Source organism: Micromonospora sp. ALFpr18c, assembly GCF_008868155.1.
In the GTDB taxonomy this organism is placed as follows: Bacteria; Actinomycetota; Actinomycetes; order Mycobacteriales; family Micromonosporaceae; genus Micromonospora.
In genome coordinates, this window is record NZ_WBKR01000004.1 from 1 (window position 1) to 57,671 (window position 57,671).

Annotated in this window: 47 protein-coding genes and 2 riboswitches (1 of these 49 running past the window's edge); of the genes, 28 read left to right on the forward strand and 19 right to left on the reverse strand. The window is 70.9% G+C overall.

The window, feature by feature from the left end; translation table 11 throughout:
* Nucleotides 1–930: abortive infection protein (locus F8271_RS01730; RefSeq protein ID WP_151487823.1), on the reverse strand; the 930-nt coding region annotated here is incomplete at its 3' end.
* A 33-nt stretch (nucleotides 931–963) separates the two neighbouring features.
* On the reverse strand, nucleotides 964–2,181 hold the full coding sequence (locus F8271_RS01735; protein ID WP_225854101.1) for a cytochrome P450: 1,218 nt from the start codon (nucleotides 2,179–2,181) through the stop codon (nucleotides 964–966).
* A 261-nt stretch (nucleotides 2,182–2,442) separates the two neighbouring features.
* On the opposite strand from F8271_RS01735, the gene F8271_RS01740 reads away from it, so the two are divergent.
* The 4 genes from F8271_RS01740 (at nucleotide 2,443) to rfbH (ending at nucleotide 7,283) form a co-directional block, all read left to right on the forward strand.
* On the forward strand, nucleotides 2,443–3,855 hold the full coding sequence (locus F8271_RS01740; RefSeq protein WP_151487824.1) for a nucleotide disphospho-sugar-binding domain-containing protein: 1,413 nt from the start codon (nucleotides 2,443–2,445) through the stop codon (nucleotides 3,853–3,855).
* Nucleotides 3,856–4,036: 181 nt separating this feature from the next.
* Nucleotides 4,037–5,059, forward strand: a complete 1,023-nt coding sequence (locus F8271_RS01745) for an alcohol dehydrogenase catalytic domain-containing protein (RefSeq protein WP_151487825.1) — start codon at nucleotides 4,037–4,039, stop codon at nucleotides 5,057–5,059.
* Nucleotides 5,060–5,244: 185 nt separating this feature from the next.
* The gene (locus F8271_RS01750; RefSeq protein ID WP_151487826.1) at nucleotides 5,245–5,862 is read left to right on the forward strand and encodes a TIGR03086 family metal-binding protein; all 618 of its coding nucleotides are present in this window, start codon (nucleotides 5,245–5,247) and stop codon (nucleotides 5,860–5,862) included.
* Between the two features lie 119 nt (nucleotides 5,863–5,981).
* Entirely contained in the window at nucleotides 5,982–7,283 is a 1,302-nt protein-coding gene (rfbH, locus tag F8271_RS01755) for a lipopolysaccharide biosynthesis protein RfbH (RefSeq protein ID WP_151487827.1), read from the forward strand.
* Nucleotides 7,284–7,286: 3 nt separating this feature from the next.
* Here the strand turns inward: rfbH and F8271_RS01760 are convergent, their stop codons facing one another.
* On the reverse strand, nucleotides 7,287–8,210 hold the full coding sequence (locus F8271_RS01760; protein ID WP_151487828.1) for an NAD(P)-dependent oxidoreductase: 924 nt from the start codon (nucleotides 8,208–8,210) through the stop codon (nucleotides 7,287–7,289).
* A 272-nt stretch (nucleotides 8,211–8,482) separates the two neighbouring features.
* On the opposite strand from F8271_RS01760, the gene F8271_RS01765 reads away from it, so the two are divergent.
* Nucleotides 8,483–9,337, forward strand: coding sequence for an AfsR/SARP family transcriptional regulator (locus tag F8271_RS01765; protein WP_225854102.1), 855 nt, complete (start codon nucleotides 8,483–8,485; stop codon nucleotides 9,335–9,337).
* Nucleotides 9,338–9,511: 174 nt separating this feature from the next.
* Nucleotides 9,512–11,683, forward strand: coding sequence for a peroxidase family protein (locus tag F8271_RS01770; RefSeq protein WP_225854103.1), 2,172 nt, complete (start codon nucleotides 9,512–9,514; stop codon nucleotides 11,681–11,683).
* A 248-nt stretch (nucleotides 11,684–11,931) separates the two neighbouring features.
* On the opposite strand, the gene F8271_RS01775 is transcribed toward F8271_RS01770, so the two are convergent.
* Together F8271_RS01775 and F8271_RS01780 are read right to left on the reverse strand one after the other, a co-directional pair.
* A complete protein-coding gene (locus F8271_RS01775) occupies nucleotides 11,932–12,471 on the reverse strand; it encodes a copper resistance CopC family protein (RefSeq protein WP_192580102.1) in 540 nt (179 codons plus the stop codon).
* A 40-nt stretch (nucleotides 12,472–12,511) separates the two neighbouring features.
* The gene (locus F8271_RS01780; protein ID WP_151487830.1) at nucleotides 12,512–13,102 is read right to left on the reverse strand and encodes a hypothetical protein; all 591 of its coding nucleotides are present in this window, start codon (nucleotides 13,100–13,102) and stop codon (nucleotides 12,512–12,514) included.
* 280 nt (nucleotides 13,103–13,382) lie between these two features.
* Between F8271_RS01780 and F8271_RS01785 the strand changes: the two genes are divergently transcribed.
* The 3 genes from F8271_RS01785 to F8271_RS01795 all read left to right on the forward strand — a co-directional run bounded on the left by F8271_RS01785 (nucleotide 13,383) and on the right by F8271_RS01795 (nucleotide 14,983).
* Nucleotides 13,383–13,694 carry a cupin domain-containing protein gene (locus F8271_RS01785; RefSeq protein ID WP_151487831.1) on the forward strand — a complete coding sequence of 104 codons (312 nt, stop codon included), beginning with the start codon at nucleotides 13,383–13,385 and terminating at the stop codon, nucleotides 13,692–13,694.
* 192 nt (nucleotides 13,695–13,886) lie between these two features.
* Nucleotides 13,887–14,462, forward strand: coding sequence for a sigma-70 family RNA polymerase sigma factor (locus F8271_RS01790; RefSeq protein WP_151487892.1), 576 nt, complete (start codon nucleotides 13,887–13,889; stop codon nucleotides 14,460–14,462).
* Nucleotides 14,463–14,512: 50 nt separating this feature from the next.
* Complete coding sequence (locus F8271_RS01795; protein WP_151487832.1) at nucleotides 14,513–14,983, forward strand: hypothetical protein; 471 nt, start codon at nucleotides 14,513–14,515, stop codon at nucleotides 14,981–14,983.
* Between the two features lie 58 nt (nucleotides 14,984–15,041).
* On the opposite strand, the gene F8271_RS01800 is transcribed toward F8271_RS01795, so the two are convergent.
* A complete protein-coding gene (locus F8271_RS01800; RefSeq protein WP_151487833.1) occupies nucleotides 15,042–20,498 on the reverse strand; it encodes a carboxyl transferase domain-containing protein in 5,457 nt (1,818 codons plus the stop codon).
* A 197-nt stretch (nucleotides 20,499–20,695) separates the two neighbouring features.
* A complete protein-coding gene (locus F8271_RS01805; RefSeq protein WP_192580103.1) occupies nucleotides 20,696–21,046 on the reverse strand; it encodes an MmcQ/YjbR family DNA-binding protein in 351 nt (116 codons plus the stop codon).
* Nucleotides 21,047–21,289: 243 nt separating this feature from the next.
* On the opposite strand from F8271_RS01805, the gene F8271_RS01810 reads away from it, so the two are divergent.
* From F8271_RS01810 to F8271_RS01840, 7 genes are all read left to right on the forward strand, one after another.
* Nucleotides 21,290–22,108, forward strand: coding sequence for a basic amino acid ABC transporter substrate-binding protein (locus tag F8271_RS01810; RefSeq protein WP_151487835.1), 819 nt, complete (start codon nucleotides 21,290–21,292; stop codon nucleotides 22,106–22,108).
* A 76-nt stretch (nucleotides 22,109–22,184) separates the two neighbouring features.
* Entirely contained in the window at nucleotides 22,185–22,979 is a 795-nt protein-coding gene (locus F8271_RS01815) for an amino acid ABC transporter permease (RefSeq protein WP_151487836.1), read from the forward strand.
* Between the two features lie 5 nt (nucleotides 22,980–22,984).
* Nucleotides 22,985–23,824, forward strand: coding sequence for an amino acid ABC transporter ATP-binding protein (locus F8271_RS01820; protein ID WP_151487837.1), 840 nt, complete (start codon nucleotides 22,985–22,987; stop codon nucleotides 23,822–23,824).
* 324 nt (nucleotides 23,825–24,148) lie between these two features.
* Complete coding sequence (locus tag F8271_RS01825; protein ID WP_151487838.1) at nucleotides 24,149–25,153, forward strand: multicopper oxidase domain-containing protein; 1,005 nt, start codon at nucleotides 24,149–24,151, stop codon at nucleotides 25,151–25,153.
* Nucleotides 25,154–25,171: 18 nt separating this feature from the next.
* Nucleotides 25,172–29,104 carry a ThuA domain-containing protein gene (locus tag F8271_RS01830; RefSeq protein ID WP_151487839.1) on the forward strand — a complete coding sequence of 1,311 codons (3,933 nt, stop codon included), beginning with the start codon at nucleotides 25,172–25,174 and terminating at the stop codon, nucleotides 29,102–29,104.
* A gap of 8 nt (nucleotides 29,105–29,112) precedes the next feature.
* Entirely contained in the window at nucleotides 29,113–30,642 is a 1,530-nt protein-coding gene (locus tag F8271_RS01835) for a plastocyanin/azurin family copper-binding protein (RefSeq protein WP_151487840.1), read from the forward strand.
* 32 nt (nucleotides 30,643–30,674) lie between these two features.
* Nucleotides 30,675–31,652 (forward strand): hypothetical protein, encoded by a 978-nt coding sequence (locus tag F8271_RS01840; protein ID WP_151487841.1) that lies wholly within the window; start codon nucleotides 30,675–30,677, stop codon nucleotides 31,650–31,652.
* A 144-nt stretch (nucleotides 31,653–31,796) separates the two neighbouring features.
* On the opposite strand, the gene F8271_RS01845 is transcribed toward F8271_RS01840, so the two are convergent.
* Both F8271_RS01845 and F8271_RS01850 read right to left on the reverse strand, forming a co-directional pair.
* Nucleotides 31,797–31,952, reverse strand: a complete 156-nt coding sequence (locus tag F8271_RS01845; RefSeq protein ID WP_151487842.1) for a DUF1996 domain-containing protein — start codon at nucleotides 31,950–31,952, stop codon at nucleotides 31,797–31,799.
* 122 nt (nucleotides 31,953–32,074) lie between these two features.
* Nucleotides 32,075–32,755 carry an SDR family oxidoreductase gene (locus F8271_RS01850; RefSeq protein WP_255473632.1) on the reverse strand — a complete coding sequence of 227 codons (681 nt, stop codon included), beginning with the start codon at nucleotides 32,753–32,755 and terminating at the stop codon, nucleotides 32,075–32,077.
* Between the two features lie 310 nt (nucleotides 32,756–33,065).
* Here F8271_RS01850 and glsA point away from each other — a divergent pair, with 310 nt between their 5' ends.
* From glsA to F8271_RS01875, 5 genes are all read left to right on the forward strand, one after another.
* On the forward strand, nucleotides 33,066–34,724 hold the full coding sequence (gene glsA, locus F8271_RS01855; protein ID WP_225854105.1) for a glutaminase A: 1,659 nt from the start codon (nucleotides 33,066–33,068) through the stop codon (nucleotides 34,722–34,724).
* A 64-nt stretch (nucleotides 34,725–34,788) separates the two neighbouring features.
* On the forward strand, nucleotides 34,789–35,808 hold the full coding sequence (glnII, locus tag F8271_RS01860; RefSeq protein WP_151487845.1) for a glutamine synthetase: 1,020 nt from the start codon (nucleotides 34,789–34,791) through the stop codon (nucleotides 35,806–35,808).
* A gap of 81 nt (nucleotides 35,809–35,889) precedes the next feature.
* The gene (locus F8271_RS01865; protein WP_151487846.1) at nucleotides 35,890–37,209 is read left to right on the forward strand and encodes an ammonium transporter; all 1,320 of its coding nucleotides are present in this window, start codon (nucleotides 35,890–35,892) and stop codon (nucleotides 37,207–37,209) included.
* A gap of 301 nt (nucleotides 37,210–37,510) precedes the next feature.
* Nucleotides 37,511–37,894 (forward strand): MerR family transcriptional regulator, encoded by a 384-nt coding sequence (locus F8271_RS01870; RefSeq protein ID WP_151487847.1) that lies wholly within the window; start codon nucleotides 37,511–37,513, stop codon nucleotides 37,892–37,894.
* 383 nt (nucleotides 37,895–38,277) lie between these two features.
* Nucleotides 38,278–39,651 (forward strand): NAD(P)/FAD-dependent oxidoreductase, encoded by a 1,374-nt coding sequence (locus F8271_RS01875; RefSeq protein ID WP_151487848.1) that lies wholly within the window; start codon nucleotides 38,278–38,280, stop codon nucleotides 39,649–39,651.
* A gap of 122 nt (nucleotides 39,652–39,773) precedes the next feature.
* Here the strand turns inward: F8271_RS01875 and F8271_RS01880 are convergent, their stop codons facing one another.
* The 7 genes from F8271_RS01880 to F8271_RS01915 all read right to left on the reverse strand — a co-directional run bounded on the left by F8271_RS01880 (nucleotide 39,774) and on the right by F8271_RS01915 (nucleotide 46,093).
* A complete protein-coding gene (locus tag F8271_RS01880) occupies nucleotides 39,774–40,250 on the reverse strand; it encodes a heme-degrading domain-containing protein (RefSeq protein WP_151487849.1) in 477 nt (158 codons plus the stop codon).
* Between the two features lie 34 nt (nucleotides 40,251–40,284).
* The gene (locus F8271_RS01885; RefSeq protein WP_151487850.1) at nucleotides 40,285–41,745 is read right to left on the reverse strand and encodes an SDR family oxidoreductase; all 1,461 of its coding nucleotides are present in this window, start codon (nucleotides 41,743–41,745) and stop codon (nucleotides 40,285–40,287) included.
* 182 nt (nucleotides 41,746–41,927) lie between these two features.
* Nucleotides 41,928–42,947: a polysaccharide deacetylase family protein gene (locus F8271_RS01890; RefSeq protein WP_151487851.1), complete on the reverse strand. Its 1,020-nt coding sequence runs from the start codon at nucleotides 42,945–42,947 to the stop codon at nucleotides 41,928–41,930.
* Between the two features lie 380 nt (nucleotides 42,948–43,327).
* Nucleotides 43,328–43,924, reverse strand: a complete 597-nt coding sequence (locus F8271_RS01895; RefSeq protein ID WP_225854106.1) for a hypothetical protein — start codon at nucleotides 43,922–43,924, stop codon at nucleotides 43,328–43,330.
* 605 nt (nucleotides 43,925–44,529) lie between these two features.
* Nucleotides 44,530–45,138 carry a histidine phosphatase family protein gene (locus F8271_RS01905; RefSeq protein ID WP_151487853.1) on the reverse strand — a complete coding sequence of 203 codons (609 nt, stop codon included), beginning with the start codon at nucleotides 45,136–45,138 and terminating at the stop codon, nucleotides 44,530–44,532.
* Nucleotides 45,135–45,899, reverse strand: coding sequence for a CbtA family protein (locus tag F8271_RS01910; RefSeq protein WP_151487854.1), 765 nt, complete (start codon nucleotides 45,897–45,899; stop codon nucleotides 45,135–45,137). The genes F8271_RS01905 and F8271_RS01910 overlap by 4 nt, the downstream gene beginning before the upstream one ends.
* Nucleotides 45,890–46,093 carry a CbtB domain-containing protein gene (locus tag F8271_RS01915; protein WP_151487855.1) on the reverse strand — a complete coding sequence of 68 codons (204 nt, stop codon included), beginning with the start codon at nucleotides 46,091–46,093 and terminating at the stop codon, nucleotides 45,890–45,892. Before F8271_RS01915 ends, F8271_RS01910 begins: the two co-directional genes overlap by 10 nt.
* A 58-nt stretch (nucleotides 46,094–46,151) precedes the next feature.
* Nucleotides 46,152–46,230, reverse strand: a riboswitch (cobalamin riboswitch).
* Nucleotides 46,231–47,066: 836 nt separating this feature from the next.
* Between F8271_RS01915 and F8271_RS01920 the strand changes: the two genes are divergently transcribed.
* From F8271_RS01920 to F8271_RS01940, 5 genes are read left to right on the forward strand one after another with little or no spacing between them, the layout of a single operon-like run.
* Nucleotides 47,067–48,074: an ABC transporter permease gene (locus F8271_RS01920; protein WP_151487856.1), complete on the forward strand. Its 1,008-nt coding sequence runs from the start codon at nucleotides 47,067–47,069 to the stop codon at nucleotides 48,072–48,074.
* Nucleotides 48,075–48,114: 40 nt separating this feature from the next.
* Entirely contained in the window at nucleotides 48,115–49,167 is a 1,053-nt protein-coding gene (locus tag F8271_RS01925) for an ABC transporter substrate-binding protein (protein ID WP_151487857.1), read from the forward strand.
* Nucleotides 49,167–49,985 carry an ATP-binding cassette domain-containing protein gene (locus F8271_RS01930; protein ID WP_151487858.1) on the forward strand — a complete coding sequence of 273 codons (819 nt, stop codon included), beginning with the start codon at nucleotides 49,167–49,169 and terminating at the stop codon, nucleotides 49,983–49,985. The genes F8271_RS01925 and F8271_RS01930 overlap by 1 nt, the downstream gene beginning before the upstream one ends.
* On the forward strand, nucleotides 49,982–50,125 hold the full coding sequence (locus F8271_RS01935) for a hypothetical protein (RefSeq protein WP_192580104.1): 144 nt from the start codon (nucleotides 49,982–49,984) through the stop codon (nucleotides 50,123–50,125). Before F8271_RS01930 ends, F8271_RS01935 begins: the two co-directional genes overlap by 4 nt.
* Nucleotides 50,122–51,084 (forward strand): aldo/keto reductase, encoded by a 963-nt coding sequence (locus F8271_RS01940; protein WP_225854107.1) that lies wholly within the window; start codon nucleotides 50,122–50,124, stop codon nucleotides 51,082–51,084. The genes F8271_RS01935 and F8271_RS01940 overlap by 4 nt, the downstream gene beginning before the upstream one ends.
* A gap of 10 nt (nucleotides 51,085–51,094) precedes the next feature.
* On the opposite strand, the gene F8271_RS01945 is transcribed toward F8271_RS01940, so the two are convergent.
* The 3 genes from F8271_RS01945 to F8271_RS01955 form a co-directional block, all read right to left on the reverse strand.
* Complete coding sequence (locus F8271_RS01945) at nucleotides 51,095–51,817, reverse strand: FadR/GntR family transcriptional regulator (RefSeq protein ID WP_151487860.1); 723 nt, start codon at nucleotides 51,815–51,817, stop codon at nucleotides 51,095–51,097.
* An 8-nt stretch (nucleotides 51,818–51,825) separates the two neighbouring features.
* Nucleotides 51,826–53,220, reverse strand: a complete 1,395-nt coding sequence (locus tag F8271_RS01950; RefSeq protein WP_151487861.1) for an L-fuconate dehydratase — start codon at nucleotides 53,218–53,220, stop codon at nucleotides 51,826–51,828.
* 172 nt (nucleotides 53,221–53,392) lie between these two features.
* Entirely contained in the window at nucleotides 53,393–54,493 is a 1,101-nt protein-coding gene (locus tag F8271_RS01955) for an ROK family transcriptional regulator (protein WP_151487862.1), read from the reverse strand.
* Nucleotides 54,494–54,534: 41 nt separating this feature from the next.
* On the opposite strand from F8271_RS01955, the gene F8271_RS01960 reads away from it, so the two are divergent.
* Nucleotides 54,535–55,761: an MFS transporter gene (locus F8271_RS01960; RefSeq protein ID WP_151487863.1), complete on the forward strand. Its 1,227-nt coding sequence runs from the start codon at nucleotides 54,535–54,537 to the stop codon at nucleotides 55,759–55,761.
* 76 nt (nucleotides 55,762–55,837) lie between these two features.
* Nucleotides 55,838–56,055, forward strand: a riboswitch (cobalamin riboswitch).
* A gap of 191 nt (nucleotides 56,056–56,246) precedes the next feature.
* Nucleotides 56,247–57,671, forward strand: the 5' portion of a protein-coding gene (locus F8271_RS01965; protein WP_225854114.1) for a ribonucleoside-diphosphate reductase subunit alpha. The gene runs 975 nt beyond the window's last position; 1,425 of the gene's 2,400 nt are visible here — the first part of the coding sequence; it begins with the start codon at nucleotides 56,247–56,249; the stop codon falls past the right edge of the window.

Below are 57,671 nucleotides of genomic sequence, written 5' to 3' on the forward strand. Positions count from 1 at the left end.
GATGAACTCCGAGATCCACACGCCGTTCACCCCGGCCTGCTCGAACAGCTCGAACATCCGCAGGTGGTAGGCGGCCTGCCGGCCCTCGTCACGGACCACGCCGTCGAACACCAGTGGCGTGTCACCCGAGCGGTCGACGACGTCCCAGAAGAAGAACGCCTTCTGCTCCGCGCCCTGGTAGGTGGCGGTGCCGAACTCGGCGACCTGGATGGGGAGACCCCAGCGGCGGTAGCTGTCCAGCACCGCCCGGTGCTGCTCGGGGGTGTGGTACGTCGGCAGGTACTGCCACATCAACCCGATCCGGTCGAACAGCGACCAGTCGACCTGCTCGAAGGGCGCCGCCGAGTAGCTGATCGGCCCGGCGAACACCTGCTGGGCCACCCCGCTGGCCCTGGCCAGGAACTCGTTGAGCCGGGGCGCCGCCTCGGCGAAGTCGATCCGGCCGGTCGGCTTGAGCAGGTGATGGTCCGCGTCGGCGTACGCGTTCGCCATCCGCTCGTGGTACTGCTCGCCGTCGGCGATGCCGGGAGTGAACAGCAGGTGCACCGCGCCGACCGTCAGGTCGATCCGGGCGTCCTGCTGGCGTAGCGACTCGGCGAGCCGGGCCGCCTCGGCGAGATGATCCAGCACCTCGCCCTGCGGCCGGTCCACGAGCCGGGGCTGCAACCGTACGTGCAGGTCCCGCTCGACGGCGGCCTCCGCGGTCTCCCGCAGCCGCCCGAGGTCACTGCCGTAGATGGTGATCGAGTTGCAGTTGAGCTGGTCGCTGATCAGGCTCAGCTCCTCCAGCATCTGTCGCCTGCTCCACGCCATCCGGGACAGGTCGCCCTGACCGGTGGCGAAGTTCGTACCGGCGTCGTAGGCGACGCCGCGGTACTCCAGGGCCTTGCCGGTCACGTCGCCGGCCTGGTCGGTGCGGGGCTGTGCCATGCTGCTCCTTCGCCTCGTGGCCGTCGGGGCCGGTCACCACAGCACGGGCAGTTCGTACAGCCGCTGCAGGGTGCCGTCGTTGTTGTTGCTGGGCAGAGCGTCGAGGGGGGCCGCCGCGCGCAGGTTCGGCATCCGCTCGACCAGCGTCTTGAAGGCGATCTCCAACTCCAGCCGGGCGAGGTTGTCGCCGGGGCAGCGGTGGATGCCGTGGCTGAACGAGAAGCTCGGCTTGGCCGACCTGCGGATGTCGAACGTGTCCGGCTCCCCGACGTGCGCCGGGTCGAAGTTGACCCCGGCGCAGCTGATCAGGATGCCCTCACCGCTGCGGATCACGTTGCCGTCGCCCAGGTCGATGTCCTCCACCGCCACCCGCGCGAACGCCTCGACCAGGGAGACGTAGCGCAGGATCTCCTCGACGGCGGCGGGCACGATCTCCGGGTCGGCCCGCAGCGCCTCCCACTGCTCGGGGTTGTCCAGCAACGCCATCGTGCCCAGCGAGATCACGTTGGTGGTGGTGTCGGTGCCGGCCACCAGCATCGCCATGGCGATGTGCACCAGTTCCGAGCGGGTCAGCTCCCCGGTGTGCAGGTGGTTGGCGATCAGGTCGTCGAGCAGGCCGACGGCCCCGGCGCCCGGGTCGTTCTCCTTCTTCTGGATCAGCCGGTCGAGGTACTCGCCCAGTTCGGCCGTGGCCTCCTCGGCCAGTTCCGGCACGAAGAGCTTGTGCGCGGGCGTCTCGAAGTCCTCGTGCTCGTCGTACGGCACGCCGAGCACGGTGCTCATCACCATCGAGGGCACCGGCTGGGCGAACATGGAGACCAGGTCCGCCGGTGCGCCGTGGCGCAGCATCTCGTCCAGCTTCTCGTCGACGATGCGTTGAATGTCGTCGCGCAGCAGCGCGGTACGACGCAGCGTGAAACTCGGCATGATCATCGAGCGCTGCTTGGTGTGCTCGGGCGGGTCCACCCCGAACAGCACGTCCGCGTAGCCGCTGTCGACGACCTTCTCGAACTCCTCGTTCAGCAGCGGGTAGTTGCCGTGGTACGGGCGGATCGACACCCGACGGTAGTCGGAGAGCACCGCCCTGGCCTGTGCTGCCCCGGTGACCAGCCAGGCCGTCCGTCCGTTGTAGAGCTTTACCTTGGTCATCGGGCTGTCCGCCCGCAGGCCGACGTGACGGGCCGACGGCCGGTACGGGCATTCCCGGGGGATCGGGAAAGCCGGCACGTCGACGGCTTCGGGCATCGCCATGGGTCACCCCTCACTGACCACGGGTCGTCTGCGCGTGCTGACACACACATCGCCCGCAGGATCCGATGTCGTCCGGCGCTCATCGTCCAACCGGCCGGGAGACGGCGGCAACTTCCCGATTGCCCACCGCCAACCGATGGTGCCGCCCGTCGGCCGGACGGCTGCCGGCCTGCGCACTGCAGGAGAAGCCGGGCCGGCGCGGTGTCGGCATCCTGATCACCAGACCGACCGGAGCCATCCCGTGTGCCCAAGGAGGACCCTGTGCGCGTGCTGATCACCGTCTATCCCGCCGTGGCGCATCTCTACCCGGTGGTGCCGTACGCCTGGGCGTTGCAGACCGCCGGGCACGAGGTCCGCGTCGCGTCCCACGCGGGCTTCGCCGACACCATCGCCAGCACCGGCCTGGTCCCGGTCGCGCTGGGTGACGCCGGGGCGCCCGAGCCGCGGCTGCGCGAGGACGCCCGGCAGCCGCCGACCCCGGAGGAGGTCAACGCGTACGCGCGGGCCATGGGGCTGAGCCCGGAGGAACGCGAGCACTGGATCGCCTTCTACCAGTGGAACCTCAACCCCGCCTCGGACTACGTCCGCGCCGACCTGTCCGACGCGCCGGACCTGGTGGAGTTCGCCCGCGCGTGGCGGCCGGACCTGGTCCTGTGGGATCTGGTCTTCCCGGCCGGAGCGGTGGCGGCACGGGCCGCGGGAGCCGCGCACGGGCGGCTGCTCGGCAGCAACCTGGACTACTTCGCGTACAGCCAGGAGCGGCTGGCCGCGCACCGCACCGCGGTACGCGCCGCCGGGCTCGCCGACGACCCGCTGGCCGACCTGGTCCGTCCGCTCGCCGAGAGGTACGGGGTGAGCGTCGACGACGAACTCCTGCTCGGACAGTTCACCGTCGACCCGCTGCCCAAGGGCCTCAGCCTGCCCACCGCGACGGTGAAGGTCCCGGTGCGCAAGGTTCCCTACACCGGCGCGGCGGTCTTCCCGCGCTGGTTGTACTCCCGCCCGCAGGACCGGCCCCGGATCGCCGTGTCGCTGGGCGAATCGACCCGCCGGTACGTCGCCGGTGACTGGGGCCGTACCCCCAAACTGCTCGCCGCCCTGGCCGGCCTCGACGTCGAGGTGGTCGCCACCCTCAGTCCGCTGCAACTGGCGGCCGTGGACACGTTGCCGGACAACGTGCGGGCGATCGAGTGGGTGCCGCTGACCCAACTGCTGCCCACCTGCGACGCGCTCGTGCACCACGGCGGCATGGGGACGCTCAGCTCCGCCGTCGCCGCGGGCATCCCGCAACTGGTCTGCGATACCGACGACTCGCTGTTGTTCCGGCCCGCGACGGCCGCGCCGGCCGAGGCCGACAGCGGCACCTACCGGGCCGGCCGGGAGTTCGGCGCCACCGCGACGGAGGAGGCGGTCGAGGAGGCGGCCGGGTGGCTGCACCCGGAGAAGAACCTGCTGGCCACTCCCTGCGCCAGCTTTGTCACCGAGCAGGGTGCCGGACTCCGGATCGACCACCAGAAGCAGACCGTCGAGGAGATCCGGGCGGAGATCCAGCGGGTGCTCACCGAGCCGGCCTTCCGGGAGGGGGCCACCGCGCTACGCGAGGCGTGGCAGGCGACGCCCGGACCCAACGAGATCGTCGCGACGCTGGTGGCGCTCGCCGACCGGCGGTCCTGACCGGATCGCCGTGACGGCCCCGGTGGTGCGGCAATCGCGAGGATGTACCGGCGGTTGGTGCGGGGCGAGCATGCAGGGGCGGTACGGGCGGGCCAGCATCCCGTCCGCGCCGACGGTCTGACGCCGTGGCGTCCGGACAGTTCCTCCTTCGAGTCGTGCACAGGACGGGTGGTGGTTCGTGATGAGAGCGGCGGTTGTGCCGGGAGTCGACGTGGCCTGGGAGTTGCGTGAGGTGGCGGATCCCTCACCCGGCCCCGGCGAGGTGCTCGTTCGGGTGCGGGCGTGCGGGGTGTGCGTGAACGACGTGCTGGCCACCCGGGGGATGCTGCCGTTCCCGGCGGTCGACCCGGCCGTCACCGGGCACGAGCCGGTCGGCGAGGTGGTCGAGGTGGGCGTGGGGGTGACGAGCCGACGGCCCGGTGACCGGGTCGGGGTGACCTGGGTACGGTCCGGCTGCGGTCGCTGCGACTATTGCCGCCTCGGCCTCCCGGTGACCGGCCAGACCGCGCTGAACTGCCCCGCGCCGACGACCACCGGGTTCACCGCGCCGGGCGGGCACGCCGAATACCTGGTGGCCGCCGCCGAGTCGACCGTGCTCCTGCCCGACGGGCTCGCCTGGGAGCTGGCCGCCCCGGTGATGTGCGCCGGTTACACCGCCTGGTCGGCTCTGCGCGCGGCGGAGCCCCGCCCGCAGGACCGGATCGCCGTGATCGGCATCGGCGGGCTCGGCCACCTGGCCCTGCAGTACGCGAAGGCGTGCGGGCACGAGACGATCGCGGTGACCAGCTCGGCGGACAAGCACGACGCGGCACGCCGGCTCGGCGCCGATCTGGTGGTCGCCGACGGGGAGCAACTGCGCGCCGCCGGTGGCGCCGACGTGGTCGTCCTCACCGCACCGTCCCACCGGGCGGCCGCGGCCTGCCTGGCCGGGCTGCGCGTGCAGGGGCGGATGGTGCTGGCCGGCATCGACGGCATCGAACCGTTCACCATCCCGCCGGCCATGGCCTACCCGTTCTTCTCCCAGGGGCAGCGGATCACCGGCGCCACCCACGGTGGCCCGCACCTCCTGCGGGAGGCACTGGACCTCGTCGCGGCGGGGAAGGTCACACCGTGGGTGGAGACCTTCGAGGCACACCGGGTCGCCGAGGCCGTCGACCGGGTCGCCAAGGGCGAGGCGCGGTTCCGCGCCGTCGTCGAGTACTGAGTCACGGGCGGCCCCGTCCGCCCCTCCCGCGCCGTGTCGCCGCAGGCCAACTCGTGTACGACACGCCGAGCCGGGCCGCGCGGCGATGACTTTCCCGCCTGCCGACCGTCGTACAGGTAGGGCCCCGGTGGCGCCAGGACAGGCGTCTGCCGGGGCCACCTGACGTCGAGTGGCAGGAGAGCGGTATGTCAACGGTGAAGCCCGGACGGACGGCTGGTCCGTCGGTGAGCGGTGCGGGTCTCACGGCGGAGGAACAAGCCGTCGCTGACCGGTACGCCCGACTCGGAGCGCAGTTCGCCGACCGGATCGCTGCGGTCGGAGCGGACGCGTGGTCGGGGCCGACGCCCTGCACCGAGTGGACCGTGCGTGACCTCGTCGCGCACGTCGTCGAGATGAACGAGATCCACCTGAACATGGTCGACCTGCCGGTGCCGGAGGGCCCCGGGGTGGACGTCGACCCGTACAAGGCGTTCGTGCGGGTGCGCGACCAGATCGAGACCAGCCTGAACGACCCCGAGCAGGCCCGCGCGGAGTTCGACGGGCGGTTCGGGCTGCGCACCTTCTCCCAGGCGATCGACAGCGCGGTCTCCACCGAGCTGGTCGTGCACGGCTGGGACCTGGCCCGGGCCACCGACCAGGACGAGCGGATCGAGCAGGCCGACATCGACAAGGCGTGGGAGGCGCTTCGGATGGTCGGCGAGGAGGTGGTGCGCAGTCGCATGGTCAGCGGGCCCGCCCTCGAGGTGCCGCCCGACGCGGACGAGCAGACCAAGCTCCTCGCATACCTGGGGCGCCGCGCCTGACGGGCCGCACCGCCGGCCGGGACGACCCGGCCGGCGGTGCCTCCACCGTTCCTCGACGCATCCTCGACCGGCGCCGTTGACCATGGGCGTACCCATCGTGGAGCGGAGAGGGCGCGGAGATGACATCGCTGAAGGAGCTGGTGCTCGAGCAGACCCGGAAGTACCACCGGGAGCAGGAGCCGGGAGACTTCGTGCCCGGGGTGACGCCGATCCTGTCGTCGGGGGCGGTGCTCGACGAGGACGACCGCGCGGCCTTCGTGGAGGCCGCACTGGACATGCGGATCGCCGCCGGCATCAGCGCCCGGCGCTTCGAGAGCGCGTTCGCCGCCTACTACAAGCTGCGCAAGGCGCACCTGGTCAACTCGGGCTCGTCGGCCAACCTTCTCGCGCTGACCGCGTTGACCTCACCGAAGCTGGGTGAGGCGCGGCTGGAGCCCGGCGACGAGGTGATCACGGTCGCCGCGGGCTTCCCGACCACGGTCAACCCGATCCTGCAGAACGGTCTGGTGCCGGTCTTCGTCGACGTGGAGCTGGGCACCTACAACACCACCGCCGAGCGGGTCGCCGAGGCGATCTCGCCGCGTACCCGGGCCATCATGATCGCGCACACCCTCGGCAACCCGTTCCCCGTCGCGGAGATCGCCGACCTCGCCACCGAACACGACCTGTACCTCGTCGAGGACAACTGCGACGCGGTCGGCTCGACGTACCGCGGTCGGCTGACCGGCACGTTCGGCGACCTGACCACGGTGAGCTTCTACCCGGCGCACCACCTCACCGCCGGCGAGGGCGGCTGCGTGCTGACCGGCAGCCTCGAACTGGCCCGGATCGTCGAGTCGCTGCGCGACTGGGGCCGGGACTGCTGGTGCGAGCCCGGCACCGACAACACCTGCCTCAAGCGGTTCGACTACCAGTTGGGCACCCTGCCCGCCGGCTACGACCACAAGTACGTCTACTCGCACGTCGGTTACAACCTGAAGGCCACCGATCCGCAGGCCGCGCTGGTGCTCAGTCAGCTGCGCCGACTGCCGGAGTTCATCGAGGCCCGGCGGCGCAACTTCCGTCGCCTCTACGAGGGGCTGGCGGATTTGCCCGGCCTCCTGCTGCCGCAGGCCACCCCGGACAGCGACCCGAGCTGGTTCGGCTTCCCGATCAGCGTCCGGCCCGAGGCGCCGTTCACCCGCCAGGAGCTGGTGGCGTGCCTGGAGGACCGGAAGATCGGCACCCGGCGGCTCTTCGCCGGCAACCTGACCCGCCACCCGGCGTACCAGGACGTGCCGTGCCGCATCGTGGGGGACCTGGCCAACTCGGACTTCGTCACCGAGCACACCTTCTGGATCGGCGTGTATCCGGGCATCACGCTGGAGATGGCCGACTTCGTCATCGACACCATCCGCGGCTTCGTGACCACTCGGCGCTGACGTTCAGCCCTGCTCCCACAGGGCCTCGATCGACTCCCGTACCCCGGCCCGCGGGCACCACCCCAGCAGACACCGGGCCTGACGGATGTCGGCCCGGGTCCACGCGCCACCGTTACTGGACACCGGGGCATCGACCAGGGGCACCGCCCCCGGTCGGAGCCCGGCCGTCTCCAACAGGACCTGCACCAGCTCCCGAACCTCCTCGGCGACGCCGCGCCCAATGTTGATCACCTTGCCGTTGACCGGAGCGCGGCCCGCGAGGACCACCGCGTCGGCCAGGTCGCGGGCGTCGACGAAGTCCCGGCGGGCCGGGGCGACGCGCACCGTCAACCCCTCCGGCCCGGCCCGCCGCAGCCGCTCGCGCAGCGCCCCCAGGAAACTCGTGGGCGTGGTGTACGGGCCGTACACGTTGACCGCCCGCAGCACCACGGCGTCCACCGTGCCGGCCTGCGCCGCCCGGAGCACGATCCGGCTGCCGGCCAGCTTCACCCGGCCGTACGCGCTGTCCGGCCGCGGCACAGTGTTCTCGCTGACGCTGGTGCCCTCGGCGATCGGGCCGTACTCGTGGACCGAGCCGATGTGCACCAGCCGGGGCCGGGTCTCCATCGCGCCGAGGGCCGCCACGAGCCGGCGGACGAGCCGCACATGTCCCCGCCGCAGTTCCTCGGCGCGTCCCCACCCGCCGGCGGCGTTCACCACCGTGTCCACCCCCTCCTCGGCGAGGATCCGGGCCAGGTCGGCGGGCGCGGTGGCGGCGAGGTCGAGGGACCGGAAGGGGTACTCGGCGCGGGGTGGCGGTGTCCGGGCGATGCCGACGACCCGGGCGCCGCCGCGGGCGTACGCGACACAGACCGCACGCCCGACGCAGCCGGTCGCCCCGAGGACCGCGACTCGCGTCGCGCCGGCGGTGGTTGTCGGATCGATCATCCCCACACCTCCTCACCGGCCCGCGACGGGCGGCGGGCCGGGACGCGCCCCGGCTCCGCGGCCGGGCCGTACGAAGCGGGGGGCCATGATCGGGTCGGCGGGGCCGACCGGTGCCGGCAAGCGTAGGGCGCACCGCTCGACGGCTGGTTGAAGCTCGCTCAAGGGCCCGTGACCACGGCACCGCGACGGCCGGCACGGTAGAGGATGCGTACCCGACGCGCCGCCAATGACCATGAGTGTCCGCTCACAGTCGATACGAGCAGGTGGCGCGCGTGGAAGCTACGGGTCAACCCATCGACATGGCCGTGCTGGGGCCGCTGTCCGTCCGGGTGCGTGGCGTCGACTGGACCCCGACGGCACCGAAGGTGCGCAACGTTCTCGCCGTGCTGATCGCGCACGCCGACCAGTTGGTGCCCGCGTCCTCGCTGAGCACCGAACTCTGGGGCGAGGACCCGCCGGCCAGCGCGTCGACCACCGTGCAGACGTACATCCTCAGTCTGCGCAAGCATCTCGCGGCGGCGACCGGTTGGTCGGTCGCGGCGGTCAGCAACGATCTGCTGGAGACCCGGACCGGCGGATACCTGCTGCGCACCCGCCTGACCGGCCTGGACCTGCGCCGGTACGAGCTGCTGGCCCTGCGGGGGCGGCAGGCGCTGGCCGGCGGGGACGACGACGGGGCCGTCCGGCAGCTGTCCGAGGCGTTGCGGGTGTGGCAGGGCCGGGCTCTGGTGGACGTGCCGGTGGGACGGCTGCTGGAGGCGCGCCGCCGGCAACTGGAGGAGTCCCGGCTGGTCACTCTGGAGTACCTGGTGGACGCCGAGCTGCGGCTGGGCATGCACCGCGAGGTGTTGACCGAGCTGGCCGCCCTGATCGTGGAGAACCCGCTGCACGAGGGGCTGCACGCGCAGTACATGTGGGCGCTGCACCTCAGTGGCCGACGAGCCCAGGCGCTGGAGGTCTTCCACCGGGTGCGGGGCAACCTCGTCAGCGAGCTGGGCCTCGAACCCGGCGCTCCGGTCCAGCGCCTGCACCAGGCGATCCTCAACGCCGACAGCGACTTCGACATCTGGTCGTCGGAGCGGCGCCCCCTCGTCGGGCCGCTTCCGTCCCCGGCCGGCCGGCCCTGATCAACCGGTGACCGTCCCGCTCCGCACGGCGGAAGAAGCGCACCCGCGCGGGTGGCGACGACACTACCGGGGAGATCGACAGCTGTATGAGGCGTTCGGTGCCGGCGATGGGATCGCCGAGGTCGCCAGCCTCCGTCCCATCGTGTTCGTCAAGTCAAAGGGGAGGAGATGGGCATGCGCGTAGTCGCATCCGGCCGGCGTGGTCGGGCCCGATCAACCAGGGCGGCCCAGGCCGCGGTCGTCGCTCTCGTGGTGGCCGCCGGGGTGGGGCTGAGCGGTCCTGCCCAGGCCGGCGCCACCCGTTCGGACCGGATCCTCGGCCTGTGGGAGGTGCAGAGCATCGACGGGTACGGCAACAACCGGGCCAACCCCAGCTGGGGGAAGATCGACACCATCTATCCCCGGGTCGGACCGGCCTGGTACGCCGACGGCATCAGCGAGATCGTCGACCTGCCGCCCGAGCGGTACGTCAGCAACCGGATCTTCAACGACGCCGACGTGAACATCTACTCGCCGAACGCGGTGAGCCAGTGGGGGTTCGTGTGGGGTCAGTTCGTCGACCACACCATCGCTCAGCGGCTCGGCCGGCGGCTGGTCAGCCCTCCGGGTGAGACCCGCAACATCCCGTTCGACAACAACGATCCGATGGAGTCGTTCCGCAACGACATCGGCATCGTCCCGTTCGACCGGTCCCGGCCGGCCGACGACACCGGCGTCACCACGCCCCGGGAGCAGATCAACACCGTCAGCTCCTACCTCGACGCGGCCACCGTCTACAGCAACAGCAACGAACGGCTGGACTGGATGCGCGAGGGCGCCGTCGACGGCGACGTGCGCAACAACAAGGCCACGCTGCTGATGCCCGGTGGCTACCTGCCCCGGCGCGACACCCGGGGGGACGCCGCCACCGCCCCGAACATGGTCGCCGGCGGGCAGCTGTTCAACACCCCGGAGAAGGCCGCGGTCGCCGGCGACCAGCGGGCCAACGAGAACCCGGCGTTGCTGGCCATCCAGACCCTTTTCGCCCGGGAGCACAACCGGATCGTCGCGCAGCTGCCGACGTGGCTCCCCGAGCAGGACCGGTTCGAGATCGCCCGAGCGGTGGTGATCGCCGAGCAGCAGCACATCACCTACACCCAGTTCCTGCCGGCGCTCGGCGTCGACCTGCCCCGCTACACCGGCTACAAGCGCACCGTGGACGTGTCGGTGAGCAACGAGTTCGCAACCGTCGGGTACCGCGCGCACAGCCAGATCCGCGGTGACTTCCGGCTCGAGGTGGAGGCTGGCCGTTACGACCAGCAGACCCTCGACCGGCTGCGGGAGCTGGACGTCGAGGTAACCACCGAGGGCGACACCGTCCGGCTGATGATCCCGCTCGGTGAGGACGCCTTCTTCAACCCGGACCTGTTGGAGCTGCTCGAACTCGGACCGATGCTGCACGGCGTCGGCCTGCGCCCGCAAACCCGCAACGACGAGATGATCAGCAACATGCTGCGCAGCTTCCCGTTCTTCGTCCCCGTGCCGGGCAACCCCACCTGCGCGGACGATCCGGCTCTGCCGCCCTGCCTGCCGGGCCGCAACGATCTGGGCGCGATCGACATCGCCCGCAGCCGCGACCACGGCATGCCGAGTTACAACGACATGCGGACCGCCTACGGGCTGCCGACGAAGTCGTCGTTCGCGGCGATCACCCGGGAGTCGTCGGAGTCCTTCCCGGCCGACCCGGAGCTCACCCCCGGTGCGGAGATCGACGATCTGGACAGCCTGGACTTCACCGCCCTGTACAACGCCGCCGGGCGGCGCACCACGGCGGCGGCCGACGACGCCGTCCGCGCCGACCGTCGTACGCCGCTCGCGGCCCGGCTCAAGGCCGTGTACGGCAGTGTGGACCGGCTCGATGCGTTCGTGGGCATGATGGCCGAGCCCAACCTGCCGGGTCGGGAGTTCGGTGAGTTGCAGCTGGCCATCTGGAAAAAGCAGTTCACCGCGATGCGCGACGGGGACCGGTTCTACTACGGCAATGACCCGCTGCTGCCCCTGATCCGGGCCGCCTTCAAGATCGACTACCGCAAGTCGCTCGGAGACATCATCGCCCTGAACACCGACATCCCCCGCTCCCGCCTGGCGGCCGACGTGTTCCGTACGCCGCAGGGCCAGCACCGGACCGTCCGCGTACCCGGCGGCGAGAAGCTGCTGCCCGGCACCGGGACACGCAACCTGGGCATCGGCAAGGCCGGCCCGGTGAAGCCGGCGGCGGAGGCCGGGCTGCTCCCGCCGGGCCTGGCGCCGAGCGGCTCGGCGTCCCGGGCGCCCCGGCGAGGATCGCGCCGCCACAGCCGTCCGTAACCGCCGACCGATTACGATCGGGCCGGGTGCCGCGCGCACCCGGCCCGATCCGTGTGCTCGCACGAGACCCGGCCCGCGGCACCGACTGTCCACCAGCTCGATGTGGACGCCGTCGATCAGCCCGGCCGGCGCGGCCGAGCCGCCAGGTAGTTGCCGCACCCTGGTCGTCCACTCCCGATCGGCCTGTGTGCAGCACGAACGCGACGCGCCGGGCCGGCATCAGCCGGCCCGGCGCAGGGTTTCGCCGCTCAGTGAACCAGGGGCTCGGACCCGGTGGACGGTCGTCGACGCAGCAGCAGGACGAGGACGACGAGGAGCACCAGCCCGTCCACGACCAGCAGGGTGGCGCCCACCGGATCGACGCCGTGTCCGTGGCCGGCGCTGCCCGGTATGGCGTCGGGGATCTCGCCGGTGTCGCGGGGCGCCGTGCCGGTGCCCACGCTGAACCGCAGCGCGCCGCTGGCATCCTGGCCGTTGGTGAAGGTGACGTGGTACGCGACGGTGTAGTCGCCGGAGCGGTCGGCGCGGACCGGCTGGCGTAACCCGGTCTCCCCGGTGGTCCGGAGCCGGCCGTCGTTGACCGTCTCTCCGGCGCTGTCGCGCACGGTGATGTGCGACAGCGCCGGGTCGGCGCCGGTCGACAGCCGCAGGGTGACCTCGCCGGGCGTGGTCGCCAGGGCGGTGTCGCCGGCCGGGGCCACCGCCAGCACCCGGGCCGGTCGGTCGTCCGACTGACGGACGACCGCCCCGACGACGACGGCGATGCCGACCGAGGCCAGGGCGGTCACGACCGCCAGGGTACGGCGCGTGGCGGACAACGCGGCCCGCTCAGCCGGCGGTCGGCGCGAGCGTCATCCGCCGCTGGGCCGTGGGGGCGCAACTGCACTGCATCTGCCACAGTTCACTGTCGTTCGGGCGCAGGTGCAGGTACATCGCGACGAGCATCGGGATGAAGACGATCGAGTTGTAGAAGAGGTGCAGCTCGACGCGGGGCACGACGAGTTGGACCAGGCTGGTCGGCGCGGTCGCGCCGGGCAGCAGGAAGCCCAGCTGAACCTGCAACAGCAACAGCAGGTGCTCGATGTGATGCCAGAACTGGATCACCAGCGCGACCGTCCACCAGGTACGGGCCCGACCGACGAAGCCGGGACGCAGGGCGAACAGGCCGATGAGCATGACGATCGCGTACCCGTAGTGCAGCCACTCCGAGCTGACCAGCCAGGGGAACGGCATGCCCAGGACGCCGCGTGCCTGCGGGCGGGCCCACCCGAGCGCCCAGATCTGGTAGGCCTGGACCAGGTGTTCGGCCCAGTGGGCGAGCACGATCACCATGTACAACCCGAGGATCGCGCGGTGGTGCGCTCCGTTGATCGCGCCGAGCACACCGCGACGCGAGGTGTTCCCCTTGACCACACTCATCTGCACTCCATCCACAGAGCTGGATACTCAGCACGACACTAGGTGTCTCGGCGGTGCGGTTCTTCTTCGTTGTTGCGCACCCTTCGGCGCCCGGCACGGCGTGGTCGCGGACCGGCCGGTGGCGATGAGTTTTCCGGTCCCCGGCCGTCATATCAGCAAGCACGTCGGTCGCGGCGAGACGCCGCCAGGCGGAACGGGGACTGGCATTGACTGTCGTTCAGGCGGGGCGGGCCCCGCACGCTGGAGCGCAGGTGCTGCCCGACCCACGTATCGCCCGCTGATGGGCGATGGTGAGGGGCCACTGTCCTTCCTGCGTTCCCGGCTCAGACCGGACCTGCAGCTGCGGGTGGTGACCCTGCCCCCGGGCGGTGTGCTCGACTACGACGAGGCCGACTGGCGCGACGCGATCGTGGTGGTCGAGCAGGGCCAGATCGAGTTGGAGGCGGTCGGCGGCACGCGGCAGACCGTCGGGTGCGGCGACGTGCTGTGGTTGGCCGCGCTGCCCCTGCGGGCGCTGCGTAACCGGGGCGCGGTGACCGCGACGCTGGCGGCCGTCTCGCGCCGGACCCATCCCGCCCCGCCCGACGTCTGATCCGACCGAGGTGGACGCGCCGCGTTCCGGAGGCGTCGGGAACTTTTCCGGACCGGCCGACGACAACCATGGTGCGCGGCTGACCGGTCGTGCCCCGACGACGGCACACCCACGCGGAGGACCTGAGCCGATGACGCGTTCCCGCTCATCTCGCCCGACCACCTCCCCTGCGCCGCAGGGCGGTGGTCGGTGCTGAACGGCGCTGCCGACGACGCGCAGGTGACCCGGTGGGCGCGGGAGGCGGGGCAGGGCGACCCGCAGGCCGCGGCGGCGTTCGTCCGGGCACTCCAGGGTCAGGTCCGGCGGTTCCTGTCGCACCTCGCCGGGCCGGGGGAGGCCGACGACCTCACCCAGGAGACGTTCCTGCGGGCGCTGCGCAGCCTGCCCGGCTTCGCCGGCCGCTCCTCGGCGCGGACCTGGGTGTTCACCATCGCCCGGCGCGTCGCCGTGGACCACGTCCGGGCCGCGGTGGCCCGCCCGAGGGTGGCGTCGGTGCCGGACTGGCAGGCGGCGGCCGAGGCCGCCGGCGCGGTCGTCGCCGGCGCCGACGACGCCGTCACCCTGGACCAGTTGATCGCCGGCCTTTCCCGCGAACGTCGGGAGGCGTTCGTCGCCACGCAGGTGCTCGGGCTGTCCTACGCCGAGGCCGCGGACGTGTGCCAGTGCCCGGTCGGCACGATCCGGTCCCGCGTCGCCCGTGCTCGCGAGGATCTCGCCGCCGCCTGGCGGGCCGAGGGCCCGCCGAGCCGGGAGCAGCGGATCGGCTGAGAGCCGTGCCCGGGCCGTGGGATCGTTGACCTGGCCCTAGGATCACGCCGGTGAAATCAGAACCGATCAGCGTGGCTGGCGTGGCCGGCCCCATCGTCGTCACCACCAACGCCTTCTGGGGCCGTCCGGCCGTCACCGTCGGCGGCGTGCCGGCCCCCAGGACCGGCAGGCGCCGGTACGCGTTGCCAGCAGCCTCCGGTGGCGCCATCGACGCCACGGTCCGCAACGCGTTCGCCGACCCCTACCCGACGGTGGAGGTCAACGGCGTGCCCCATCGGACCGGTCCCGCCATTCCGGTGATCCTGCGCGTCCTGGTCCTGCTGCCGATCCTGCTGGTCGCCGTCGGAGGCGCCCTCGGTGGGCTGATCGGCGCGCTGGGCGTCGGGGCGAACCTGGCCGTGGCCCGTCTCCCGATCCCGTCCGCCGCCAAGGCGGCGGCCATGCTCGGCGTCACGGTCGTCGCGTCCGTCGTCTGGCTCGCCGTGGCCCTCGCGATCGGCGCGGCGGTCAGCGGGAGTTGACGATGCCGCCCCTCCGGCGGCCGGCTGATGCGGCTGGCCGCCGGAGGGGCAGTACGCGCTAACCCAGGCGGGCCTCGATGGCGTCGATGATGCGCGGGCGCAGTTCGGTGGCGCGAATCACCGCGTCCACCGAGCCGACCTCGACGGCGCGCTGGATGTTGTGCACCCGGTCGAACTCGGTGGCCACCTCGCCGAGCTTCTCCGCACGCACCGACGAGCGCAGCTCGTCGAGTTCCGCGGTCAACGCGGCGCGTTCGGTGCCGGACGCGGCGGCCACGCGGCCCTCCAGGTCGCGCACCCGGGGGTCGGCCGCCGTACGGGCGTTGACGTCGGCGGAGAACACCACCGCGGCGGCGGGGGCGCCACCGAGCACCGACGCGAACGAGCCCTCCAGGGCGAGGACCGTCATGCTCGGGTTCAGCGCCTTGGAGAACACCACGAACGCTCCACCGTGGTAGCGCGAGATCACGCAGAAGACGATGGGTCCGCGGAAGTTCACGATCGCCCGGCCGATCTCGGCGCCGTACTCCAACTGGAGCTTGCGCATCGACTCCGGCGAACCGTCGAAGCCGGACAGGTTCGCCAGCACGACCAGGGGCCGGTTGCCGCTGGCCGCGTTGATCGCCCGCGCGGCCTTCTTCGACGAGCGGGGGAACAGCGTGCCCGCCGTGTAGGTGTCCGGGCCGTCGGTGGGCGGGAAGCCGTGCCGGGGCACCGAGCGGGACTCGATGCCGAGCAGGCAGACCGGAATGCCGCCGAGGTGGATGTCCTGCACGACCGCCGTGTCCGCGTCGGCCATGCCCGCCCAGCGTTCCAGCACCGGGTGGTCCTGGTCGGAGAGGGCCCGCATCACCGTACGGATGTCGAACGGCTTCTTGCGGTCCGGGTTGGCCTCGGCGGAGAAGATCTCGCCGACGGTGGCGAAGGCGCTGCCCGCCACGTCGTGCGGGAAGGTGGAGATGTCGCGGTCCAGCGGGTCGGTGGTCGTGGCCCGCCGTGGCGCGTCCTCGCCCGGCGCGACGTACGTGTGGTCGTAGTGCGCCATCAGCACGTCCCGCGCGGCGGTCAGGTTCGGCGCCCAGTACTGCGCCTGGCCGTTCGGCCCCATCACCCGGTCGTAGCCGCCGATGCCGAAGTTGTCCTCGGCGGACACGCCACCGGAGAAGTCGAGCGACTGCTTGCCGGTGAGCACCATCGCCGAGTCCGGTGTCATCACCAGGACGCCCTTGGTGTGCATGAGCATCGTCGCCTCGGCGTTCCAGTACGGCTGGGCGCCGACGTTGATGCCCGCGACCACGATGTTGATCTCACCGCCGGCCTGGGTGAACTCGACGATCCGCTTGAGGGCCGCGGCCACCCAGTCCATGTTCTCCGTGCCGGAGGTCATGGAGATCCGGGCACCGGCCGACAGTGCCCACCATTCCAGCGGCACCCGCAGCTGCTCGGCCAGGTCCAGTGCGGCGATCACCCGCCGGCACTCCGGCTCCGACAGCGCGCCCAGCGACTTCGTCGGGTCGCCGAGCAGCACCACCCGGGTGACGCCCTGCGGGTGCCGTGCGGTCGGCGCGGTGACCACGCCGGCGACGATCGCGGCGCGGTTGCGTCCCTTGGGCCGGTCCACCGGCACCAACACGTGCTCGTCGTCGAGGTCGTGCTCGACGAAGTCGCCGAGCCGACCGGTCAGCTCGTACGGGTAGACCGTGTTGCGGCTGCTCGCCCGCAGGACCTTCAGCCGGTACTCGTCGAGGGGCTCGACCGGTTCCACCGGCGGTTCACCGACGGCCAGTTCCGCGCCACCGGTGGCGTCGAAGGAGATCCGTACGGCGATCTTGGTCAGCTCGCCGGTGCGGCGGTCGCGCTGGCGGGCGATGAACAGGATCTCCTCCAGCCCGGCGCCCACGGTCGTCGGGCGCACGCGCCCGGCGATCATCTCCATCTCCTCGCGGGTGAGCTCGCTCGGCGGCCAGACGTAGACCACGATCCGGTTGGTGTTGAACCGGGTCTTCGACGGTCGGCGGGACTGGGCGCGGCGGATCGAGTCGAGGCAGGCCGCGATGGCGTCCTCGGTGGTCGGCAGCGCCACCAGCCGGCCGTCCTGCTCGCGCAGTTCGGTCAGGTCGCGGACCTGGGCGAACGCGACGAGGCGCTCGTCGGCCGGGTTCTCCCGGGCCACGCACTGGAAGAGGTAGACCTCCTCGTCCGACGACGGCAGCCGGGTCAGGTCGAACTTGTGTAGCCGCTCCAGCTGCATCCGCTGCGCGATGTACGGGTGCAGGCCGCGGATCAGCCGGTCCTCGGTCATCGTGGCGCCGGATGGGCGGAACGTGAAGTGGTGGTGCATCACCGCACCGCCGCGACCCGCGACGGTGGCGGTGAGCCGGCGGACCTGCGGCGGCAGCGGGTGCGCGGTGATGACGTCGAGCAGCGCGGCGGCCATCGCGTCGAAGTCCTCCGGCTGGTTCTCCCAGCCGAGGTAGATGTCGGCGTCGACGGAGTCCTCGCCGGCGGCCAGGTCGGCGAGCCCGCGCAGGGCGCCGTCCAACGCGTCGAAGCTCACCGCGGTGGAGACCACACTGGAGTCGGCGCGTTCGGCGACCACGAACGAGCAGTCCGCGACCGTGTGGGTGCGCACGCTGGTGAGTGCCTTGTTGCCGTAGTACCGCCGGGTGAGCACCTCCAGCATGACCGTGTTGTCGAGGTGGTCACGGACGAGGCGCTGGCCGAGCAGCCGGACCAGCGGCTCGGTGCTGCGGACCATCTCGGCGACGCGCTCGGCGCGGTCGGGCGAGCCCGGGTGCGCGTCCAGGTGTCGCAGGTGCCCACGGACCTCGGCGTAGACGCGGGCGCGGTTGCGGCGCAGCAGCGGCTGGGCGAACCAGACGAACACCACACCGCGGGCGAGGTCGGCGACGGCGGGGAAGCGCACCTGCGTCGCGGCGATCAGCCGTTCCAGTGCGAGGCCGGCGGGCTCGCGCAGCGACTCGTCCGGCGGGGTCTCCCGCAGCCAGGCCCGCAGCAGCGTCGCGACGACGGCCGCGTCGGCGGACGCGCGCTGCTGGGCCAGGAAGATCCGGAACACGGCGGCTTCGAGGTCGGGGGAGCGTTCGAGGTCGGTGACGCCGTAGTGGCCGAGGGCCTTGGCGAGCTTGGCCTGGAACGCGTCCGGCAGGCCGGCCCGCTCGACGTCGAGGCTCTGCAGGTAGGTGTGGAAGAACTCGCGGGCGCTGTGCACGTGCGCGCCGCCGTCCTCGCCGGTCGGCCGGTTACGGCTCAACTCGGCGAGGTCGGCGAACACGTTGACGAGGTCGAGTTCGGCGGCCAGCGGACGATGGCCGTCCTCGGCGGCCGCCCGCCGCGCGGTGAGGTAGTCGTCGAGCACCCGGCGCTCGTCGTGCGGGTCGACGTCGAAGCCGAGCAGCAGGCCGCGCAGGTCCTCCTGACCGCGCCGGCTGCGCTGGTACGCCGGCAGCTGCGCGGCGGAGGTCGGCAGGTCCAGTTCGACGGCGGTGGCGGTGTCGGCCACGGCCTCGGCGGCGTCGTCGGCGAGGGGTTCCAGGCGCAGCAACGGCGCGCCCGCCTCCACCTGGCTGCCCACCGAGACGGCGCACTCCTTGAGCCGCGCCTTGAACGGCGCCCGCAGCACCGTCTCCATCTTCATGGCCTCCAGCACCAGCACCGGTGCGCCCGCCTCGACCTCGTCACCGATCTCCAGTGGCGTGGCGACGACCAGCGCGGGCATGGGAGAGCGCAGAACGCCGCCCTCGTCGCGGCTGACCCGGTGCGTGACACCGTCCACCTCGACCAGGTGCGTCGGCCCGTACGTGCCGGTGAGCAGGCGGTACCGGATGCCGTTGACGACGATCTGGCCGGTGTGCCGGTCGAAGCGGTCCAGTTCGACGTCGGCGGTGCGGACCAGTCCAGCGGATTCGATGCCGACGCGGAACCGGTGCGCGCCGACCCGTGCCACGCGGGTGCGGTAGTCGGCGCCGCGTAGCTTGAGGTCCAGCGGTCGACCGCTGGCGTGCTGCACCTGCGGGCGCCCACCGGACGCCGTCGACAGCAGCCGCTGGCGCTCGACGCGCTCCTCCTCCTCGTACGCCTCGATGGCGGCGGCGGCGAGGGCGACCGCGCTGTGCCGATGGGCGACGAGTCGGCCCTCGCCACGGACGCGGTCGATCCAGCCGGTGTCCGCGCTGGCGTCGATCACCTCGGGCTGGTCGAGCAGGTCGAGCACGAAGCTCTTGTTCGTCGCGCCACCCTCGATGATCACGGTGGTGTTCGCCATGGCCCGGCGCAGCCTGCCCAGCGCCTCGTCGCGGTCGCGGCCGTACGCGATGATCTTCGCGATCATGGAGTCGAAGTCGGCCGGGATGGTGTCGCCCTCGCTCACGCCGGTGTCCACCCGGATGCCGGGGCCGCTGGGCAGGTCGAGCCGCGCGATGCGGCCGGGGGACGGCGCGAAGTCGCGGTCGGGGTCCTCGGCGTTCAGCCGGGCCTCGATGGCGTGCCCGCGCTCCGCCGGGGGAGCGCCGTCGAGCCGCCCGCCGGAGGCGACGTGCAGCTGGGCCTTGACCAGGTCGAACCCGGTGGTCAGCTCGGTGATCGGGTGCTCGACCTGGAGGCGGGTGTTGACCTCGAGGAACGCGAAGAGCCGGTCGCCCGGGTGGTACAGGAACTCGACGGTGGCCGCGCCCCGGTAGCCGACCGCCACGGCGAGCCGCTCGGCCGACGCCTTCAGCTCGGCCGCCTGCGCCCGGTCCAGCACCGGCGACGCCGACTCCTCGATGACCTTCTGGTTGCGGCGCTGCACTGAGCAGTCCCGGACACCGAGTGCCCACGCGGTGCCCTGCCCGTCGGCGATCACCTGGACCTCGACGTGCCGCGCACCGGTGACCAGGCGCTCCAGGAAGACGATGCCGCTGCCGAAGGCCCGTGCCGCCTCCTGGCTGGTGCGCTCGTACGCGTCGGCGAGGTCGGCCTCGCTGGTGATGACGCGGATGCCGCGTCCGCCACCGCCCGCGGTGGCCTTCAGCATGAGCGGGTAGCCGATCTCGGCCGCCGCGGCGCGCGCGGCGTCCAGGGTCTCGACGGCGCCGCGGCTCCACGGGGCGACCGGCACGCCGACCTTCTCGGCGATCAGCTTCGAGCCGATCTTGTCACCGAGCTGGCGCATGGCCTCCGGGCTCGGGCCGACGAAGGTGACGCCGATCTTCTCGCACAGCTCGGCGAACGCCGGGTCCTCGGCGACGAAACCCCAGCCGACCCACGCGGCGTCGGCCCCCGTCTCGACCAGGGCGCGCTCCAGCGTCGCGAGATTGAGGTACGGGCGGGCGGACGCCGGCCCGAGGTCGTAGGCGATGTCCGCCTCGCGTACGAAGGTGGCGGTGCGGTCGACGTCGGTGTAGAGGGCGACGGTTTCGAGCGGAACGCCGGTCTCCGCAGCCAGCTCGCGGACCGCGTGGATGAGCCGCATGGCGGCCTCACCTCGGTTGACGATGGCGATACGGTTGAACACCCGACTGACCCCTTTGGTAGACCATGACCTGCGCGCCGCGAGTGGACGACTCCCGGCAGTGATCACTTTTCCGGCTGTCGGCGGGCGGCGCCATGGCGCAATCACCGAACCAACCGGCCCTCAGTTGTAGGAACCCCACAAATGTTTTGGTCCCCGTCCGACATAAGACGAGGGTGGCACGTCTCGTGCCGAGATTGCTACTCGGAGTGAGCGGAGGTTCGCATCCGCCACGCGTCGGTGACCAGCTCCGTCAGACGCTCCACGTCCACCCGATCCAGCCACAGCATCACCAGGGGCAGCCCGTCGTACCCGGGGGTGGTGAAGAACAATTCGGGCTCGCCGAGCAGGAGCGCCTGCTTCTCCGCCTCGTCGCCCACGTAGAGCACCGCGACGTCGGTCCGGATGCGGCGGCGCTCCCCGGGCCGGCGCTCGGGGTAGGACCACACGAAACCCTTGTTGGTGACCCGGAAGTCGAAGCCCTCGCTGTCGATCTCGACGACGTCGGGCAGCGACCGGGCCAGATGTCGGACGTCGTCGGCGTCAGCCATCGGGATCACTCCCGGACACCGGCTCTCCCATGCGAACAGGTTATCCACCGCGTCCAGACCGGAGAAGCCGCCCGGTTGCTGGCCGGGTGTCCGATTCACCTGCTCTGCGACTGTTGTGCCGGTCCCACCGACCTGGCGTGATCTGGGTGCGGCCCGCCGAATCAGGTACCGTCGCCTGTCACACAGTCTTCGCACCAACCTGGCTGCCCGCGACAAGGGGAGCCGCACCGGAGGGACACAGCCGTGAGGTTCTCAAGCGCAGTCCGCCAGGCCGGACTCGTCGCGACGATCGCCGCCCTGGCGGTCACCGCGGGATGCGCCAAGAAGGATGACAGTGAGGTCCAGGCGAACGGCGTCAAGCTGGTCCAGGCGGGCAAGCTGACCGTCTGCACCCACCTGCCGTACCCGCCGTTCCAGTCCAAGGACGCCAGCGGCAAGGTGACCGGCTTCGACGTCGACGTGATGGACCTGGTCGCCAAGGACCTGGGCGTCGAGCAGACGATCATCGACACCCCGTTCGAGGGGATCAAGTCCGGCCAGGACCTCAACACCGGCAAGTGCGACGCCGCCGCCGCCGGCATGACGATCACCGCCGAACGCCAGAAGGTGATGAACTTCTCCGACCCGTACTTCGACGCGACGCAGGCGATGCTGGTGAAGGCCGGCAAGCCGTACAAGGCGCTCGACGACCTTCGGGGCAAGAAGCTCGGCGTCCAGGCGGCCACCACCGGCCGTGACTACGCCAAGAAGTTCGAGAAGGAGAAGGGCCTGCAGATCGTCGAGTTCGAGGACCTCGCCGCCCTGCAGCAGGCCGTCGCCAACGGCCAGGTCGAGGCCGCCATCAACGACCTGCCCGTCTGGACCGAGTACCTCAAGAACAACCCGGGCGGGTTCGAGGTCGCCGCCGAGTTCGACACCGGCGAGCAGTACGGCTTCTCGGTGAAGAAGGACGGCAACCCGGAGCTGCTCAAGAAGATCAACGAGGCGCTGGCCAAGGCCAAGCAGGACGGCACGTACAACACGATCTACGAGAAGTGGATCGGCAAGCGGCCGAACGCCTGATCCAGGCTCCGTGGGGAAGGGCGCGCGTCTCGCGCGCCCTTCCCGTCAGCAACCTCCGGGAAGGCAACGAGCGAACGTGAAGCTGCGACGCCGCCAGCGGGAACGACTCTCCCTCGGCATCCAGTACCTGGTCTTCATCGCCGTCATCGCCGTGGTGCTCTTCGCCGCGGACTGGGGCCGGCTGAGCGACGCGTTCTTCCGCGTCGACATCATCAGGTCGATGTTCCCGACGATCATCACCGTCGCGCTGCGCAACACCGTCCTCTACACGCTGGGCGCGTTCGCCTTCGGTCTCGTGTTCGGCACCGTCCTCGCGCTGATGCGGCTGTCCCGGGTGGCGCCGTACCGCTGGGTGGCGACGGCGTACATCGAGCTGTTCCGGGGTCTGCCCGCTCTGCTGGTGCTGTTCCTCGTCGGCTACGGCATCCCGATCGCCTTCCCGGAGCGCGAGATCCCGGGCGGTGTGTTCGGTTCGATCGCGATCGGCCTCGGGTTGACCGCCGCCGCGTACATGGCGGAGACCATCCGGGCCGGCATCCAGGCCGTCCCCAAGGGTCAGATGGAGGCGGCGCGCACCCTCGGCATGTCGCACTTCACCGCCATGCGCACGATCGTCATCCCGCAGGCGTTCCGGATCGTGATCCCGCCGCTGACCAACGAACTGATCCTGCTCACCAAGGACTCGTCGCTGGCCTACGTGCTGGGTGTGACCGCGCAGACCATCGAGATCACCAAGTTCGGTCGGGACATGCTCAACGACCGGGTGAACGCCACCCCGCTGCTGGTGGCCGGCCTCGCCTACCTGGTGATCACCCTGCCGCTGTCCCAGGTGGTACGACGCCTCGAACTCCGCTACGCCAAGGCCCGGTGACCCGCATGACGACCACGCCATCCCGCCCCGCCGTCGAGATCCGCGACCTGCACAAGTCCTTCGGGCCGCTCGAGGTGCTCAAGGGCATCGACTTCGAGGTCGGCCAGGGCGAGGTGGTCTGCGTCATCGGACCGTCCGGCTCCGGCAAGTCCACCCTGCTGCGCTGCGTCGACCTCCTGGAGGAGCCGACCGCCGGCCGGATCTGGGTGAACGGCGTCGAGATGACCGACCCGGACGTCGAGGTCGACGCCGTACGCCGTGGCATCGGCATGGTCTTCCAGTCGTTCAACCTGTTCCCGCACCTGACCGTGCTGAACAACCTCACCATCGCGCAGCGCCGGGTGCTGCGGCGTGGCCGTGCCGAGGCCGAGCGGATCGCGCGGGCCAATCTGGAACGCGTCGGGCTGACCGACAAGGCCGACGCGTTCCCCGCGCAGCTCTCCGGCGGGCAGCAGCAGCGGGCGGCGATCGCCCGGTCGCTGTCGATGGAGCCGAAGCTGATGCTCTTCGACGAGCCGACCTCCGCGCTCGACCCGGAACTGGTCGGCGACGTGCTCACCGTCATGCGCAAGCTGGCCGAGGACGGCATGACGATGATGGTGGTGACCCACGAGATGGCGTTCGCCCGCGACGTCGCCGACCGGGTCGTGTTCATGGACGGTGGGGTGGTGGTCGAGCAGGGGCCGCCGCAGGAGGTGCTCGGCGCACCGAAGCACGAACGAACCCGTGCGTTCCTCTCCCGGGTCCTCGACCCGACGCGTGTCGCGCAGCTCGGTCTGCCCGACCAGTCGCCCGAGCCGCCCGAGGCCCCCGGCCTGCCGGCCGACGACCGCCACACCATCTGACCGCCACGTCGCGTACGTCCGTCCGCCGGCCTGCGTCGGCGGGCGGACGCCGCGTGCGGTGACGACGGCGACGACCTGCTGATCCCCGTGTGGGGCAGGTCGATGATCGATCGAAACACGTCGTGATGTCAAGGTAATCTTTTTGCAATAAGACCTGTACTTTCGTCGATGGATTACATAAGTTGCTGTCATCCACCGAAAGTTCTGAGTCTTCCGAGCAAAGCCCGCGACGAGCCTCACCCTCAGTCGTGCTTCCGCCCCGTGCTCGGCGGTCGATGCACCCTGCCCTTCGTCGCGTCTTCGCCCGGTCGGGAACGGAGACCCATGGACGATCATGCCGTTGGCTCCCACCGCCACCTGTCCCGCCGATCACTGATCGCCACCGGGGCGCTCGCCGCCGGAGCGCTGGGCGCGTCCGCCCCCACGCTCGGCACCGCGTTCGGAGGCAGCCCAGCCCGGGCCGCCGCCGGCGTCACGAAGAAGGTCACCATCTACGCGGAGCAGTTGCCCGACGGGTTGTTCGGGTACGGCCTCGCACCCGGTCAGGCCACCGTGCCCGGGCCGATCCTGGAGATGTACGAGGGTGACACGCTGGAGATCACCCTGGTCAACACCACCAACCAGCGACTGTCCATCCATCCGCACGGGGTGGACTACAGCACCGACTCGGACGGCAGTCCGTTCAACGCCTCGTTCAACAACCCCGGCGAGACCCGGACGTACGTCTGGCGCTCGCACGAGATGGTGGCCGCGGCGGGCCGGCGGTACATGCCGGGCAGCGCCGGCTACTGGCACTACCACGATCACGCGATGGGCACCGACCACGGCACCGCCGGTGTCGCGAAGGGCCTGTACGGGGCGCTGATCGTCCGGCGACGCGGCGACATGCTGCCCGCGAAGCAGTTCACGGTCGTGTTCAACGACATGATGATCAACAACCGGATGGCACCGGACACCCCGATGTTCGAGGCGAACCTCGGCGACCGCGTGGAGTGGATCGCCATCGGGCACGGCGGCACCTTCCACACCTTCCACCTGCACGCGCACCGCTGGGCGGACAACCGCACCGGGATGCTGGAGGGCCCGAGCGATCCGAGCCTGGTGATCGACAACAAGGACCTGAACCCGGGCAGCTCGTTCGGCTTCCAGGTGCTGGCCGGGGAGGGCGTCGGCCCCGGGGCGTGGATGTACCACTGCCACGTGCAGTTCCACTCCGACGGCGGGATGGCCGGGATCTTCCTGGTGCGCAACGCCGACGGCAGCATGCCGCCCGGTGCCGAGGAGGCGATCCACCGGTTCCAGGGCCACACCCACACGCACGGAAGCTGACCGAAAGTGGGGACGGGGATGACCAGACACGTACGACGAGCCCTCGCCGCGGTAGCGGCCATCGCGACACTGATCCCGGCGACGACGGCGGCAGCCGCGCCACGACCCGTAACACCACAGTCGACGCCGCAGACGCCGACCGCGGTCCTGGTGTTCCACGGGCCGGTGGCCGAGCAGCAGGACCCGGTTTCGCGCGCCGTGGACACCATCCGACAGCTTGCTGTCAGTAATGACATCGATGTCACGGCCACCACGGACCCGGGTGTGTTCACCGCGGCCGGGCTGTCCGCGTACCGCAGCGTGGTGTTTCTCTCCGCGACGGGCGCCGCGCTCAACCGCGACCAGGAGTCGGCGCTGCAGAGCTACATGAAGGCAGGCGGAGGGTTCGTCGGCATCGCCGACGCGGCCCGCGCCCAGGTCGACTCCACCTGGTTCACCGGCCTGATCGGCACCCGCCCGGCGGGTGCCATCCCGGTCGCCGAACCGGTGGCCCGGGTGACCGCCAGCGGCGAGAACGGGCCCAACGAGACCAAGGAGAAGCTCACCGACGGTGACGCCAACACCAAGTGGCTGGTCCGCACCCCGACGGCCTGGGTGGCGTACGAGTTGGCCGCCGCCAAGCGGATCACCGGGTACGCGCTGACGTCGGCCAACGACTCCGCCGGGCGTGACCCGAAGGACTGGACCCTGCAGGGCTCCACCGACGGACAGAACTGGTCCGATCTGGACCGACGCACCGGGCAGACCTTCCCGGACCGGTTCCAGACCCGCCGGTTCGACATCGCCACGCCACAGGAGTTCACCCGTTACCGGCTCACCATCACCGCGAACAGCGGTGAGCCGCTGGCCCAGCTCGCCGACCTGCGCCTGTTCACGGGCAGCACCACCGCACCGCCGGCGCCCGCCGTGAACCGCGCGGTCGTCGACATCCTGGACCGCGAACACCCGGCCACGGCGTCGCTGCCGCTGACCGTCACCCGGTCGGACCGCTGGGAGAACTGGGACCCGAACCCGATCGGCACCGTGCACACCCTGGCGCAGGTGCAGGAGCGGCACTACGACCCGGGTCCGGCCGCGAACGGCCCGTTCCACCCGGTGTCCTGGTGCCGGGACTACGACGGCGGCCGGTCGTTCTACACCGGCATGGGTCACACCGAGGGCAGCTACGGCGAGGAGGCGTTCCGCACCCACCTGGCCGGCGCCCTCAACTGGACCACCGGCCGGGTACGCGGCGACTGCCAGGCGACGATCGCCGCGAACTACAAGGTGGAGCGGCTCACCGCGGCCAACCAGACCGGGCAGCTGGACCAGATCGGCGAGCCGCACGGGCTCACCATCGCCCCGGACGGCACGGTGTTCTACGTCGGCAAGGCGGCCTGCCCGAGCGGCCCGGTCGCGGACTGGAACAACCCGAACGTCGGCCTCGGCTGCGGCACCATCCACTCCTGGGATCCGCGCAGCAAGCAGGTCAAGCTCCTCACCACCCTCAAGGTGATGGGCAACCGGGGCAGCGGCTCCGAGTTGGTCAAGAACGAGGAGGGCCTGCTCGGCATCGTGCCCGACCCCGCGTTCGCCGACAACGGCTGGCTCTACGTCTACTGGATGCCGCACGAGTCGATCGACCGGGTGAAGCGGGTCGGGCAGCGCACCATCTCCCGGTTCACCTACGACCGCACGACGCAGACCATCGACCAGGCCACCCGCAAGGATCTGCTGCAGTTCCCGGTGCAGATCCACAGTTGCTGCCACGCCGGCGGCGGCATGGCGTTCGACGCCCAGGGCAACCTCTACGTCGGCTCCGGCGACAACAACTCCTCCGAGGGATCGGAGGGCTACTCCGGCAACAACTGGACCGAGGAGTACCAGGGGATCTCGTTCCAGGACGCCCGGCGTACCTCGGGCAACACCAACGACCTGGCCGGCAAGATCATCCGGATCCACCCGGAGGCGGACGGGACGTACACCATCCCGGAGGGCAACCTGTTCCCACCGGGCACCGAGAAGACCCGACCGGAGATCTACGTGATGGGCGTGCGCAACATCGCCCGCCTGCAGATCGACCCGGTGCACCAGTGGCTCACCGCCGGCTGGGTCGGCCCGGACGCGTCGACGCCCAGCCCCACCCTGGGTCCGGCCAAGTACGAGACCGCCACCATCATCACGTCCGCCGGCAACCAGGGCTGGCCGTACTGCATGGGCAACCGGCAGCCGTACCGCGACCGCAGCAACACCGACGCGAAGGTGCTGACCGGCTGGTACGACTGCGACAACCTCCGGAACACCTCACCGCGGAACACCGGTCTGGAGGACATCCCGGCGGCCCGGGACAACATGATCTGGTACTCGCCGGGCGGCGGCGGGCCGGTGTTCCCGAAGCGGACCGACGGCAGCGGCCTCCCGACGTACGTCGCCGCGGACGCCACCTACACCCAGCCGTACCTGCGCGGCGGCGGGCAGGCCATCATGTCCGGCCCCACCTACCACCGGGACCTCGTCGACACCGACAGCGGCGTGGCGTGGCCGGAGCACTGGGACGGCAAGTGGCTCATCGGCGACCAGTCGAACCCCGCCAACCGGGTCGCGGTCACCGTCGACGAGGCCGGCGTGCCACAGGCCGCCCCACCGGTGTACGCCGAGTCGCTGCGGGCCATCATCCCCAGCGGCAACGGTGACAACCGGCTGCAGAGCTGGATGGACGCCAAGTTCGGCCCGGACGGCGCGCTCTACCTGCTGGACTACGGAGGCGGGTTCTTCAGCCTGCACCCCAACCAGAAGCTGATCCGGATCACGTACACCGGCGGCGCGCCCACGCCGGCACCGGCCGCGACCTCGGTGGCCGTCCAGAACAAGCCGTTGACCATCGCCTTCACCGGCTCCCGATCCGGCGGCGTCAGCTACCGGTGGGAGTTCGGCGACGGCGCCACCTCCACCGAGGCGAACCCCCGGCACACGTACGCCCGGGTCGGCACCTACACCGCGAAGCTCACCGTCACGTACGCCGACGGCGAGACGGCCACGGTGCAGACCGCCGTCACCGTGGGCTGCGCGGTGCCGGACGCCCGGCAGAACGTGTGGCTCGGCGACACCGACACCGGGGTGCCCAGCCGCACGGTCGGGCAGGGGTGCACCGTCAACGACCTGCTCGACGACGAGAGCACCTGGGCCGATCACAACAGTTTCGTCCGGCACGTGACCGCGGTGACCCGCGCGTTGCAGGACGACGACCTGCTGACGGCCCGCGAGGTCGGCACGCTCACCCGCCTGGCCGCCGCGTCCGACATCGGCCGCGACGGTCGCACCGGCTACGAGCCACTCTTCGACGGCACCGCCGAGTCGCTGCTCGGTTGGCAGCAGGCGCCATCCGGGTCGTTCAGCATCCAGCCGGACGGCGCGCTGCGCTCCAGCGGTGGTCTGGGCATGCTCTGGCACACCAGGGAGTTCGGGGACTTCTCGCTGAAGGTGCAGTTCAAGGACATTGCGCCGGGCACCGGCCGGGCCAACACCGGCGTCTTCACCCGCTTCCCGGATCCGCGGATCCCCCTGGAGCAGCGGCCACCGGGCAGTTGCGGCACGGTCGGCTCGGCCCGCACCTCCCAGGCGTGGGTGGCGATCTACTGCGGACACGAGATCCAGATCTACGACGGTGACACCGGCGAGCCGCAGAAGACCGGCTCGGTCTACAACTTCGACCCGGTGCCGCTCGCCCAGGCCGGTGTCACCCCGAAGGGGCAGTGGAACGACTACGAGATCCGCGTGGTCGGGCAGCACTACACGATGATCCGCAACGGCGTGGTGATCAACGAGTTCGACAACACGCCGGGCAAGCAGTCCTCCCGTGCCGGCGACCCGCCGACCGACCTGCGGCAGTTCCTCCGCGGCTTCATCGGCCTGCAGAACCACGGCGACAACGACCTGACCGAGTTCCGCAACGTCCGCGTGCGGGAACTCTAGGAGAGACGATGATCCGACGACTCACGGCCGCGCTGTCGGCGCTGCTGCTCACGGTGACCCCGTTGGCCGCGACGCCCGCCACCGCCGCCCCGCGCGTCGCCGCGGACCAGGTGCTGACCTGGACCGCCGACGACGACATCACCCGCTACAAGTCCGCGCCCACCCAGGCGGTGGCCGGCGCGACCACGATCATCTGGGAGAACAGCGCGGCCACCGGCAACACCACCGGCATGCCGCACACGCTGACCTTCGACACCACCACCGAGGGCTACAACCACGACGTCACCCTGAACATCCTGGCCAGCCCGTTCGACGCCAACGACGGCCGCCACCAGGCGACCGTCACGCTGACCCCGGGCCGCTACCGCTACTTCTGCTCGATCCCCGGCCACAGCCAGATGGTCGGCGAACTGGTGGTCACCGACGGCGGCGGAGGCGGCGACACCACGCCGCCGACGGTCACCGCCGCCGTGGCCGGTGACCGCGACCAGGACGGCAACTACGTCGGCGCGGCGACGGTGACCGTCACGGCCACCGACGCCGGCTCCGGTGTGGACACCGTCGAGTACCAGGTCGACGACACCAGCTTCCAGCCGTACACGCAGCCGGTGCGGGTGACGGCGGTCGGCGACCACTCGGTGCAGTTCCGTGCCACCGACCAGGCCGGCAACACCAGCACCGTCGGCTCGGTGTCGTTCCGGATCGTCGAGCCGACCGAGGAGGACACCACCGCACCGGTGGTCACGGCCGCGCTGTCCGGTGAGAAGGACAGCGACGGCAACTACATCGGTACGGCAACCGCCACGCTGACCGCCACCGACGCCGGATCCGGCGTCGCCACCATCGAGTACGCGTTGGACGGCGCTGCCTTCAGCGCGTACACGAACCCGTTCGTGGTGACCGCGACCGGGATGCACATGCTGCACTACCGGGCGACCGATGTCGCCGGAAACACCTCGGCCGAGCAGATGGCCCACTTCACCGTCGTCGCCCCGCCGCAGGAGGACACCACGCCACCCGCGGTGTCCGCCACGGTCACCGGCGAGCGCAACGACGACGGCGCGTACGTGGTCGCCGCCACCGTCACCCTCACCGCGACCGACGCCGGCTCGGGTGTCGCATCCGTCGAGTACGCGCTCGACGCCGGGGCCTGGACCGCGTACGCCGCTCCGGTCTCCGTCCGGGCCGTCGGCGCGCACACCCTGCGGTACCGGGCGACCGACGCCGCCGGTAACGCCTCGGCCGAGCAGTCGGCGACGTTCACGGTGGTGGCCGGCGGCACCGACGCCTGCCCCGAGTCCGACACCCGGGCCACGGTGATCATCGACGGCGACGACACCGGAGTGGCCAACGCCGACACGGGTGACGGCTGCACCATCAACGATCTGATCGACGAACACGCCGACTACCCCGGCCACGCCGACTTCGTCCGGCACGTCGAGGCGGTCACCACCGCGCTGGTGACCGGCGGAACGCTCAACAAGCGCCAGCAGGGCGCCATCGTCCGCGCCGCGGCCCGATCGGACGTCGGCGCATGAGTCCTCGAATCTCACCGACAGGGAGTACCACGATGCCCGGACGTACCGTCGCCAAGCTGGCCACCGTGAGCGCCGTCGTCGCCGCCTCGGTGCTGGCCGTCGCGCCCACCGCCCACGCCGACCTGGTCACCCACTGCATCGGCACCGGCGGTGCGGTGACCGTGCCCAACGACCTGCTCGTGCCGGCCGGCGAGTCCTGCGCGCTGACCGGCACCACGATCACCGGCAACGTCACCGTCGCCGCCGGCGCCAACCTCGTGGTCACCGGCGGGCGGGTCAGCGGCGAGGTCCGCGTCGCGGCCGACGGCTACCTCGACGCCACCGAGACGACCGTCGACGGCCAGGTGGTGCTGGCCGCCGGAGGGTACGGCGTCTTCCTCAAAGACGCCCGCACCGGTGCCGTGACCGTACGGCCGAAGGGCACCGCGACCATCGACAGCTTCCTGTTCGCCGAGGCGGCGACGATCACCGGCAACGTCACCGTCGGCGCCGGCGAGGTCCGACTCGACCGGGGCACCCAGGTGGACCGCAACGTCAGCAGCACCGGCACCTACTACACCGACGTGCACGACTCGTTCGTCGACGGAACCCTGTCGGTGCTCAACAGCGCCACCGGCAGTGTCCTGTGCGGCAGCGCGGTCCGCGGTCGGGCCACGTTTGCCGGCAACCTGGGCGGCGTCCAACTCGGCCCGAACGGCACCCTCGACAGTTGCGCCTCCGGTGGCTACTGGGGTGCCGACGTCAGCGTCACCAACACCATTGGCGGTGTCACCGTCGACGACAACATCATCAATGGTGGGTTGACCGTGACGGGCAACAACCCGGCCGCCCAGGTGGCCGCGAACAACCGGATCCGCGGCGGCGTGACCGGTGACCAGGCGGCCGCGACCACCAACCGGGCCGCCCGGGTTGCCGACCCGGATCGGGAGAGCGCCGGCGACGAGCGGGCGGAGGTTCGCCGGACCTCGGCCGTGCAGGCGGCCACCGAGGCGGGTGCTGCCCGGCTCTAGCCGATCGACGCGACGGCGGCCGGCCGCCCCGGATCGAGGGGTGACCGGCCGCCGCCGTCGTACCGCGTCGCTGTCGGCGACGTCGACCGATGCCTGTGATCGTCAACCCGGGGCTGAGACACCGGCCCCGGGTTGACGATCACGCTAGAAGTTGCCGGCCGAGTTGCACTTCACGCCCTGGTCGAGGCAGTTGCGCACCCGTGCGGCGAGCGCCTCGTCCTTCCAGGCGTTGAAGAAGTCGGCGTGCATCGAGAACGACGTGCCGGACGCGAGGGTGATGCCGTCGGTGTTCGCGCTCAACGGGTACGAGATCATCGCCCTGCGCCGGCTCGCGGGCCGGCCGATGGCGGCACGGGTGCCCGCCCGGCTGCCCTGAACCGCCGACCGGGGTTCAGGACAGCCGAGATCGCGGGCCTCCGACGCTAGGCGCGCCCGGCGTCGAGGGTGAGATTGACACCGTTGGCGGCCGCGTTCTCCAGCAGGAAGACGCATCCGTCGACGATCTGCCGCATGGTGGGCAGCTCCCCGGTCAGGGAGATCTTGCGCAGGGGGTCGAGGATGGCCTGCTTGTCCACCCACGCGGGACTGTCGGCGACCGCGCCCGGGTGGATCGAGTTGACCCGCGCCGGGGCGAGTTCCACGCTCAGGGTGCGCACCATGCCCATCACCCCGGCATTGACGGTGGACAGCACGGTGGAACCCGGGTAGGGATGGTCTTTCGCCATCCCACCGAACAGCAGCACGGCGGCACCCGGTGCGAGGCGGTCGCGCAGGGCGGCCGCCACCGCGGCATAGCCGACGATCTTGGTGGTCGCGAGCGTCACCGCGTCCTCCACCGAGAAGGACCCGACGGTGTTGCGGTCTCGGATCATGCCGGCGACAGCGACCCGGTCCACCCGCTCCACCGTGCTCAGCGCCTCCGCCACCGACTCCGGCTGGGACAGGTCGAGCGCCAGTCCGGACACGTGACCCCCGGTCTCGGCGTGAAGTCGCTTCGCCTCGGCCTCGGCCCGTTCCGCTGCCCGTCCGGTAATGGTCACCTCGTCACCCCGCCTGGCGTACTCGGCGGCCAATTCGCGACCGATGCCCTGAGTGGCGCCCACCACAAGGATTCTCACAACCTGCTCACTCTCTACGGTCTGGAAATTCACCGTACCTGTCACGAAACCCGAGCAGCGGTGGTTCACCGCTGCCCCAATGTAGTCACGTGTCTCGACATCCGCGTTGGTGCGGTTGCGGACGTCAGTCGCCGGTCAGTCGGAATAAAGCGGTCGTACACCGGCCCTCCCTAGTCTTTGCAAGCGTGGAAGGTTGACAGGTCGACTGTCACCAGAACGCGACTGCCGGGACATGGCGTCGCCACCACGCCGTTGCCAACATTTACGGAGTAGTTGAACCCGCGCCATGCCCGCGATGAAGAAGACCAGAACCGCGCCGCGCCGCCTCGATCAGGCGTGGACCCGCGGCGTTGAGCCGTCCGGTATCGACGATTTCGCCGCCGCCGAGTACGGGAAGCTGTTCGCGTCCTTTGCTGTGGACACCGACGGCACGGTCGCGGTGACCGAACTCGTGGACCGGCTGCGCGTTGCGGGCATCTCCGAGACGGACCCGCGCCTGGTCGAGGTGCGGGCCGCCACCAGCGCCGACGGTCGGGCGCGGATCGATCTGGCCGGCTTCATCGCGCTGTGCAGGACGGGTGGCGGTGTCATCGAGAGGTCACTTCGCGGGGACCTCGTCATTCCGGACTTCGCCGCGTTGCAGACGGAGATATTCGCGATCTTCGAGGGCCTCCGGGATGTCGAGGATGGGCGGGTCGCCGACTACATCCCGCAGTTGGGCCGGGTGGATCCGGAGAAGTTCGGCATCGCGTTGTGCACCACCGACGGCCAGCGCGCCGCGGTGGGGGACGCGGAGACCCCGTTCTGCGTCCAGTCGGTCTGCAAGCCGATCAACTACTGTCTCGCGCTGGAGCAGCACGGTGCCGAACAGGTGCACCGGCACGTCGGGCGGGAGCCCAGCGGTCGCGGGTTCAACGAGTTGACGTTGAACAACGAGGGGCTTCCGCACAACCCGATGATCAATTCTGGGGCGATCATGTGTTGTTCGCTGCTGCGCCCCAGTTGGGAGATGGCCGACCGTTTCGACCACGTGGCCGAGACGTGGCGCCGGTTGGCCGGGGGCGGGACGGTCGGTTTCAACAATGCCGTCTATCTCTCGGAACGGCGTTCGGCGGATCGGAACTTCGCTCTCGGGTACTTCATGCGCGAGCACCAGGCCTTTCCGGACGGGACCGACCTCACCGAGACGCTGGAGTTCTACTTCCAGTGCTGTTCCATCGAGGTCGACGCCCGGTCGTTGTCGGTCGTGGCCGCCTCGCTCGCCAACGGTGGTGTCAATCCCCTCACCCGGGAGCGGATCTTCTCCGCCGACACCGCGCGCAAGTGTCTGTCGCTGATGTCCTCGTGCGGGATGTACGACTATTCCGGTGAGTTCGCCTTCACCATCGGCCTGCCGGCGAAGAGCGGCGTCTCCGGCGGACTCATGATCGTGGTTCCCGGCGTGATGGGCATCTGCGTCTGGTCGCCGCGCCTCGACGCGCTCGGCAACTCCGTCCGGGGGGTCGCGTTCTGCAAGGAACTGATCAACCGGTTCAACTTCCACGTCTACGACTCGTTGGCCGCCGGCGAGGACTCCGGCAAGCGCGATCCGCGGCGCGGGAGGAACGAGGACGAGGTGGGGTCGACCACGCGGTTGCTCTGGGCCGCCAGTCACGGCGATCTGGAGTACGTCCGGCTCGCGCTCGCGGCGGGGAAGGATCCGAACTCCGCCGACTACGACCGGCGGACCGCGCTGCACCTCGCGGCCTCCGACGGAAACCTCGACGTGGTCCAGTACCTCCTGGACCGCGGGGCCGATCCGACGCTGCGGGACCGTTGGGGAGGCACCGCGCTCTCCGACGCCGAGCGAGGAGCACATGACAACGTTGTCACCGTGCTCACCTCGACGCTGGGCGAAAGCCGGGCGTCAGCCACCCACCTCCTACGAACCGACGAGCCGCTCGCGGCGGTCTGAGACGCCGGTTCGACCGATCACGATTTCGTGGGCCATCCGGCCCGGACACAGGAGAAAGAGACCCATGGCGTACAAGGCTGAATACATCTGGATCGACGGCACCACGCCGACCGCGAAGCTCCGGTCGAAGACGAAGATCATCGAGGACGGCGTCGCGCCGGGCACGTGGGGCTTCGACGGCTCCAGCACCAACCAGGCCGAGGGCAGCAGCTCCGACCGCGTCCTCGAGCCGGTCGCCACCTACGCCGACCCCATCCGCGGCGGTGCGCACCTGCTGGTGCTGTGCGAGGTGTTCAACATCGACGGCACCCCGCACGAGTCCAACACGCGGGCGCTGCTGCGCCCGGTGGCCGAGCAGTTCGCGGCCCAGGAGTCGCTGTTCGGCATCGAGCAGGAGTACACCTTCTTCAAGGGCTCCCGCCCGCTGGGCTTCCCGGACGGCGGCTACCCGGCCCCGCAGGGTGGCTACTACTGCGGCGTCGGCGCCGACGAGATCTACGGCCGCGCCGTGGTCGAGAAGCACCTGGACAACTGCCTCGCCGCGGGCCTGTCCCTCTCCGGCATCAACGCCGAGGTCATGCCCGGCCAGTGGGAGTTCCAGGTCGGCCCGCTGTCCCCGCTGGAGGTCGCCGACCAGCTGTGGGTCGCCCGCTGGCTCCTGCACCGCACGGCCGAGGAGTTCGGCATCTCCGCGACCCTGGAGCCGAAGCCCGCGCGGGGTGACTGGAACGGCGCCGGCGCCCACACCAACTTCTCGACGCGTGCCATGCGGGAGAACTACACGGCGATCATCGAGGCCTGTGAGGCCCTCGGCCGGGGCGACAAGCCCGCGGAGCACATCCGCAGCTACGGCGCCGGCGTCGAGGCCCGCCTGACCGGCGCGCACGAGACGGCTCCCTGGAACGAGTACAGCTACGGCGTCTCCGACCGCGGCGCCTCGGTGCGCATCCCGTGGCAGGTGGAGATCGACAAGAAGGGCTACATCGAGGACCGCCGGCCCAACGCCAACGTCGACCCGTACACCGTCACCCGCCTCATCGTCGACACCTGCTGCAGCGCCCTGGAGGCCGCCGACCTTGTGTGAGGTCTGCGGTCCGCGCTCACGGACGACATTCCAACCACGCCGCACTGACGCGGCAGTTATCAAGACATGGAGTACATCTCGATGCCAGACGGCTTCGACGCGGGTGATACCGCATTCGTGCTGATCAGCGCCGCGCTGGTCATGCTGATGACCCCGGGCCTGGCGTTCTTCTACGGCGGCATGGTTCGCGTGAAGAGCGTGCTCAACATGCTGCTGATGAGCTTCATCAGCCTGGGCATCGTCAGCGTGCTCTGGGTGACCTACGGATACTCGCTCGCCTTCGGTGAGGACGTCGGTGGCAGTGGGCTCGTCGGTGACCTGGCCAACGTGGGTATGAGCGGAATCTCGGACACCACGTTGACGGGCAGCATTCCGGTGCTCGCCTTCGCGGTCTTCCAGATGATGTTCGCCGTCATCACGCCGGCGCTGATCAGCGGGGCGATCGCCGACCGTGCCAAGTTCGGTGCGTGGATGCTGTTCGTCGCGCTCTGGGTGACCGTGGTGTACTTCCCGGTGGCCCACTGGGTGTGGCAGGCCGACGGCTGGATCTTCAAGCTCGGCGTGAAGGACTTCGCCGGAGGCACGGCGGTCCACATCAACGCCGGCATGGCCGCCCTCGGCGCGCTTCTGGTCCTCGGCAACCGGGTCGGCTTCCGGCGGGAGTCGATGCGGGCGCACAGCCTGCCGCTCGTGATGCTCGGCTCGGGCCTGCTGTGGTTCGGGTGGTTCGGCTTCAACGCCGGATCGGCCCTCGCCGCGAACGGCACCGCCAGCGTCGCCTTCATGAACACCCAGGTCGCGGCCGGTGCCGGCATGATCGGTTGGCTCGTCTGGGAGCGCGTACGCAAGGGTGGCTTCACCTCCCTGGGCGCCGCGTCGGGTGCGGTCGCCGGTCTGGTGGCCATCACCCCGGCCTGCGCGGTCGTGAACACCTGGGGTGCGATCGCCATCGGTGTCATCGCCGGCGTCGTCTGCGCCTGGGCCGTCAGCCTGAAGGACCGGTTCGGCTACGACGACTCGCTGGACGTCGTGGCGGTGCACGCGGTCGGCGGTTTCGTGGGCACGCTCCTCATCGGAGTGTTCGACACCACGGACGGCCTCGTCGCCGGTGCCGGTGCCGAGCAGTTGCTCAAGCAGGCGGTCGGTGCCTTCGCCGTCGCCGCGTACTCGGTCGCACTGACGTGGCTGCTCGTCAAGATCATTGACATGACGATCGGCTTCCGGGTGCGGCGGGAGGACGAGGTCAGCGGCATCGACCAGATCCTGCACGCGGAGAGCGCCTACGACTTCGACACGAGCAAGGTGCACACCGCCCCCGCCGGCTCGACCGCCGACCGGGCGCAGGACAAGACCGCTCAGCACCAGATCAGCGGTGTCGTCAACGGTCCGTACACCCGCTGACCGACTGCGACGGACGTCGCTGCCGTCCGGACCGGGAGGGGTGCCCCAACCCTCCCGGTCCGCTGGCGTGGGAGACCTCGCTCGGATCGAGTCGGGGATCGGTGGCAGTTCAGCAGCGCGATGCTCGGCGTGTCGAATTGCTCAGCCGCCAACGATCGAGCCGACTCACGGCGCTTTCGGTCCAGCGGCGGTCGCGGCGGCCCGTGCTCAATGACGGTCCGTCGCGGGGGCTACGCTGGAACCTGACGCTGACGTTAGAGGCAAGTGTTGTGCCGGCGTCACCAGGTGAGGGGGAGAGATCGTGCGGATCGGTGAGCTCGCCAGCAGCACCGGCGTGTCGGTGCGAGCGCTGCGCTACTACGAGGAGCAGGGGCTGCTCGCGTCCACCCGCAGCAACGGCGGCCAGCGCCACTACGGCGATGCCGCCGCCGACCGGGTGCACCTGATCCAGATGCTGTACGCGGCCGGCCTGTCCAGCAGGACGATCCTGGACCTCCTGCCCTGCGTGGACGCGAAGGTCAGCACGCCGCAGTCCCGCGCCCTGCTGAACGCCGAACGCGCCCGCATCGACGAGCAGATCACTCGACTCGTGCAGGCCAGGGACCGGCTCGACGCGGTCATCGCGCACAGCCAGAGCTCGGCCAGTGGCTGCACCACGGCGGACGCCGCCGCGGTGGCGGCATAACCGGCGGCGCTGCTCACCGGCGGGGACGCCGCGATCCGCGCGGCGCCGGGCGGTCGGTCAGGTGACCGTCCTGGCGAGCAGGTCACCGACGGCGGCGCGGACGGGGTCGGACGCCGCCGGGGTCTGCCCGGCCGAGCCGAACCCGACCCTGTTACCGGCGGCGTCGGTCGCGATCACGGAACCACCCGGGTCACTCCACCCGAAGGTCGGCCTCGTCCAGCATCCTGGCCGCTATCCGACAACCGCGTGGAGCTGTCAAGGCAGCATCCGGCCGTGTGCAACGATCGTCGGGCAATCGCGACGACCGTCCACCGTCCCGTCCGTGCCGCACCCGCCGACGAGTACGGCACGGTCACCATGCCTCGCATCTCTTGGAGAGCACGATGTCCCTCTCTCCGGCTCAGGTCTTCGCCGTGCTGAACGCCGTGCGACCTCCCGACCAGGCGACCCCGGTCCTGGGCAAGGCGGTCGTGATCGGCGGGAGCGTCGCCGGTCTGCTGGCCGCCCGGGTGCTGTCCGACTACGCGGACAGCGTGATCATCATCGAGCGGGACGACCTGCAGGTGTCCGGGGATCGGCCCGGCGTACCGCAGGGAACCCAGCTGCACGCGCTGCTGCCCGGCGGTTTCCTCCACCTCGAACGCCTGTTCCCCGGCTTCCGCGAAGCGGCCGTGGCCAACGGGGCGGTCGAGGCGCCCCCGGAGGCCAGACGCAACTACTTCGACGGTCGGCTGAAGGTTGTCGTGCCCGACGACGCCGACAGCCTGGCGGGCAGCCGACCGCTGCTGGAGGGGCTGATCCGCCAGCAGGTGCTGCGGCTGCCCAACGTCAAGACCGTCGCCGCCCGCGCCACCGGCCTCGTGTTCGATGGCACCGCCGTCACCGGGGTCCGCTGCGACGGGGCACCGGGCGCCGAGAGCGCCGACCTCGTGGTGGACGCCATGGGGCGTTCGAGCAGACTGTCGGACTGGCTGGAGCAGGCCGGCTGGGAGCGGCCGGTCACCCGGCGGATGACCGTGCACCTGAACTACGCGACCGCGCTGTTCCGGCGCACCGAGGCGAACCCGGCGTCGACGGTCGTCCTGGCGCTGCACAGCCCGCAGATGGAAGCCGACGTGGCCGGTGCCGCGTACTTCGCCATCGAGGACGGTCAGTGGATGGCCATGATGGCCGGGTACGGCGACGATCGACCGGGTCGCACCGCCGAGGACTTCGTCCGCCGGCTGCGCGAGCAGTTCCCGCCCGAGTTCGGTGCGGTGGCCGACAACGAGATGCTCGGCGACGTGCGGACCTACGCGCACGCCGACAGCCGGCGACGGGACTTCCACGCGATCAAGCGGTTCCCCGCCGGGCTCGTCAGCGTCGGTGACGCCGTCGCGTCGTTCAATCCGGTGTACGGGCAGGGGATGACGGCGGCGGCTCTGCACGCGGCGTGCCTGTCGACGTACCTGCGATCCAAGCCGGATCTCAGCGTGCCCGCCCGCTCGTACCTGGAGATGCAGAAGGTCGTGGTGGACGCCGCCTGGTCGATCTCGACCTCGGCGGACCTGGCGCGGCCCCACGTCGACGGGCCCTATCCGCGCGGCTACCGGCTCTCCAGTTGGGCGAGCCGGCAGATCGTCGAGGCGACGGTCACCGACGTCGGGGTCGCCCGGCGGTTCAACGAGGTCGTCTCCATGCGGGAGCATCCGAGTTCGCTGGCCTCGCCCGGCCTGATCCTGAGTGCCCTGCGCGCCAACCGGCGCGCCCGCCACTGACCCGCGCAGACCTTCGAGCTGGGCACGACGCTCGTGCGGCCCCGGTGCTGGCGCGATGACGATCGGTCCGGCGGCACGGCCCCGGCGGCCTCGCGGTGCGGCCGCCGGGGCCGACCGGGCGGCTAGCCCGGAAGCTTGCGGAGGACGTCGACGACGAAGCGGTGGTCGTCCAGTTGCGGAAGGCCGGACACTCCGAACCAGCCCACGACGCCGGCGCTGCGAACGCGCAGGGGCACCGCGCCGCCGGCAGCCGCGTACCGCGAGGCCGGCAGGCCGAACTTCTCGGTGAGCGTCGTCTGCTTGTCCTGGCAGAGCCGGGCCATGTACAGCGACGAGCGCTCGAACCGCAGCACCACGCGCCCCTTGCGGCGCAGCCACCCGTCGTTGTCCGCCGTCGAGCCCGGCAGACCGCTGTGGAACAGCTGGCGTCCGGTCCGCCACACGCCCACCGAGATCGGGAGCCGCTGCTGCGCGGCGGCGGTGACGGCGAGCACGCCCAACTCGAACGCGTCGGTCTCGGTCAGGCTCGCGAGCTCCAGCTCGCTCTCCTCGCGCAGCAGCTCGTCCAGCGTCGGCCACTGGTCATGGTCGGATGACATGTACCTTCTCCTCGTCGAGCGGTGGGAACATCGATCACCAGGCGCAGGGGGCGTAGTCCTTCAGGAAGACCCCGTGCAGGTCCTCGCCCAGCTCACCACGGACGATCGGGTCGTACACCCGGGCCGCGCCGTCGACCAGGTCGAGTGGGGCGTGGAAGCCCTCGTCGGCCAGCCGCATCTTCGTCGGGTGGGGCCGCTCGTCGGTGATCCAGCCGGTGTCGACGCTGGTCATCAGGATGCCGTCGGTCAGCATCTCCTGGGCGCTGGTCCGGGTCAGCATGTTCAACGCGGCCTTGGCCATGTTGGTGTGCGGATGCCCCGGCCCCTTGTAGCCGCGACCGAACTGACCCTCCATCGCTGAGACGTTCACGATGTACTTGCGGCGCGCCTGCGCCGCGGCCATCGCCGGTCGCAGTCGGCTGACCAGCACGAACGGCGCGGTCACGTTGCAGAGCTGCACCTCGAGCAGCTCGACCGGGTCGACCTCGTGCACCCGCTGGACCCAGCTGTTGACCGAGTCGAGGTCCGGCACCAGGCCGCCGGCGTCGATGGCGGTGGACGCGGCGATCCGTTCCGGTGAAGCGGAGCCGCTGGTCAACGCCAGGGCGGTGAGCGCGTGCGGGGTCAGCGCGGTCGACTGCGGGCCGACGGTCAGGCTGCCCGCCGGGGCACCGTGGCCGTCCGGCTTGGCGAACGTGATCAGCTCCGGCAGCGGCCCGTCCGGCAGGGCCGCGGCCTCCGCGGCGATGAGCTGCGCGTACGCCCCGGGGGAGCGGCGAACCGTCTGCGCCGCGTTGTTGATCAGGATGTCGAGTGGCCCCTGGCTGCTGACCGAGTCGGCGAGGGCGATCACCTGGGCGGGGTCGCGCAGGTCGATCCCGACGATCCGCAGGCGGTGCAGCCAGTCCGCGCTGTCCGGCATCGCGGCGAACCGGCGCACCGCGTCGTGGGGGAACCGCGTGGTCACCGTCGTGTGCGCGCCGTCGCGCAGCAGCCGCAACGCGATGTACATGCCGATCTTCGCCCGGCCGCCGGTGAGCAGCGCGCGCCGACCGGTCAGATCGGTGCGGGCGTCGCGGCGCTCCCGGTTGAGCGCGGCACAGGACGGGCAGAGCTGGTGGTAGAAGGCGTCGACCTCGCGGTAGCGCTGCTTGCAGACGTAGCAGCCGCGCGGGTTGTGCAGGAAGCCGGCCGTGGTGCCCTCGGTGGGCGAGGCGAGGGGGATGCCCTGGGTTTCGTCGTCGATGCGGCCCGGAGCGCCGGTCGCGGTGGCCTCCGTCACCGCACGGTCGGCCGCGAGGATGGCGTCGCGCCGTTCCTCACGTCGCCGCTGCTTGATGATCTTGTAGAGCTTCGCGGTGGCCCGCTGCACACGCACCACGTCGGGGTGGTCGGGCGGCAGGGACTCCAACGCCTCGAAGACGCTGAGACAGGTCTCCAGTCGGCTGCGGTCGATCCCATGCTGACCGTTTTCGGTAATGCTGTCTGCCGTCATGCGCCTTTGTCTCGTCCCGTTCCCCACGCCGGTTTCCCCCGGCCCGCCCACGTCCGACCCGGAACTGTACGCACTTCACGGCCGCGGCTGCATCCCGTGCGTCGGCACATCGGCGGGCAGGGGAGTGGTCGTGCGTGGCGACCGCCGCGTCGCCACGCACGACCGGTGGAGCCGACGGCGTGTCAGCCGGCGGTACAGGAACGGATCTGCGGGCGGGCGCCGCTGTTGCCGTTGAACATCGTGGTGAAGCCGAAGGTGTTGCCGCTGCCGTTGGATCGCATGGTCATGACGGTGCCGCTGCCGTCCCAGCTGGGGGTGCCGTTCCAGGTGGTGGCGACCGTCTGCGGTGCGGTGAGGGCCACGACCACGGCCCAGGTGGTGGCACCGCTGACCGTCACCGAGGTGTTGTACCGGTCACCCCAGACGTTGGTGGTGGTCGCGGTCGCGGAGCAACTGCCGGCGGGCGGCGGGGTCGTGCCGGGCGGCGGGGTCGTGCCGTCGGGCGCGACCGCCCGGCCGGTGGACGGCGAGATCATGCCGGGGCACAGGTTGCGGCTGGTGAGGTTTGCCATGATCTGCGGGATCGCGTCCCGGGTGTTCTGGATGCCGTCGTGCATGAGGATGACCTGGCCGCTCTGCAGGCGGCTGGCGTTGGCCACGATCTGGCTGACGCTGGCGCCGTTCCAGTCCTGGGAGTCCACGTCCCAGATCACCTGGCGCATGCCCAGCGACGAGGCGACCGACTGGAGGGTGCCGTTGGTCTCCCCGTACGGCGGGCGGAACAGCTGCGGCCGGCTGCCGGTGGCCGACTGGATGGCCGAGCTGGTCTGGGACAGGTCGGACTGCATCTGCGCCTGGCTCATCGAGGTCATGTGCGCGTGGTTCCAGCTGTGGTTGCCGACCCACATGCCAGCGGCCACCTGCGCCTGCGCCGCCGACCGGTTGTTCTGCACGTTCTGCCCGACGTTGAACATGGTGGCCCGTGCGCCGTTGGCGCGCAGCACGTTCAGCAGTGCGCCGGTGCTGCCGGTCGGTCCGTCGTCGAAGGTCAGCCCGACGTAGCCGTTGCAGGCGGCCGCGCTTGACGCGGTGGCGGTGGCGGCGATGACGACGCCGCAGGTCGCGACGGCGGTGGCGAGGACGGCGAGCGCCGCACGAAGCCGCTTGGGACCGGCGACCACGCCAGCGGAGACAGTGCTCATCTGGTGCCCCTTCAACCAGGCCCGAACGCGCGCCGGACATGCGGCGGCGCGCCACGGACAGGTGGGTATGGGTGGGAAGGTCGACTGGTACCCGACGAACTGATCGCATCGACCTCAATGAATCGAAGTATTACAGCGAGAATTCCGGCACGTCAACAAGTTCCGGAAGGGCTCCGGAACCGCAGCGGCGCGGACGCGCGGGTCGGGTGTCAGACGACGAAGAGCCCATCCAGCACCGAATAAAGATCGACTCAGTTCGATCCGGAAAACACCCGAAAGTTTCGACGGCACCCTCAGGGTCGCGGCGGTGTCCGGCGCACCGGCACGACGACGTCCACGGCCGGCACCGGTGGGTGCCGACCGTGGACGATCCGTGGTGGTTACCGGAGCCAGGGTAGGCGCTGGACGAGGGGGAGCCTGGCCCACGGCTTGCCGAGGCCGAGGGTGTCGCCGGCGGCGGTCAGGGCGAGGACGGCGAGGACAGCGGCGTAGATCAGGTGGTCGTCCATGACGGGGTTGTTCTCCGGGGGCAGCACCGCGGTGAACATGAGGACCAGGAGCAGGCCACCGGCGACCGCGGCGACGCGCAGGCCGATGCCGAGGATCAGCGCGGTGCCGATGGCGGCCAGGCCGATCATGAAGAGCCAGTCGGCCCAGGCGGCGCCGGCGAAGCCCTTGTACACGTCGGCGAACGGGCCGGTGACGGCGTTGCCGAGGAAGCCCTTGGTGGGGCTGCCGCCGTCGATCCAGGCGCCCTGGGCCTTGGTGGCGAAGCCGAGCCCGAAGACCTTGTCGATGAAGGCCCAGAGGAAGATCCAGCCGAGGGCGATGCGCAGGCCGGCGAGGGTGAACCGGGTGGCCTTCTGCGTCCTGGTCTCGGTGGTGGTGATGACGGTCGCGGGAGCGGTCACCGTGGTGCCGTTGCGTCCGGCGGGGGTGTCGTGCCGGGGAGTCGTGGGGAGCTGAGTGGCGGTCATGGTGTCCACGTCCTTTCTCGTTCGTCGGTGTCGCCCCTATTCCACTCGCCGCGCGGGCTGCCGATCAGTGCCGCCGTACCGCTCCTGGGGGGACCTTCGGCCCCCTCTGTCAGACCCGGGTCGTATTCCTCTGCCGCGTGCGTCGGCGGATGCGGGAGTCTGTCCACGGCGGACACGGGCCGGATCGCCAGGCGACGGACGGACGGCGACATGGCGGTGCCGGCGGTCAGCCTCCCGCCGCACCGCCCGTCGTCGGTTCGGCCGGTGTTCGCCTGACGACCGCCACCGTGACGTTTCGGTGTGATCAACCCGTTGACATCGCTGTGCCCTGCCCGGAACTATCAGCGGCAGTCCCCCTAACTCCCGCCTTCATCGTCACGAGCTCGATGACAACGATGTCAGGCCGACTCCGAAGGAGAGCGCAGCCGACCATCGGAAGGGCCCTGAGCGTCTTGACCAGCGACATCAGCTGGGTGCTCGGGGCGTACCTGTTGGCCGCCTCGGTCCTGACGCCCATCCTCGGCCGCCGTTGACAGGCGCCCGGAGCCGGGCTCAGGCCGTGGCCGTCCAGAAGGATGGCCACGGCCTGCCGGCCGGGCCGACGCTCAGGCGGACATCCGCGGTGTCGCGGGTGCGGCCAGTCGTAGCTGCCATCGTGCGCCGTGGTCGGTGAGTCGGACGACCGCCAACGGTTCGACGTCCACCTGGCGGTACGTCGCCGTCGGGAGCCCGAGGGCGTGCACGACCGCGACCCGGATGACGAGCGGGTGGGTGACGGCCACGACCCGCCGCCCGCGTCCGCGCTGCCCGTCCAACCAGTGGCCGACGCGGTCCCGCACCGCGGTCACGGACTCGCCGCCATGGGGTGCCGCGTCCGGTGTGGACAGCCACTCGTGCAGCGCCTGCGGTTGGTCGGCCGCGACGTCGTCGAGTGACCGTCCGGTCCAGTGGCCGTAGTCGCAGTCGGTCAGCGCCGCCTCGACGGTCGGCGTGAGGCCGAGGGCGTCGGCGGTCTGGACGGCCGCCGCCGCGGGACTGGACAGCCCGACATCGGCGGCGCCCAGGTGTCCCCACCGGCCCTCTGGGGCGCAGGCCAGGGCGAGGACGGCCCGCAGGCCACCCTCGTCCAGACCGTCGTCCGTTCCGCCGAAGCGTGCCCTGCGCAGGGCGGCGGTGTGCCCGTGTGCGACCAGCCGCAGGCTGGTGGCGGTCACGTCACCGGCGCCGCGCTCGTGGCCCGGCGCCGGTCGTGCATCAGGGCCGCGAACAGCAGACCGATCCCGGTCCAGAGCACGACCTGGGTGCCGAGCGAGGCCAGCCGGAAGTCCCACAGCAGGGTCGCCGGGAAGTCGGCCGGGACCTCCTGGAAGGACGGCATCACCACGTACGACACCACGGTGACCAGCAGGAAGCCGCCGACGGCTGCGGCCACGCGCAGCCACGTCGGTGCCCCGACGCCGACCGCCCGGTAGCCCAACGAGCCCGCCCAGACCGCCACCAGGCCGAGCACCACCATCAGCAGGTAGGTGACGGTGCGCTGGTTGATGGTCGCCGGGTCGCCGACCGCCGGCGGATTCGCCGGATACTTGAGGAACGGCACGATCACCGCGCCGAGCAGCGCCGCGCCGGCCAGCAGCAGCCCCGACCGTCCGTCGTCGTAGGCGCGTCGCCGGCGCGACAGCAGGACGTACGCGGTGGCCAGCAGGCCACCCATCGCGGCACCGAACAGGCCGGTGGCCAGGAACAGCCCACCCCGCTGACCACTCCTGCTGACCAGGGCGTCCTCGTGCTGGTGCCCGCCGGCGGCCGGCTCGGCGTGCGTGGCCGCCTCCTCGATCGCGATGGCCGCCTCGATCCGCGGTTCACCGGCGACGTAGGCGAACGCCCCCGCGAGCAGGCCGGCTACCAGTCCGGCGAGCAGGCCACGGACGAGGACGGTGACGAACGGGGGAGCGGTGGTGGTGTTCAGTGGCACGGGACACCCAGCAGGTGCCGCCCGTCGTGCATGAGTTCGTGCAGGTACATGCCGCTGCGCGAGACCGCGCCCTGGTCGAAGGCGACAAGGTAGGCCAGCAGGGTGAGCACGGCGACGGTCGTCAGGACCGTCCACAGAAGACGTGCGGTGCCAGCGGGGTGCACCAACGGCTGGCTGGACGTGGAACTGGACATGCGTACACGAACCTCCCCGGGGATGACGCGTCCCCATCGCAAGGCTGCGGACGACCGAGCGTCCTGGCTCGCGGGCCTCCGTCGAAACGGTGGACCGCTCACAGTGGCGCGACCGCGCCGGATTCACACCGGCTTCCCTCGCGTCGCCGCAGATAGTGGGTCGACGGTATCGGTGCCGCCTCGGGCGGTCAACCCGGCCGCACGGGCCCGGACCCGAAGCCGTCGGTGCCTGCGGTCGTGGTGCGGGTGCGGCTGGTCGGTGGCTGTTCGAGCCGGATCGGTGTCGGCTGATTCGTCATACCAAAGCTCGATGCCAATGGTGGCCACCGCCTCTGTCGGTGCGCGGGTCCGATCCGGCTGCGGGCCGATGGTAGGTGCCTGTTACCGCTAACACGTCAATGCTGCCGACCGATCCACCGGCCGGGCGGGTGCCTGAGCGCACCAGGGCGTGGCCGATGACGACCAGCGACCCGCTCGCGTCGGGCATCGTCGACGCGCACCACCACCTCTGGGTCCGGCCGCGGCGCGGACGCCTTCGCGATCCGGTATCGATACATCGTGTGTTATCGATAAGATGCACGGGCCGACGATGGTCGATCCACGATGCCGTGTGCGTGGCTCGCCACCTCGCCGCATCCTGCCGACATTCCGGTGTGGACGCCCGAGTGGGCCGCATCGCCGACGTCCGGCGGTGCCACGTCCGGGGCCGTCGTGGTGGTGGCAGTTTGATCGGACGTATGCGGCCGGCGGCTCGGATAACGATGGCAAAACATGGTCGTAAGACCTTGGCAACATACCTGAATGCATGGCATGGTAACGCCTGATCGAGCGAAACATCCGACCTATCTCGACGGTGATGCGGGCTTCGGTTCGTGCTCTCCCTGCCGAGGAGGCTCGGTTCTCACAGGTGCTCCGCTCACCGGCGGTGATCCGTCGGGTGTCGGAGCCACGGCTGGGGAGGTCAGGTCCGACGATGAGTACCGTCGAGGCAACCGCCGGCAGGCAGCGCGGCGAACTCAGCGACTGGTTCCGAGAACGGATCTCGCACGCCGTCTCCGAGTTCACCGCCGCCACCGCGCTCGTCGTCCTGTTCATCGCGTTGAGCTTCGCCAGTCCCTATTTCTTGACGGCGGACAACCTGTTCAACATCGGGGCGCAGACGGCAGTGATCGCCATCATCGCCGCGGCGCAGACGATGGTCATCATCACCAAGGGCATCGACCTGTCGGTGGGGTCGGTCGCCGCCCTCGCCGGCGTCGCCGGGGCGATGGTCGTCCGTGACCTCGGCTTCCCGCTCTGGGCCGCGACCGCGGTCGCAATCGGCGTCGGCGCGCTGGCCGGGCTGGTGAACGGGCTGCTGGTCACCATCGCCCGAATTCCGCCGTTCATCGCGACGCTGGGGACGATGTCGGTGGGTCGCGGTCTCGTCTTCATCATCACCGGCGCGGTCGGCGTCTACGGACTGCCCCGGTCCTTCCAGCTGCTGGGCAACGGCGAGATCATCGGCATCCCGTTCGCCGTGGTGATCACCGCCCTCGTGGCCGTCGGAGTCGCCTTCCTGCTCTCCCAGACCCGGTTCGGTCAGTACACCTACGCGATGGGCTCCAACCTGGAGGCGGCCCGCCGCTCGGGCATCCGGGTGGGTCGCTACCTGACCGGGGTGTACGTGCTGGCCGGGGTCCTGGTCGGGCTGGGCGGCATGATCGCCGCCTCCCGGGTCAACTCGGGTCAGCCGAACTACGGCATCTCACTGGAACTCGACGTCATCGCCGCCGCGGTCATCGGCGGCGCCAGCCTCTTCGGCGGGCAGGGCCGGATCGTCGGGACCATCATCGGCGCCTTCCTCATCGCCCTGGTGCGCAACGGCGCCGTCCTGCTCGACATCAGCATCCACTACCAGCAGGTGATCGTCGGCCTGATCATCTGGGCCGCCGTCTACTTCGACCAGTACCGCCGCCGGCGGCTGCAAGCACGGGGTTGACATGCCATTTCGAGAGTCCGAACGAGGAAGGACACACACCATGGCACACACCACCACCAGCCGGCGCGCGCGAGGGCACCTCCTGCGCACACGAGCCATCCTGGCTGCCGCCGCGGCGACTGCTCTGCTCAGCGCCTGCGGCGGGGTCGAGGTCCGCGACGGAGGCGACGGCGCGACCAAGGACGCGAGCGGGCCGCTGAAGCTCGCCGTGGTGCCGAAGGCCGTCGGGGCCGACTACTGGAACACGGTGAAGGCGGGTGCCGACTGCGCCGCGCAACGCGCGGGCAACGTCACCGTCCAGTGGGACGGGGTGACGACCGAGACCGATGTCGAGGGCCAGGTCAACCTGATCCAGAACTTCGTCACCAAGAAGGTCGACGGCATCGTCTACGCGGCCACCGACTCCCGCGCCTTGGCGCCGGCCACCGACCAGGCGCTCGCCGCCAACATCCCGGTCGCGATGATCGACTCCGGCACCAGCCCGCAGCCGTCGGCCGTTCCGCTCTTCGCCACCGACAACCGCGCATCGGCGGTCGAGGCCGCGAAGCTGCTCGCCACCGAACTCGGCCCCGGCAACCACGAGGTGGCGCTGGTCGAGTTCCAGCCCGGATCGCAGACCAACACCGAGCGGGTCGACGGCTTCAAGGCCGGCCTGGCCCAGTTCCCCAACCTGAAGCTGGTCGGTCAGCAGCCCAGCCGCAGTGACGTCAACGAGGCACGGCGGGTCACCGAGAACATCCTCACCGCCAACCCCAACCTCGCCGGCGTCTTCGCGGCCAACGAGCCGAGCGTGCTCGGCGCCGCGCAGGCGATCCAGGCCGCCGGCAAGTCCGGCAAGGTGGTCATCATCGGCTGGGACGCCGCCCCCGACGAGATCGCCGGTGTGCGCAGCGGTCAGATCTCGGCGCTGGTCGTGCAGAACCCGTTCAAGATGGGCTACTTCGGGGTCGACAAGATGGTCAAGCACCTCCGGGACAAGGCGCCGCTGGCGTCCGCCGACACCGGGGTCACGTTCGTCACCAAGGAGAACATCGACTCCGCGGAGATCAAGGCGGTGCTCGAGCCCAGCTGCGCCAACCCCCCGGTGCAGTGATGGGCGCGACCCCAACGGCATTCACCGACACCGACGAGAGCCCGGCCGCCGCGGAACCGCCGGTCCTCGAAGCCCGCGGCATCGTCAAGCGGTTCGGGCACGTCGAGGCGCTGCGCGGCACCGACTTCACGGTCCACCGGGGTGAGGTCGTCGCGCTGATCGGCGACAACGGCGCCGGCAAGAGCACGCTGATCAAGACGCTGTCCGGTGTGCACCCGCCCGACGAGGGTGAGATCCGGGTGGGCGGTCGTCCCGTCCAGTTCTCCAACCCGGTCGACGCCCGGCGCGCGGGCGTGGAAACCGTCTACCAGGATCTCGCCGTCGCCGACGACCTCAGCGTGGCGGCCAACCTGTACCTGGGGCGGGAGATCCTGCGCTCCGGGCCGCTCGGCCGGCTCGGGCTGCTCGACAAACGGGCCATGCGGCAGGGCGCCGCCGCCGCGCTGGACGAGCTGGGCGTACGAATTCCCCGGGTCACCACCCCGATCGCCGTGTTGTCCGGTGGGCAACGGCAGTGCGTGGCGGTGGCCCGGGCGATCATCTGGGCGACCAACGTGGTCATCCTCGACGAGCCCACCGCGGCGCTCGGCGTCGTCCAGACCGGACGGGTGCTCGACGTCGTCCGGCGCGCCCGTGACGCCGGCATGTCGGTGGTGCTGGTGAGCCACAACATGCCGCAGGTGCTGGAGATCGCCGACCGGGTCGAGGTGCTGCGCCTCGGCCGGCGGGCGGCCCGGATGCGCGCCGACGAGGTGACCACCGACGACCTGGTCGCCGCGATGACCGGAAGCACCAGTAGGGAACGGGAGGATCGGTGACGGCAGTCGTCTGCCGGGGCGCGCCCGATCCCGCGATCGTGGACCGCGCCCTGCAGCCGCCCGGCCCCGGGCAGGTCCGCATCGCGGTGGCATACACCGGCATCGTCCCGGCCGTCGGCGGCGGCTGGCTCGGCCGGTGACGGGCCGTCAGCCGCACCTCACCGCGCTGGGCTTCGGCGCTTCGCAGGGCGGCAACCTCTACCGGGTGACGTCGGACGAGGACTTCGCCGCCGCGGTGGACGCCGCGTGGGACGGCGGGATCCGGTACTTCGACACGGCGCCGCACTACGGGCTCGGCCTGTCGGAGCGGCGCCTGGGTGCCGCGCTGCGCTCCCGCCCGCGCGACGAGTACGTGGTGTCGACGAAGGTCGGCCGGTTGCTGGTGCCGTCGCCGGAGACCGCGCATCTGCGGGATCCGGACGGGTTCGATGTGCCGGCCGAGCACCGGCGGGTCTGGGACTTCAGCCGGGACGGCGTACGACGCTCGCTGGAGGCCAGCCTTCGGCGTACCGGCCTGGACCGCATCGACGTGGTGTACCTGCATGACCCGGACGAGCATTGGGAGCAGGCCGCGTACGAGGCGGTGCCGGCGTTGGTGGAGCTGCGCGAGCAGGGTGTGATCGGGGCGATCGGGGCCGGGATGAACCAGTCCGCGATGCTGGCCCGGTTCGTGGCGGAGACCGATGTGGACGTGGTGATGTGCGCCGGCCGGTTCACCCTGCTGGAGCAGGGTGCGTTGACCGACCTGCTGCCCGCCGCGCAGGCCCGCCGCGTCGGTGTGGTGATCGCGGGGGTCTACAACTCCGGGCTGCTGGCCCGGGACATGCCGCCGTCCGACGCCGTCTACGACTATCAGCAGGCCCCGGCGGAGGTGATCGAGCACGCGCGGCGGGCGGCGCAGGTGTGCCGGGCGTACGGCGTCACCCTGCCCGAGGCGGCGTTGGCGTTCGTCCGCCGGCACCCGGCCGTGGTCTCCACGGTGGTCGGCATGCGCGACGCGGCCCAGGTGACCGAAACCCTGCGCCGCACCGACGCCGACGTCCCGGATCAGCTCTGGACGGCGCTGTACGAGGTGGGGCTGCTCGACGTGCAGTCGTGAGGGTGGACCTTCACGTCCGGGGGGTCTCGGCGGTCGCGTCACCCTCGTCGGGCAACCAGTGCAACGACTCCTCCACCCCGATCAGGTGGTTGGCCATCCGGATGCGGGCCCGTTCGGGGTCGCGTGCCACGAGGGCCTTCAGGATCGCCACGTGCTCGTCGTGGGTACGCCGGTCCGCGCCCTCCTCGTGCAGGCTCCGCCACAAGCGCCCCCGCAGGGTGCGCCCGGCGAACGCCTCGATCAGGCCGACGAGCACCGGATTCTCGGCGTGCACGGCGATGATCCGGTGGAAGGCGATGTCGATCTCCATGATTCGTTCGTGGTCCTGTGGAGACTGACCGGCGATCCGGGCCGCCTCGTCGAGCAGTTCCCCTGCCTGGGTGAGGGCCTCGTCGGTGATCCTGGTCGCCGCCAGCCGGGCGGCCTCGCACTCCAACAGCCGTCGGACGGTGTGGATGTGCCGCGGGTCGCCCTGGCCCTGGAAGTCCACGACGAAGCCCATCGGGGCCAGCAGTTGCGGCGCGTCGAGGTTCGTGACGTAGGTGCCGTCGCCCTGGCGGATGTTGACGATGCCGAGGATGGACAGGGCCGACATGCCCTCGCGCAGCGATCCCCGTGAGACGCCGAGCGACTCGGCGAGGTCTTTCTCGATGGGCAGCCGGTCGCCGGGCTTGAACTGCCCTTCGAGGATCATCCGTTTGATGCCGTTGACCACTTCGTCGGTGCGGGACATGACACCTCCTAGCGGCCGGCGGGGGTGGCCGTTCCACCCGCGATCACGTACGGCTCCGGAGATGACACGGTAGTCGGGTCCGCCGCGGCCCAGTAGTGGCCGTCGGGGAACCGGTAGAGCGCGACCGACTCGGTCCGCATCCGGGTGGAGTAGCCGGGCCGCTCGGGCAGGACGTAACCGCTGCCCGACCCGGTGTCCCGGATGACGCACGGGTCGGTGAAGTGCTCGTGCAGGTGGTCGACGAACTCGGTGACACGGCCGGTGAGATCGCCGGAGATCGCCACGTAGTCGAGCACCGACACGTGCTGGACCATCTCACACAGACCGACGCCGCCGGCATGTGGGCACACGGGGACGTCGAACTTCGCGGCGAGGAGCAGCACCGCGACGATCTCGTTGATGCTGGCCAGCCGGCCGGTGTCCAACTGGCAGAAGTCGATGGCCTCGGCCTGGAACAGCTGCTTGAACATCACCCGGTTGTGGCAGTGCTCGCCGGTGGCGACCCCGATGGGCGCGACGGCGCGGCGAACGGCCGCGTGGCCGAGGATGTCGTCGGGGCTGGTGGGCTCCTCGATCCAGAGCGGGTTGAACTGGGCGAGAGCCTTGACCCACTCGATGGCCTGACCGACGTCCCACACCTGGTTGGCGTCGATCATCAGGCTGCGGTGCGGGCCGAGGATCTGCCGGGCGATCGCGCAGCGGCGGATGTCGTCGTCGAGGTTGGCGCCGACCTTGAGCTTCACGTACCCGTAGCCGGAGTCGACCGCCTCCTGGCACAGCCGGCGCAGTTTGTCGTCGCCGTAGCCGAGCCAGCCGGCCGAGGTGGTGTACGCGGGATAGCCGGTCCGGTCGAGCTCGGCGAGGCGATCGGCCTTCGTGCCCTCCTTGGCGCGCAGGATGGCCAGCGCCTCGTCCCGGGTCAGCGCGTCGGACAGGTAACGCAGGTCCGCGATGTCGACGAGTTGCTCGGGGGACATGTCGACGAGCAGCCGCCACAGCGGCTTGTCGGCGGCACGGGCCACCAGATCCCACGAGGCGTTGAGCACGGCGGCGAGGGACAGGTGGACGACGCCCTTCTCCGGCCCGAGCCACCGCAGCTGCGAGTCGGAGGTGAGCAGGCGGTAGACCGCCCCCATGTCCGCCGCCATCGTCGCCACGTCCAGGCCGACCAGGCGGTGGGCCTGGTGAACGGCCGCCGCGACGACGATGTCGTTGCCTCGGCCGATGGTGAAGGTCAGCCCGTGACCCGCGAGCGGCGCACCCGCGCTGTCCACGCCGTCGGTGTGCAGGACGACATAGGCCGCCGAGTAGTCACCGTCCTTGTTCATGGCGTCGGACCCGTCGGCGGTCAGGGAGGTGGGGAAGCGGACGTCCTCGACGGTGACGGCAGTGATCTGCGGCATGCGCTCCTCGCCCGGCTCGGGGAAAGATCGGATGATCACTGGGAGTATACGGAGGCTTGATCCGGTGCGTCAACGACGTCGATGGACTCGGACGTGCGTTTTGATGAGGGATCGCGAGCTGTGGTCGCCTCGCCGATTGGCCCGATACATCAAATCTTTGAACCGCTGATCGTCACCCCTGGAGCAGGGCGAGTTCCGGCACGCCGTAGTGCCGGTCGAGGACCTGCATGGCGGCGCCCGCCGCGATCACGTCGGCGCCCAGGCTGGAGAGGGTGACGTCGGTGGTGAGCCAGTCGGCGCGCGGCACGTCGGTGTGCACGGCCTCCTCGACCGCCGCGAGGTAGGGCTGCGCGTACCGCAGCAGGTCGGCGCCCGCCAGCACCACGTGGGCGAGGTCGAGGGTCTGCAGCAGGTTGACGACGCCGACCGCCAGGACCCGCGCGGCCCGGGCGATGTCGCCGGCCTCGGCGGCCCGGTTGTGCACGATCTCCAGGCATCCGTGGCGTCCGCACACGCAGAGCGGGCCGTCGAGTTCGACGACGGTGTGGCCGAACTCGCCGGCGTTGGTGTGTGCGCCCCGGTGGGCCGTGCCGCCCAGCCAGAAGCCGCCGCCGATGCCGGACTCGACCATGATGAGGACCGCGTCGCCGAAGGTTCCGCCGTGCCGCCAGGCCTCGGCCGTGACCCCCGCGGTGACGTCCTTGTCGAGGTGGACCGGCAGGCCGAGGTGCGCCTCGGCGAGCTCGCGCAGCGGTACGTCGTGCCAGTGCCGCAGACCGTGGGCGTCGCGGACCAGGCCGTGCTCGTGGTCCAGCGGGCCGATCATCCCGATGCCGACGCCGGTGAGCCGGCCCCGCAGATCCCGGCCCGCGGTGATCGCGCCGATGCCGGTGCGCAGGGCGTGCAGCAGCTGCTGCGGGGTGAAGTCGTCGGGCAGCGGGCTGACCGCCGAGTGGTGCACCGCGCCGGCCAGGTCGACGAGCACCAGGCGCAGCGTGCGCCGGGCGACGTGGGCGCCGATGGCGTACCGGCTGTCGGGGACCAGCTCGTAGACGACCGCGGGTTTGCCGATGCCCGGGCGGCGGACGCCGGCGGTACGGATCAGGCCGTCGGCGGTCAGGCGGGCGATCACCTTGGAGACCGCCTGTGGTGTCAGGCCGGTGGCCTGGACGATGGTCGACCGCTCGAACGTCGGCACGGTACGCCCCACCGCCATGACCAGCGCCTGGTTGTAGCCGCGCAGGAACGTCACGTCGGCTGTGGTGCGCGTCATCTCGCCACCCTATTACGCAACGCTGTTGCTAAATTCTCCCGGTGGATGGATTGAGCAGAAATCGACGGCTCTCGGCGGTGGCCGCCCTGGCCCTGGGCGGTGTGGCCGTCGGTCTGACCGAGTTCGTGGCGATGGGCCTGCTGCCCGACATCGGCCGCGACCTGCTGTCCGAGCAGTACGCGCGGTCGCCGTCCGACGCGGTGGCCCGCGCGGGCTGGATGATCACCGCGTACGCGCTCGGGGTGGTCGTGGGCGCCCCGCTCATCGCCGCGCTGAGCGCGCGCCTGCCCCGCAAGAAGCTGGTGCTCGGCCTGCTCGTCCTCTTCACCGTCGGCACCGTCGCGTCGGCGACCGCCCCGACGTTCGACCTGGTGCTGGTGGCACGGTTCGTCGCGGCCCTGCCGCACGGCGCGTACTTCGGGGCGGCCGGCCTGCTCGCAGCGACCCTGCTGGGCCCCGGCAACGAGGCCCGCGGCTTCGCCGCCGTGCTCAGCGGACTGACCGTGAGCAACGTGGTCGGCGTACCCCTGATCACCCGACTCGGGCAGGCGGCCGGCTGGCGCACCGCGTACCTGGTCATCGCCGGGGTCTTCGTGCTCACCCTGTTGGCCGTGCTGGCGGTCGTCCCGGAGGTCGCCGCGGCGGTGGAGGGCTCGCCCGCCGCCGAGCTGCGGGCCCTGCGGACCAGGCAGGTGTGGCTGGTCGCGGCCACCGGGGCGATCGGCTTCGCCGGCTTCTTCGCGGTCGACACGTACATCGCTCCGGTCACCACCGACGTCGCCGGCCTCTCCGCCGCGACCGTGCCGTGGGCGCTCGTCGCGGTGGGTCTCGGCATGACCGTCGGCAACGCCCTGGGCGGCTGGCTCGCGGACCGGGACCTGCGCCGCAGCATGATCGTCGGCTTCGTCGCGATGATCGTGAGCATCGCCGTGTTCGGCCTCGTCGCGTCGAACCCCGCCGGCCTGTTCGTGGGCGCGTTCCTGGTCGGCGCGACCAGCCTCTACCTGGGGCCGGTCCTGCAGGCCCGCCTCATCACGGTGGCGCCGGGCGCCCAGCTGATGGGCGCGGCGATGAACCAGTCGGCCATGAACATCGCGAACAGCCTCGGCGCCGCCCTGGGCAGCGTCGCCATCGCCGCCGGGTTCGGCTACCTCGCGCCGGCCTGGGTGGGCGTGGTCCTGGCGATCCTCGGACTGGGCCTGGCGGCAGTCAGCTTCGCGGTCGAACGCCGCTCGCGCGTGCCGCAGCCGGTCACCGTCGGGAACTGACCCGCCCTCCGGTGACGGGTGTCACCGACACGCCCGGCCCGACATGTGGGGTGTGACAACCACGGCGTCCCTATATATGGTGTCGAGCGCAGCTGGTTCGGCCGCTCACCCGGAGTGGTCGAGGCAACAGGGAACCCGGTGGAAATCCGGGACTGTCCCGCAGCGGTGAGTGGGAACGACCGCCGTCATCAGCACTGGGCCACCACACGGCCTGGGAAGCGACGGCCAGTAGGAGACCGGCGAACCCGGTCGTGCCCGCGAGTCCGAAGACCTGCCAGCGCGCCGTACGCCCACACCCGGGCGTACGGCGGTCCGAGGCCGCGTGGGACGGCCGACGCCACCTGACCCACGCCGTCGCGGCGTGGCGTCCGCCGGTGTCTGTCTCCTCGTGTCCGGACCATCAGGTCTCGAACTCCGAGGAGCGAGTGGTGACAGTTACCGAGGTAGCCCCGGCCGCCAGCGGCGCGGCCCCCCGCCGGACGCAGATGCGCGTCCGCAAGCGCGACGGCGCCACCGAGGCGGTGGACGTCAACAGGATCGTCCGGGCGGTCGAGCGGTGGACCGACGACCTCACCGACGTCGACCCGCTGCGGGTCGCCACCCGCACGATCAGCGGCCTCTACGACGGCGCGACCACCGCCGAGCTGGACCGGCTGTCCATCCAGACCGCCGCCGAGATGATCGGCGAAGAGCCGCAGTACTCCCGCCTGGCCGCCCGCCTGCTGGCCGTCTACGTCGACAAGGAGGTCCGCCGCCAGGGCGTCACCTCGTTCAGCGCGGCGATCCGGACCGGTCACGCGGAGGGCCTGATCGGCGACGAGACCGCCGCGTTCGTCGCCGCGCACGCCACCATGCTCGACGACGCCGTCGACCCGGACGGCGACCGGCGCTTCGAGTACTTCGGGTTGCGCACGGTCTACGACCGGTACCTGCTGCGCCACCCGAGCACCCGGCTGGTGCTGGAGACTCCGCAGTACTGGCTGCTGCGGGTGGCCTGTGGCCTGTCCACCACCCCCGACGAGGCGGTCGGCTTCTACCGGCTGATGTCCAGCCTGGCCTACCTGCCCAGCTCACCGACGCTGTTCAACTCCGGTACCCGGCACACCCAGATGTCCTCCTGCTACCTGGTCGACTCCCCGCGCGACGAGTTGGACTCCATCTACCAGCGGTACGCGCAGGTCGCGAACCTGTCCAAGTTCGCCGGCGGCATCGGCATCGCGTACTCCCGGGTCCGGTCCCGGGGCGCGCTGATCCGCGGCACGAACGGGCAGTCCAACGGGATCGTGCCGTGGCTGCGCACGCTGGACGCCAGCGTGGCCGCGGTCAACCAGGGCGGCCGGCGCAAGGGCGCGGCCTGCGTCTACCTGGAGCCGTGGCACCCGGACATCGAGGAGTTCCTGCAACTGCGGGACAACACCGGCGAGGACGCCCGCCGCACCCACAACCTGAACCTGGCCAACTGGATCCCGGACGAGTTCATGCGCCGGGTCGAGGCCGACGAGGTGTGGTCGCTGTTCGACCCGCACGAGGTGCCCGAGCTGCCCGACCTGTGGGGGGAGCGGTTCGACGCCGCGTACCGGGCCGCCGAGGCACAGGGCCGCTACGTGCGGCAGGTGCCGGCGCGGGAGCTGTACGGCAAGATGATGCGCACCCTCGCCCAGACCGGCAACGGGTGGATGACCTTCAAGGACGCCGCCAACCGGCTGTGCAACCAGACCGCCGAAGACGGCGACGTGGTGCACCTGTCCAACCTGTGCACCGAGATCATCGAGGTGTCCAGCGACGCCGAGACCGCCGTGTGCAACCTCGGCTCGGTGAACCTCGCCGCCCACCTCGCCGACGGCGACCTCGACTGGGAGCGGCTGCGCGCCACGGTCCGCACCGCCGTGACGTTCCTCGACCGGGTCATC

Bases quoted from the DNA above. Each gene is read 5' to 3' on its own strand.
- F8271_RS01735 (WP_225854101.1), bottom strand. From the start codon at position 2,181: ATGGCGATGCCCGAAGCCGTCGACGTGCCGGCTTTCCCGATCCCCCGG.
- F8271_RS01745 (WP_151487825.1), top strand. From the start codon at position 4,037: ATGAGAGCGGCGGTTGTGCCGGGAGTCGACGTGGCCTGGGAGTTGCGT.
- F8271_RS01750 (WP_151487826.1), top strand. From the start codon at position 5,245: ATGTCAACGGTGAAGCCCGGACGGACGGCTGGTCCGTCGGTGAGCGGT.
- rfbH (WP_151487827.1), top strand. From the start codon at position 5,982: ATGACATCGCTGAAGGAGCTGGTGCTCGAGCAGACCCGGAAGTACCAC.
- F8271_RS01760 (WP_151487828.1), bottom strand. From the start codon at position 8,210: ATGATCGATCCGACAACCACCGCCGGCGCGACGCGAGTCGCGGTCCTC.
- F8271_RS01770 (WP_225854103.1), top strand. From the start codon at position 9,512: ATGCGCGTAGTCGCATCCGGCCGGCGTGGTCGGGCCCGATCAACCAGG.
- F8271_RS01780 (WP_151487830.1), bottom strand. From the start codon at position 13,102: ATGAGTGTGGTCAAGGGGAACACCTCGCGTCGCGGTGTGCTCGGCGCG.
- F8271_RS01785 (WP_151487831.1), top strand. From the start codon at position 13,383: ATGGGCGATGGTGAGGGGCCACTGTCCTTCCTGCGTTCCCGGCTCAGA.
- F8271_RS01805 (WP_192580103.1), bottom strand. From the start codon at position 21,046: ATGGCTGACGCCGACGACGTCCGACATCTGGCCCGGTCGCTGCCCGAC.
- F8271_RS01820 (WP_151487837.1), top strand. From the start codon at position 22,985: ATGACGACCACGCCATCCCGCCCCGCCGTCGAGATCCGCGACCTGCAC.
- F8271_RS01825 (WP_151487838.1), top strand. From the start codon at position 24,149: ATGGACGATCATGCCGTTGGCTCCCACCGCCACCTGTCCCGCCGATCA.
- F8271_RS01830 (WP_151487839.1), top strand. From the start codon at position 25,172: ATGACCAGACACGTACGACGAGCCCTCGCCGCGGTAGCGGCCATCGCG.
- F8271_RS01835 (WP_151487840.1), top strand. From the start codon at position 29,113: ATGATCCGACGACTCACGGCCGCGCTGTCGGCGCTGCTGCTCACGGTG.
- F8271_RS01840 (WP_151487841.1), top strand. From the start codon at position 30,675: ATGCCCGGACGTACCGTCGCCAAGCTGGCCACCGTGAGCGCCGTCGTC.
- glsA (WP_225854105.1), top strand. From the start codon at position 33,066: ATGAAGAAGACCAGAACCGCGCCGCGCCGCCTCGATCAGGCGTGGACC.
- glnII (WP_151487845.1), top strand. From the start codon at position 34,789: ATGGCGTACAAGGCTGAATACATCTGGATCGACGGCACCACGCCGACC.
- F8271_RS01865 (WP_151487846.1), top strand. From the start codon at position 35,890: ATGCCAGACGGCTTCGACGCGGGTGATACCGCATTCGTGCTGATCAGC.
- F8271_RS01875 (WP_151487848.1), top strand. From the start codon at position 38,278: ATGTCCCTCTCTCCGGCTCAGGTCTTCGCCGTGCTGAACGCCGTGCGA.
- F8271_RS01880 (WP_151487849.1), bottom strand. From the start codon at position 40,250: ATGTCATCCGACCATGACCAGTGGCCGACGCTGGACGAGCTGCTGCGC.
- F8271_RS01885 (WP_151487850.1), bottom strand. From the start codon at position 41,745: ATGACGGCAGACAGCATTACCGAAAACGGTCAGCATGGGATCGACCGC.
- F8271_RS01890 (WP_151487851.1), bottom strand. From the start codon at position 42,947: ATGAGCACTGTCTCCGCTGGCGTGGTCGCCGGTCCCAAGCGGCTTCGT.
- F8271_RS01895 (WP_225854106.1), bottom strand. From the start codon at position 43,924: ATGACCGCCACTCAGCTCCCCACGACTCCCCGGCACGACACCCCCGCC.
- F8271_RS01915 (WP_151487855.1), bottom strand. From the start codon at position 46,093: ATGTCCAGTTCCACGTCCAGCCAGCCGTTGGTGCACCCCGCTGGCACC.
- F8271_RS01920 (WP_151487856.1), top strand. From the start codon at position 47,067: ATGAGTACCGTCGAGGCAACCGCCGGCAGGCAGCGCGGCGAACTCAGC.
- F8271_RS01925 (WP_151487857.1), top strand. From the start codon at position 48,115: ATGGCACACACCACCACCAGCCGGCGCGCGCGAGGGCACCTCCTGCGC.
- F8271_RS01930 (WP_151487858.1), top strand. From the start codon at position 49,167: ATGGGCGCGACCCCAACGGCATTCACCGACACCGACGAGAGCCCGGCC.
- F8271_RS01945 (WP_151487860.1), bottom strand. From the start codon at position 51,817: ATGTCCCGCACCGACGAAGTGGTCAACGGCATCAAACGGATGATCCTC.
- F8271_RS01950 (WP_151487861.1), bottom strand. From the start codon at position 53,220: ATGCCGCAGATCACTGCCGTCACCGTCGAGGACGTCCGCTTCCCCACC.
- F8271_RS01955 (WP_151487862.1), bottom strand. From the start codon at position 54,493: ATGACGCGCACCACAGCCGACGTGACGTTCCTGCGCGGCTACAACCAG.